Origin of the sequence: Nonomuraea sp. B12E4 (assembly GCF_039871825.1) — a bacterium.
Taxonomy (GTDB): domain Bacteria; phylum Actinomycetota; class Actinomycetes; order Streptosporangiales; family Streptosporangiaceae; genus Nonomuraea.
In genome coordinates this window covers 57,672-104,240 of sequence record NZ_JBDPME010000030.1, presented here as the reverse complement: position 1 = coordinate 104,240, position 46,569 = coordinate 57,672, and the positions used below count along the sequence as shown (strand labels likewise).

Sequence of the window (46,569 nt, the reverse complement as noted above, 5' to 3'; positions counted from 1 at the left end):
TCCACTCGTTCTGTGGCAATATTCCGCCGAAGGAGTACGAAGGCGCCTTCTTTAAGGCGCAGGAATCTGCTATGTCATTCGCAAGTTCGCAGGAATCGTAGCCTCCAAGATTCCCGGGGCGGTCCATCCGTTACTTCCCCCGAAACCTGCGCCTGCTGCTCAAGTCACTGTCCATGTTCGACCCGGACTTCGCGCGGGCCATGGTCGACGGCCGCTTCTACGACGGGCTGGACCACGCCGACGCCCTCGCCCGCGTGTCCTGCCCGCTCCTGGTCCTGCACGCCGACTGGCGACGCCTGCCCTCACACGGACTCATCGGCGCGATGGACGACCAGGACGCGGCCAGGATCGCACAACTCGCACCACACAGCCGTTACCAGCGCATCCATGCCAACCATGTGATCCACATGTTCAAACCCCACCGGTTCGTGACCGCGGCGGACACCTTCCTCCGGGAAATGACCCCTGCGGGGGACGGCGCTCCACGCGCGTAGATCCTCCGGTTCAGGCACATGGCCGGCCGCCGCCGGTCACCCGATGCACGGTTCCCACCCCGTACAACCCAGTCAGCCTGGCCTTATACGGCGTAGGCAGATGAACGGAGAGTGAGATGACGATCGGTTTCATCGACAGCGCCGTAGGAACGTCCAACATCCCCGAGTCCGTCCGCGCGCTCACCTCGTTGCCTGACATCGACTACGCCGATCAATTCACCCTTTCCACGGATGTGGCCGCGACATCGGAGCAGTGGGCCCGCGCGATATTCGGAGACATCCCCAATGCCGGAGAGCTACTGATCTGGTGCGGTCTGCTCGGGTTCCGACTCAGCCGAACACGATCGCCGGCCACCGTGGCCGGATGGCGGATCGGCGGATGCGGCGAGGACTGGATCCGGCTCGAGGCGGCTTCCTGGTTCCTGACCGGCAACCTCCTTGTATGGACGGTCGGCGAGCAGGTGTCGCTGGGGACCTTTCTGTACTATCGCCGGAAAGTGGGCCATGGCGTGTGGCCTCCGCTGTCCGCCATCCATCGCCGCCTGGTGCCCGGGTTGCTCCACGACGCCGAGGCAAGGCTTCGAGCACTTCGGTGAGGCTGCGCCGGCCGACAATCACATCTGGACCGCCCGCCAGCGTGGTCCCTGCAGGGGCGGGCGCGGGGTCGCGGTGCCGGTGCACCGTGGCCCGGGATTTCCCGAACACCGCGCACGCCCGCACCGTGCCGACCGACCTCTCCAGGGCCGGCATCCCGGGCGGCCCACCGGGCGGCTCGCGACAAGGTGGCGGCGTCTGTGAAGCCCCACCGCGCCGCGATGGCGAAGATCGGACGGCCGGCATGACGAGGATCGGCTAGGTCGCGGCGGCAGCCCTCCAGCCGCTGGGCGCGGATCCACGCCGCGACGGTGACCTCCTCTGACTCGAACAGCCGGTGCAGCGTTCGTACCGAGATGTTGTGGGCAGCGGCGACGGCGGCCGGCGAGAGGTCCGGCTCGGCCAGGTGCCGCCGGACAAAGGTCTGGACGCGCAACAGCAGCGTGCGCTGCCGCGACTCCGGCGGCACGGCCGCGTCGGCGTCCAGGTGGGGGGCCAGCAGGACGGTGAAGAGATCGAGCAGCACCGTGCCCAGCCTGGGGCCGTCCGTGGGCCGGAACGACGCGGAGTCCGCAGCCAGCCGGGCGAGGAACTGCACGAGCAGCGCGCCGACGCCGTCCTGCCCCGGCAACCGGGTCGCCAGCAGCCGGTCGACCTTGTTGGGCGGCAACGGCACCAGCGTCCTGGGAATCAGCGCCACCATGGAGGCGGCCGTGCCGTCATCACTGACGTCCACTCGGCTCTCGAACGGCTTGAAGGTGGCGTACGTGACGACATCACCGCCTTCGCCGAGCCGTGGTTGCCCCCGGGCTGTTCGGCCTCGGTGGTCGGCGCGCGAGGTGCGCACCGAGCCGCGCGGACGTCTCGATCCCCACATGCATCGGTTCACCGCGAAGCTCATCGACGCCCTGCGGTGCTGACGCCTCACCACCAGCCGAAGGCGGCCCAGGTCAGGACTGGTGCGACGACGATCGAGATCAGCCCGTACGTGAGGAGCTGCCGGAACAGGCGGGGCCGGACCGAGGGCTCGGCGGCACCCAGGATGAGGCCGCCGGTGATGCCCAGCGGGTTGAGGTCCACCAGCACCGAGGCCAGCGCGAGGGCTAGCACGCCCCCGACCGGGGAGAGACCGGCGTCCACCAGCGGCGGCAGCAGTGGCATGACGGTCGCGAACACCGCGATGGAGCTGGCGGCGAACGATGTGATGCCGGCGACGTAACACAGCACGAGCAGGCTGAGCAGCGGCGCGCCCGTCACCCCGAGCAGGTCGCTGATCTGCTTGAACGCGCCCAGGTGCTGCATCAGCCCCACGTACGTCAGCAGGCCGCCGATCAGCAGGACCACGTTCCACGGGATCCTGGACACGATCGCGCCGAGCGGCATCCGGAAGGCCAGTTGCAAGATCAGGGCGGCGGTCAGGCCGAGGTAGCCCACGTTCATGTCGAAGCCGACGGACAGGACGACGACGGCGGCCATGCACAGCAGGGTGACGGCCCGAGCGCCTGAGCGCTGCGGCGGGGTGGCGGGTGCGTCCGGCTCGGCCGTCGCCGTCGCCGTGCCGCCCTGCCCGGCGGCCGGAGCCGAGGAGGGCGATGCGGGAGCGGTCGATGCGGGAGCGGTCGATGCGGGAGCGGTCGATGCGGGGGTGATCGAAGTGGGAGCGGTGGGCGCGGGGGTGGTCGGGGCGGGAGTGGACGCGGTAGGAGCGGAGGCGCGGCCGCGCGGGATCCCGCCCTTCCACCGGCCCACGACCAGGCATCCCGCGCACACCACCAGCCCGGCGAGCAGCCCGCCTGCCAGGAAGGTGACGGGAGCCGAGCCGGGCAGGCCGATGCCCAGCTTGCCGCTCAGCTCCCGCGCGGTGACCCCGTACACGGCGAGCGGTGACAGCAGCCCGCTGATGATGCCGGTGACGCCGAGAACGGCGGCGAGCATCGGCGAGATCCGGTATCGGGCGGCGAAGCCGAGCGCGATGGGGGAGACGATGGCGGTCGCGGCGGCCGGCAGGGTGCCGGCGGCGGTGAGGACGGCGCCGATGGCGAACGGGGCCAGCGCGATCAGCGCGAGCCGCCCGCCGGCCAGCCGGAGCAGCAGGTCGAGCAGCCATTCGAGAGTCCCGTTGTGCTGGGCGACGGCGAACAGCGCGGTCACGCCGACGATGAGCACGAAGAAGTCGGCCGGGAAGAACGCGGTCACGTCGTTCTCGGTGACGCCGGCCGCGAGCCCGAGCAGGAACGCCGCGGCCAGGGCGCCGAGCCCGAGGTCGAAGCCGGGGATCAGGGTGGCCGCGAGCAGTCCGGCCAGCACGATGATGGACAGGGTCGCCATGGTCATGGGCAGGCTCTTCCGTCGGTCAGACCACTCCTCGGTGGCGCAGGTCATGGATCTCGGACTCGGCGAGCCCGGCGAGGTCGCGCAGAACGTCGGTGGTGTGCTCGCCGAGGGCGGGCGCGGTGTGGCCGATGGTGGTGTCGAACCCGGAGAACCGCCCGGCCGGGGCCTGCATGAGCCGCGGGCGGCCGGTCCTGCCGTCGGGCACCTCGACGATCGAGCCGCGGGCGCGGATGTGCGGGTCGGCGCAGATGTCGGCGGCGGTGTTCACAGGACCGGCGGCCACGCCGGCGTCGAGGAGCAGCGCCATCAGGGGTTCGAGATCGTGCGCGGCGACGAAGGCGGCGACCCGCGCCTCGATCTCTGCGCGGTGTTCGAGCCGGGCGGTCATGGTGTCGTGGACGGCGAGGTCGTCGGCGTGCATGGCCTTGACGAGCCGGCGCCACATCTGCTCGGTCGAGGCGGGCAGGGCCAGCCAGCGGCCGTCGCGGGTGCGGTAGAGGTCGTTGGGGCTGATGTGCGGGTTGCGGTTGCCCTGGCGGTCGCGGTTCTCGCCGGTGACGTCGTACTCGACGATGAAGTCCTCCATCATCCGCAGCAGCGGCTCGTACAGGGGGATGTCGGCGAGCTGGGCCTGCCCGGTGCGGTCGCGCTGGCGCAGCGCGAGCATGGCGGCGAACGCGGCGTAGATGCCGGTGACGCCGTCGGCCACGGGGTAGCCGGCGAAGATCGGCGGCCCGTCGGGTGAGCCGGTGCGGTGGGTGAGACCGGCGAAGGCCTCGGCGACGCGGGCGAAGCCGGGGCGGTCGGCGTACGGGCCGGTCCTGCCGAACGCGCTCACCTGCACCATCACCAGGTCGGGACGGTAGGCCCGCAGGTCGTCGAAGTCGATGCGGAACCGGCGCAAGGCGGCCGGCCGGAAGTTGGTGACCACGATGTCCACGGCCGCGGCCAGCCGCCCGACCAGGTGGGCGGCCTCGGCGTGGTGCAGGTCGATCGTGACGCTGCGCTTGCCGCGGCCGAGCATCGCCCAGGCGGCGGACTCGCCGTCCTCCAGGGGCGGGTAATGGCGGGCCGGGTCGCCCATGGCGGGATGCTCCACCTTGATCACCTCGGCGCCGAACTCGCCGAGCAGCGCGGCCGCCAGGGGCCCGGCCAGGATCGTCGACACATCCAGGACGCGCACTCCGCTGAGCGGGCGGTCAGACACAGGGCATTCCTTTCACCTCGGCATCTCCCGTCACGATCCCGCGCCGTCGGAGCGGCGGGAAGACGGGGATGGGATTCACAGGTGAAAGGTTCTGCCTTTATGGTGGCGCGGTGCGGGTGGAACGGGCGCGGTACTTCCTGGCCTCGGTCGAGACGGGGTCGCTGCGTGCGGCGGCGGCCCGGTGCGGGGTCAGCCAGCCGACCATCGGGCAGCAGATCGCGCTGCTGGAGGAGGAGCTGGACGTCGTCCTGCTCACCCGCAGCCGGCACGGCGTGCACCCGACGCCGGCGGGCCAGGCCCTGATCGAGCCGCTGCGCCGGCTGGTGGCGGCCGAGGAGGCGGTGCGCGAGTCGGCGATGGAGTCGAGCGGCTCCTACCGCGGGCGGGTGCAGATCGGCGGCGTCACGGTGGCCGTGGAGACCGTCATCGCGCCGGTCGTGGGCCGGTTGCGGCGCGATCACCCGGGGCTGCGGTTCAGCGTGCGCGAGGGGGCGTCGGCCGCCATCGAAGCCGCGGTGCTGGACGGCGCGCTGGACTTCGGGGTGGTCACGATGCCGGCCGGGCCCGCCGCGCCGGGGCTGCGCCGCATCCCGCTCGCCGCGGCGCCCGTCGGCGTGTACGCGCGTACCGACCATCCGCTGGCCGGCCGCGACCGGATCCAGTGGCGCGACCTGGAGAGCTGGCCGGTCGTCACCATGCGGGCGGGCACCGTGATGTGGGAGACCCTGCACCGGCACGTGCCCGCCCCCGACGTCGTCGTGCAGGCCATGTCGGCGCGGACCGTCAAGGTGATGGTCGGCCAGGGCGTCGGGCTGGGCGTGCTCGCCCGGTTCGACACCTCGGCCGACATCACCGACGTGGTCTGGATCCCGATGTCCGACGCCGAGCCCGTGCACCTGTGCCTGACCCAGCGCCAGGACAGCAGGCCCTCACCATCCGCCCTCATCGTGCGGCGGCTCATCAGGGACCGGGCGGGCGAGCTGGTCAGCTGATGGCGCAGGTGTTGACCACGTCACCGGAGGTGGGGCGGGGGATGGTGGCGCTGCCCGGCGGCTGCCGGCCGTGGTCGGCCGTCCAGCGCTCGAGCGCCTCCAACGCCGTCCGCATGCACGGGAGCAGGGGCCGCATGCGGTCGGGGAACATGTCGTACTCGCTGTCGAGGTGGGAGGCGCCCTCGATGCGGTAGTAGCGGTGCAGGGCTCCCCTGCCCTGCTCGCGCACCGCGTCGGCGTACGCGTCGCCGTGCACCTTGATCGGCAGCAGCGTGTCCAGCGTGCCCTGCACGGTGATGAGCGGCTTGCCGATGCGGCCGGAGTGCGAGGCCCGCCGTACGGCGTCGTGCACGCTCTTCGGGCGGTTGTGGTAGTCGTAGTCGGCGTCACAGTTCGGGGTGCCGCTCTGGCAGTACGGGATGCCCGCGTCCAGGTCGCCGTCGAAGCCCGGGTCCACCTCCTCGCGGTAGCGGCGCTGGGTGCCGTCCCACAGGATGCGGTAGTTGAAGTCCCACAGGAACTCCGAGCCGGGGGCGAAGCCCGCCCTCAGCATCGCGGCGTGCGCCCGCTCGTCGCCGGTGGCCGCGTACTTGGGGTATTCGCGCAGCGCCACCGGCAGGTAGGTCAGCGCGTTCGGCCGGTTGCCCGGCGGCCAGTACGTGCCTTCCGAGTCGACGCCGCCGTCGTACAGCTCGGGGTGGTTCTCCAGCGCCCAGCGGACGAGCTGGCCGCCGTTGGAGATGCCCATAGCGTACGTCCTGCGCGGCTGCCTGCCGTAGTGACTGGCGACGGTGGCCCTGGCGGCGACGGTGACCTCGGTCATCCGGCGGTACCACTCCCGGATGGCGTCACCGGGCCGCTCGCCGTCGTGGTAGAACCCGGCGTCCACGTTGCCCTTGTCGGTGGAGGCGTAGGCGTAGCCCCTGGCCAGCACGTAGTCCGAGATCGTGAAGTCGTTGGCGTACTGGCGGCGGTTGCCGGGCGCTCCGGCGACGACCAGGCCCCCGTTCCACCTCTCGGGGAGCCGGATGACGAACTGGGCGTCGTGGTTCCAGCCGTGGGTGGGGTTGAAGGTGGAGGTGTCGTGGAAGTAGCCGTCGATCTGGAGGCCCGGCACGCCGCTCGGGTTGCGGGTGCCCGCCGCGTGCAGGGCCTGCCAGTCGGCGGGGTCGGTGTGGCCGGAAGCGACCGTGCCGGCCGTGGTCAGGTCGTCCAGGCAGGCGGCGACCTGGTGTTGCGCGCCGGGCACGCGGAGCCTTTTCAGGTCGGCGCAGCGGGCGTCCGCGGCGGCGGGGGACGCCACCGGCGTCAGGGGGATCACCACGAGCGCGGCCAGCAGGGCTGAGAAAACAGCGGATCGGCGGGGTCGGGGATTTCGGCGAAGGGACAGAAACATGTGCGACTCCCATCGGTCAGACGGACGCCATGCTGATCCAGCGTTCCTGGCGGGGCGACGTACGTGGTCACCACTGTTCGGCGGTGACCTGTGGAGGTGGTGTCCACCGGTTCGCCGATGAGAGCCCGATCGGCCGGGCCGCAAACGGCTTTCCGCGGCAGATACCGCGATCCGGTGTGTGTCACCGCATAGCGGGCCGTCCGAATGTGTGGATACCTCACCTGGTCCGCCGTCCTGGGCGCGACCTAGCGTTCACGGTGTCCGAGGTCGCGTTGTGACGCGTGAGGAGGGCGCATGGGAGCAGGCCCCACGGGTCCCGCCGGTCCCGCGGCGGAGGCGGCGAGCCCGCCCGGCCCCGCGGCCGCCCCCGTCCTGCGGGCGCGTGGGCTGGTCAGGGAGTTTCGCGGCTTCCGAGCCGTGGACGGCGTCGATCTCGACGTGGCCGAGGGGAGCGTGCACGCTCTGGTGGGGCCGAACGGCGCCGGCAAGACCACCCTGTTCAACCTGCTCACCGGCTTCCTGAAACCGACCGCGGGCAGCGTCGTGATCGAGGGTCGCCGGGAGCTGGTCGGCCGCAGCCCCGAGGCGATCAGCCGGCTCGGCGTGGCGCGCTCGTTCCAGATCACCACCCTGTTCACCGACCTGACCCCGCAGCAGCACGTGGAGCTGGCGCTGGCCGGCCCGACGGGCCTGGGGTGGCGGTTCTGGCGCTCGGACCGGGCGCTGACCCGTTTCGCCGCGGCCGCAACCGAGCTGCTGGCCAGGGTAGGGCTGGCCGGCCACGGTGGCGTCCCGGCCGGCTCGCTGTCGTACGGCCGCAAAAGGGCGCTGGAACTGGCGCTCGCGCTGGCCATGGACCCCAAGGTGCTGCTGCTCGACGAGCCGACCGCCGGGATGGGGGTCGAGGACGTGGACCGCACCATCGAGCTCGTCCGCACGATCCGCGCGGGCCGCACCGTCGTCATGGTGGAGCACAACATGAACGTGGTCGCCAGCCTCGCCGACCGGGTGACCGTGCTGCAGCACGGCAGGGTGCTGGTCGAGGGAGCGTACGCCGAGATCCGCCACGACCCCCGCGTCATCACCGCCTACCTCGGAGACTCCGATGCTGCGCGTTGACGGACTGTCCGCCTGGTACGGCGAGGCGCAGGCGCTGCGCGAGGTGTCGATGCGTGTGGACGAGGGCGAGATCGTCACGCTGGTCGGCCGCAACGGCGCGGGCAAGACCACGCTGCTGCGCTGCCTGATGGGCCTGCACGGCACGTACGGCAGGACGTCCGGCACGGTCACGCTGTCCGGCTCCGACATCACGACGCTGCCCCCGCACGCCAGGGCCCGCCGCGGCCTCGGCTACGTCCCCGACGACCGCGGCATCTACGCGACCCTGTCGGTGGAGGAGAACCTCACGCTGGCGCCGGTGGTCAAGGGCGGCGGCGGCCCCGAGCCGTGGCCGCTGGAGCGGGTGTACGAGACGTTCCCGCACCTGAGGGAGCGGCGCCGGTCGCCGGGGACGACGCTGTCGGGCGGCGAGCAGCAGATGCTCGTGCTGGCGAGGGTGCTGCGCACGGGCGCCAGGCTGCTGCTGTGCGACGAGCCCACCGAGGGCCTGTCGCCGCTGTTCGTGCAGCGCATTGGCGAGATCCTGCGCGAGGTGCGGGCCGCGGGCACGACGGTGCTGCTGGTCGAGCAGAACGTGCACTTCGCCGCCGCCGTCGCCGACCGCCACTACCTGCTGGCCGAAGGGCGGATCGTCGAATCGCTCGACCGCGACCAGGTACGCGAACGCGAGCACCAGCTACTGGAGTACCTCGGAATCTGACGACCCGCCACCCCCAGTGACACAGAACGGCTGAAAGCCCGGAACCAGAGGAGATGCCGCACATGAGAATCACGGGCTGGAGCGGCGGGCTGGCCGCCGCGACGCTGGTGCTGGCCGGATGCGGGGGCGGGCCCGGCGGTGGCGGCGGCGCGATCAGCGACGGCGGGGTGGTGCTGGCCGTGCTGAACGACCAGTCGGGCATCTACGCCGACACCTCCGGCCGCAGCACGGTCGAGGCCGTCAAGATGGCGGTGGACGACTACCGCGCCAGGTACGGCGACAAGGCGGTGGCCAAGAAGGTCGAGGTGGTCGCCGCCGACCACCAGAACAAGCCTGAGATCGCCAACTCCAAGGCGCAGGAGCTCTACGACCGCGAGCACGCCGACGTGATCCTCGACGTACCCACCTCCTCGGCCGCGCTCGCCGTCGCCACCGTCGCCAGGAACAAGAAGAAGGTCTTCATCGACGTGGGCGCCGCCAGCACCGAGCTGGAGGGCAAGGCGTGCAACAAGTACACCTTCCACTACGGTTACAACAGCTACATGCTGGCCCACGGCACCGGCGGCGAGGTCACCAAGGACGGCGCCAAGAACTGGTACATCGTCTACCCCGACTACGCGTTCGGGCAGGACATGAACCGGACGTTCAGCACGGCCATCCAGGCGGCCGGCGGCTCCGTTGTGCAGGCCGACCCGACGCCGTTCCCCAACGACAACTTCTCCACGTTCCTGCTCAAGGCGCCCGGCCTCGACCCGAAGCCGCAGGTGCTCGGCACCATGCACGCCGGCGGTGACCTGGTCAACCTGGTCAAGCAGTACAACGAGTACAAGCTGCGCGACAATGGCGTGCAGCTCGCGCTCGGGTTGCTGTCCATGAGCGACATCCACTCGCTCGGGCCCGACGCCCTGGCCGGCACCCGCTACACCACCATGTGGGCCTGGACCTTCGACGAGCAGACCCGGGCCTGGGCCGACAAGTTCCAGGCCAGGACCGGCAAGCGGCCCACCTCCAACATGGCGGCCAACTACTCGGCGGCCCTGCAGTACCTGGAGGCCGTGCAGCGCGCCGGCACCGACAACTCCGACAAGGTGGTCGCGCAGCTCGAAGGCCACACGATGGAGGACATGTTCGTCCGCAACGGCACCATCCGCGCCCAGGACCACCTGCTGCTGCACGACGCGTACCTGGCGCAGGTCAAACCGGCGACCGAGGTCAAGGAGCCGTACGACTACGAGAAGGTGCTCAAGACCATCCCGGCCGCGGAGGCGTTCCAGCCGCAGCCCGACCCGGCCTGCAAGCTGTAGGCGGCCGGCGTGCTCCAGCAGGCGTTCAACGGGCTGGTGGGCGGGTCGTTCTACGCCCTGCTCGCCCTCGGCCTGGCCGTCATCTTCGGCATGCTCGGCGTGGTCAACCTCGCCCACGGCGCGTTCTACATGCTCGGCGCCTTCGGCGCGTTCATCGCGCTCGACTCGTTCGGGCTGAACTTCTGGCTGGCGCTGGCGCTGGTGCCGCTGCTGCTCGGCGTGGCGGGCGCGGTGCTGGAACGGCTGTTCATCCGGCGGTTGGCACCGCTCGACCCGCTCTACAACTTCCTGTTCACGTTCGGGCTGGCGCTGATCCTCCAGGACGTCGTACGCCGCGAGTACGGCGTCAGCTCCCAGCCCTACCCCCGGCCGGCCGCCCTGGAGGGCACGGTCGACCTGGGGCTGTTCACCTATCCGGCCTACCAGGTGTTCGTGCTCGGCGTGTCGGCCCTGATGTGCCTCGTGGTGTGGGTGGTGCTCACCAGGACCCGGGTCGGGATGATCGTCAGGGCCGCGACCGAGCGCCCCGAGCTGACCCGGGCGCTCGGCATCGACGTGGGCCGCTGGGTGACCCCCGTGTTCGGCTTCGGAATCGCGCTGGCCGCGTTCGCCGGGGTGCTGGCCGCGCCGATGCGCGCGGTCAACCCGCTGATGGGCGCCGACCTGATCATCACGGTCTTCGCCGTGGTCGTGATCGGGGGTCTTGGCTCGGTGTTCGGCTCGGTCGCCGCCGGGTTCGCCGTGGGGCTGGTGTCGGCGCTGGGCAACCTGTACGTGCCCGCGCTCTCCCAGATCCTCGTCTTCATCCTGATGGCCGCCGTGCTGCTGTGGCGGCCCGCCGGGCTGTTCGGACGCGAGGAGGCGTACCGGTGATCATGTCCAGGCTGGCCCGCTCGGGCCGGGGCGGGATCGTGCTCCTGGTGCTCGGGCTCGTCGCCGCCCTCGTCCTGCCGTGGCTGATCTATCCGCCGGTGGCGCTGGACATCGCCTGCTGGGCGCTGTTCGCCGCGGCGGTGGACCTGCTGCTCGGCTTCACCGGGCTGCTGTCGTTCGGGCACGCCGCGTTCTGGGGCGGGTCGGCGTACTGCACGGGGCTGATCGTGCTGCACGGCGGGCTGCCCTTCCCGGTGGCGATCCTCGGCGGCGCGGCGTTCGCGGCGCTGCTGGCGCTGCCGATCGGCTACCTGTCCGTACGCCTGACCGGCATCTACTTCGCCATGGTCACCCTGGCCTTCGCCCAGATGCTCTATTTCCTGGCCAACCAGTGGCGGGAGGTCACCGGCGGCGAGAACGGCCTGCAGGGCATCCCCCGCGAGCTGTTCGGCCTCGACCTGAACGACCCGTTCTTCTTCTACTACGCGGGCCTGCCGTTCGTGCTGGCCGGCCTCGCGGCCGCCTGGCGGATCGTCCGCTCGCCGTTCGGCCGGGTGCTGGTGTCCATCAGGGACAACCCCTCGCGCGCGCGTGCCCTCGGCTACCCCGTCGAGCGCTACCGGCTGCTGGCCTTCGTCCTGTCGGCCGCGCTGTCGGGCGTGGCCGGCGGCGTCTTCGCCATCGGCCACGGCTTCGCCTCGCTCGACGGCCTCTACTGGACCACCTCCGGCCAGGTCGTGATGATGGTCATCCTCGGCGGCATCGGCACGCTGTGGGGCGGGGCCATCGGTGCCGCCCTGGTCGTCCAGCTCCAGGACTTCCTCGCCACCGCCGGGTTCGAGGGCATCGGCATCGTCACCGGCACGATCTTCATCGTGATCGTGCTGCTGTTCCGGCGCGGCATCTGGGGAACGGCCCGCCACCTGCTCGCCACCCGCCGGGCGCGGCTCAGCTCCGCAGCCGGTGCAGGCGCAGAGCGAGCTGGATCTCCAGCGCCCGCTCCGGCTCCTGCCAGTCCTCGCCCAGCAGGCGGCTCACCCGATGCAGCCGCTGGTGAACGGTGTTGATGTGGACGTGCAGCCGCTCGGCCGTCCTGGACAGGGCACACCTGCTGCCGAAGTACGTCTCCAGCGTCCTGACCAGCGACGTGCCGCGGCGGGCGTCGTAGTCGAGCACCGGGCCCAGCGTCGCCTCCAGGAATCCCCGGGCGTCGCGGTGCGCGCTGATCAGCAGGCCGACGAAGCCCAGCTCGCGGGCGTCGGCCCCGTCGTCCATCCGGTCGAGGGCGAGCAGCGTGTCGGCGCAGCGCCGGGCCTCCCTGTGCGCGGCGGGCACCCCGGACAACTCGCGCACCGGCCCCGCCGCGCCGACCGTCACCGGCGCCGCCAGCGCCGCGCCCAGCTCCTTGGCGACCCGGCGCGCGGTCTCGCCCGGCACGTCCCCCGGCAGCAGCAGCACGACCTCCTCGCCGCGCGCCGCCGCCAGCCCGTGGGCCGCCGCCGCGTACGAGGCGGCCCAGAACGCGGCGCGCCCGCGATGCCGCGGCGAGGCGCAGCGGGCCGACAACACCACGTACGGCACGTTCCGTTCCAGGCCCACACGGTGGATCCGCGCCTCCAGCGCCGCCGCCCCGTCCACCCCGCCGTCTGCCCCGCCGTCTGCCCTGCCGCCGGGTCTGTCGTCGGTCCTGCCGCAGGCCGTGCCGCCGGCTCTGCCGTCCAGCAGATCGTCGAGCAGCTCGCCCCGCACCCGGGCCTCGGCCTCGGCCGGGCTCCTGCGCAGCAACATCAGCAGCGCGGTCACCAGCGCGGCGCGCTCCAGGATGCGCCGGTCGGCGTCGTCCAGCTCCGCCTCGGTACGCAGCGCCAGCGTGCCCAGCACCTCGCTGGGCGTCGAGATCGGGGTGATTCGCAGGTCCGCGTGCCGGGTCGTGCCGCCCCGCGGGTGCGTGGCGCCGGTGACGGCCGGCAGCTCGTCCTCGGCCAGCGGCACCGGGTCGCCCGAGGCCACCAGGCACCGGCCGGCCGCGTCCAGCACGTACAGCGTCCCGCCCAGCACCTCGGTGACCACCGCCGCCACATCGCCGGCGTCCCCGCCCTTGACGACCAGCGCCGTCATCCGGTCGTGCGCCTGCGCCGCCCGCTCGATCGCCGCGCCGCGCGCCCGGAGCCGCCCGTTGACCGCGTTCAGCTCCTCCACCGCCGCCCGGGTCTCGGCCAGCAGCCGCGCGTTGTCGATGGCCAGCGCCGCGTGCGCCGCCAGCGAGCCCAGCAGCACCGCCTGCTCCGGCGCGAACGGCCGCTCGGTGCGGTTGGCCGCGTAGAGCACGCCGATCACCCTGCTGCCCACCCGCATCGGCACGCCCAGGATCGCCACCAGCGCCTCCTCCGTCACCGCCGCGTCGATGAACGCGTGATGCCGGAACTGCGGGTCGCGCAGATAGTGATCGGTGCTGTACGGCATCGCCGTCTGCGCCACCAGCCCGCCCAGCCCGTCGCCCAGCGGGATCCGCAACCGCCGGAACGCCGCCGAGATCGAGCCGTCCGTCATGCGCATGCGGGTCTCGCCGCGCTCGTCGTCGTTCAGTGTCACGTACGCGATGTCGGCGTTCAGCAGCCGCCGGGCGCGGCGCACGATCGCCTCCAGGACCGCGTCCAGGTCGCGTAGCCCGGCCAGGTCTCCGGCCAGATCGAACAGCGCGGTCAGCTCGGCCTCGCGGCGCGCCTGCCGGCGCATGCCGGCGCTCACCCGCAGCGCCGCCAGCTTGGCCGCCTCCAGTTGCGCCAGCGTCTCGGGAGCCGCGCCCGCCGCGCGAGCCGAGGCCACCGGCTCCTCGAACTCGACCGGCGCGGCCTCCCTGGCCAGCAGGTCGAGGAAGACGTTGCACGATGCGAGGGGGGTTTGCACGGTCATCGGTGCGTCCGTCCAGGTGCGGTGGGTCGGCGCTGCCGCGGTCCGGGGCGCGGGCACGGCATGGTCACGCATGCGGGCCGGCGGGTCGTCCGCATGAGGGGGTGGTCAGGTCCTGCGACGGGGCATGCAATGGGGCCTCCAGAGCACAACGGGCAGGGGGCTGATCGGAGTCCGCCAGGTTACTAAGCGCATAGTCAGTCCGTGAACGGTCGCTTGTCAACCGGTGGCCGGACTATTCGCCGCTCGGGGCCAACAGCTTCAGCGCGAGGTCGGCGTAGAACTCGCCGAGTTGCTCGGGCGAGTCCGGCCCGTCCAGCCGATACCAGCGGACCAGATCTATGGTCAGCGACAACATCGCCCGCGTAACCCGCTTGACGTCCACCTTCGCGAACGACCCGTCCGCCACCCCGCGCGCCACCGCGCCCCTGAAGTAGCCATTGGTCTGGTGGCGCAGCTCCACGATCTCGCCGTAGTGCTCGGGGGTCAGGCTGTTCAGCTCCATCTGGCAGACCCGCGCCGTCACGTGGTGGCGGGCATGCCACACCGTGTACGCCGACACGATCGCGCGCAGCCGCTCCGCCGACCCCTCAAGCGCCACGATCGCCGGATCCCTGATGTGCCCGAGCACCTGCTCGTGCCCTGCCCTGACCACCTCGAACAGGACCAGTTCCTTCGAGGGGAAGTGCACGTAGAGAGCGGCAGGGCTGAGCCCGACGCACTCGGCGATGTCACGCGTGGTGGTGGCGTGGAAACCGTTCGCGGCGAAGCAGCGCACCGCCGACGACAGCAGGCGGCGCTGCACCTCCCCCAGGTCCGCCCTCCACAGATCGGGAGAGTGGTCCCGCAGCCGGGGATCGTCCGCCAAGTCCTGCGCGGTGAATCGGGCCTGCCGTCGGGCCATCCGCGACCCTCGCCCCCTTCGAATCCGAGCGCGTGGTATCGATGCCGCCCGCGGTGCCCGCCGGCCACCTGGTCGTGGCTCTGCCGCGAGTGTTTTCGTAGGAGCAGTCTACGAGATGACTATGCGCTTAGTCACGACCCGCGCCCTGGCGCCCACTCAGGCGCGTAGCGCGTCACGGATGAGTGCCGCGCCCCCAGTCGAGCAGGCTCCGAGCTGGCCCCGCGCCCGCTTCGGCTCGCCGGCGGCGCCGGCGGGAACCGCGATTTCTCCCGTCATCTCTCTCCCTCCGAGTCTTCTCCGTGAACTCCGGAAAGCGTGAGTACGCCTGCTTCGACACTGTGAAGCAGCCGGCCGGATCAGTCGACGCTTGCGCGTATCGGTGCGACGCGTGTCTGGGGTTGCTCCTCAGCCGAGCCCGCACCTCCGGAGTGACCTACCTCACACACTGTCACAACGACCGATCACGCGGTGTCTTGAGGCTGGACCCATGAAGCGAAGGAGACACCATGACCGGGAACACCGAGGTGGTCGTGATCGGCGGCGGATACGCCGGCGTCCTCGCGGCCAACCGCCTGACGCAGCGCGACGACGTGGCCGTGACCCTGATCAACCCGCGCCCGGCCTTCGTCGACCGGATCCGCCTCCATCAACTGGTGGGCGGGTCCCACGACGCGGTCGTCGGCTACAAAGACGTCCTGGCCGAGGGCATACGCCTGGTCGTCGACACCGTGACCAGGATCGACGCGGCCGGACGCGGCGTGATGTTGGCGTCCGGCGGCACGGTCGGCTACGACTACCTGATCTACGCGGTGGGCAGCGGCAGCGCCGACCCGAGTGTGCCCGGGGCGGCCGAGTTCGGCTACCCGATCGCCACCCTGGAGGAGGCGCAGCGGCTGCGGGCGGTCCTCGACACCGCGCCCGCGGCGGCCGCCGTGACGGTGGTCGGAGCCGGTCCGACCGGTATCGAGACCGCCGCCGAACTGGCGGAGGCCGGCCGTACCGTGACTCTGGTGTGCGGCGGGGTGCTGGGCCCCTACCTGCACCCTCGGGGGCGGCGCTCGGTCGCCAGGCAACTGGCCAGACTCGGTGTGACCGTCCTCGACGGCCCCGGCGCGACGGTGACGGCCGTGACCCGCGATACCGTGCGGCTCGGCAACGGCCGCGAGCTGCCGAGCACAGTGACCATCTGGGCCGCCGGCTTCGGCGTGCCGGGTCTGGCCGCCCGCAGCGGGCTGAGCACCGACGCCCTGGGCCGCCTGCGCACAGACGAGACGTTGACCAGCGTGGACGACATGCGCATCGTCGCGGCCGGGGACTCGGTGGCACCGTCGGACCTGCCGTTCCGGATGAGCTGCCAGGCCGCGGTTCAGCTGGGCCCGCACGCCGCCGACACGGTGCTCAGCCGGATCGCGGGCCGGCACCCTGCGACTCTCGCCCTGGCGCTCGTCGCCCAGTGCATCAGCCTGGGGCGCCGGGCCGGCATCTTCCAGCTCGCCCACAGAAACGACGTCGCGATGAGGCCCTACATCGACGGCCGCCCTGGCGCGATCATCAAGGAGTTCATTTGCAGGGGCATCCTTTGGCAGGTGGCGTACCAGGCACGCAAGCCCGGTTCGCTCAACTGGCCAGGATGGGCCAAGGATGCCAAGCGCCGGCAGCTGCTGCAGGCTGAGCACGGCGAGACGCTCGCCACCCGCTGAATGAGCAGCTTCAAGGCGTCCGGCGGGCAGGGCCGGCCGCGAAGAGGAGAGAGCCAGATATGAGCGATCATGCCGCTGACCCGGCGACCGAGGCGTTCGTCTCCCACCGCAACCTGCTCTTCACCGTCGCCTACGAGATGCTCGGGTCGGCGGCTGACGCAGAAGACGTCCTTCAGGAAACCTGGCTGCGGTGGGCCAAGGTCGACGTGGGGCAGGTGCGTGACCAGCGCGGCTACCTGGTCCGAATCACCACCCGGCAGGCCCTCAACCGGCTGCGCACGAAAAAACGCCGCAAGGAGGCGTACGTCGGCCCCTGGCTTCCCGAACCGCTGCACACCGCGCCCGACGTGGCCCAGGACGTCCAGCTCGCCGAGAGCGTGTCGATGGCACTCATGATCGTCCTGGAGACGCTGTCACCGACCGAGCGCGCCGTGTTCGTGCTGCGCGAGGCGTTCGATGTCGGCTACGAGGAGATCGCGGCCGCCGTCGGCAAGAGCCCCGCGGCCGTCCGCCAGATTGCGCACCGCGCCCGCCGGCACGTCGATGCCCGCCGCCCTCGCCAGGCGGTCTCCCCGAGCCAGACCCGGGCGGTGTTGGAGTCGTTCCAGCGCGCGCTCGAAACCAGGGATCTGCGGGGTCTGCTCGACGTACTCGCCCCGCAGGTGGTCCTCATCGCCGATGGCGGCGGCGTCAAGCAACCAGCGCCGCGGCCCATCACGGGCTCCGAGAAGGTGGTCCGCTTCATCGTCGGCGGCCTGGGCAAGGCCGACGTCTCCCTCGTCTGTGCCCCCACGGTCGTCAACGGCAACCCGGCACTCCTCGTACGCGTGGACGGCGAGATCGACGGCGTACTGGCGATCCGCGTCGAGGACGCCCGCATCACCGGCCTCTACTACGTCCGCAATCCGGAGAAGCTGACCCACGTCGAATCCGAGACCCCGCTCACCCTGCGATGAACACCGGTGGCGGAACAGCCGCGGCTGACCAGGCACCGTGGCCGGCTTCACCCCCGAAAGCCCCGAACAGATGTGGCTGGCCAAGGTGGCCGAGCGGGGCATGTGCCGGCCCCGCTGGTGCAGCCCGCGCCGATCCGCAAGCTACGCGACCTGACCCGTTACCGACGCTCGCTCATCGAAGACCGCACCCACCCAGCTCAGCCGTGTGCTGAGGGACTCGCCCGCCATGGCGTGATCCCCCCTTTAGGGCACGAGCCTCCATCGAAACCGGAGCGCTTCAGGCGTCAGCGACCGACGTCCCATACCAGCGCGGGTCCAGTGCCATGGTGGCAACCGCCAGTCCAAGAAATCCGATCGCGAGGAAGAACTGGGGCGAGAAGTCGTACACGCGCAGACGGGTGTAGCCGGGTCACCGAGTCCCACCCAAGCGAGCCGTGGCAAGCCAGGCTCGTCCGGCGTCGGGTCTGTTGGGGTCGAACGCGGATGGGGTGGGGCGGCCGCAGGCCGCTGCCGCTTGGGCGATGTCTGTCACGTCCGGCCGCCAGCCGCGTGCGGCGAGCCAGCCGTCGAGACGGGCGACAGGGCCGCCCTGCCATAGTTCCACGAGTTCCGCAGAGATGGCGGCCCGGGCTGCGCGCAGCAGTTCGGAGTCCTCGGCGTGGTCGAGAGCCAGGACGCTGCCGAGGGCGGAGGCGATGGTGATGCGGTCGAGGAGCGTGCCCGCGGCGTCGGATGAAAGCGCGTACAGGATGCCTTCGGCCAGCCAGGCAGTCGGCCGGTCCGGATCGAAGCCGGACGCCGCGAGCGCGGGCAGCCAGTCCTGGCGCAGGTCGGTGGCCACCCCGACACGGTGGCAGGTGGCCGTGGCGCCAAGCCGGTCCAGGACGGCGTTCTTGAAGTCGAGGACGTGAGCGAGGTCGAGTTCGAAGAGCGCAGTGCCGGGCGGCCAGGGCAGCCGGTAGGCGCGGGCGTCCATGCCGCAGGCCACCAGGACGACTTGGCCGCATCCTTGCCGGGCGGCGTCCAGGAGCGCCCGGTCGAGGTAGAGGGTGCGTACGGCCACCTGGTCGGCCATCATGCTCAGGAACTGCTCGACGGCGGGTGACCCTCCCGCTCCCCACGGTGATGCGTGCTTGTCGGCGGCCCGTATGAAGTGCCGGGCGTAGGGATCGTCGAACAAGCGGTCTGGCCGGGTGCTCTCCAGCGCTCGTATGAGGGCGACACCCAGTGCGGTGCCTCCGATGCCGGGCAGGCTCTGGGGGACGACGGGGTCACTGGTCATGGGGTCACTGGTCATGGGATCGCTGGTCATGGGGCCGTCCTCTCGACGTGCGGGGCGCTCAGGGCTCGGAAGTAGTCGTTCACCGCCGCCAACTCGACGCTGTCACCTCGGTAACCGACGTACTTGTCAGGGCGGATGATGTAGATGCTGGGCCGGCGTACGCCGTAGCGGTTGTGCGCCCGGCTACGTCGGTCCGCGGCGACGCCGTCGCTCAGACCGTGCGGCAGGTGGCCGCGGGTGATGAGGTGTGCTTCGCCGTGCCCGGCCATGGCCGTGCGGGCCGCGGATCGCCATGCCTCCAGGGTGGCGGGGTCGGTGGTGCCCGCGGCGAACAGCAGGAGGTGATGCCCAGGCCCGCGTAGCAGATGCCGCAGCGCCATCGGACCGTCGCGTCCTTCGAGGTAGACGTCACGCATCACCTCCCCAGGCTGCGGGCCGGCCCCGGCGAGATCGTTCCATGCCTTGGCTGGAGACTCGGTCCAGCGTTGGAAGACCAAGGGGCTGTCGCGATAGTTGACCAGGTGCTCGCCGAAGGCGTTGGACAGCCGCTGTTGCACAGGGTTGAGCCGGCCAAGCAGGCGCAGCGCGTGCCGTCGCGCTCTGCGGGCGACCAGGGTGCTGCCGGTGACGACCTTGGTCGTGGTCGAGGTGGCGTCGACGACCGCCTTGGCCACGGGCCAGCGTTCGGCGTGGTAACTGTCCAGCAGCGTCTCGGCCGCGTCGCCGTTGACGACGAGGGCGAGTTTCCAGCCCAGGTTGTAGGCGTCCTGCATACCGGTGTTCATGCCCTGGCCACCCACCGGACTGTGGTTGTGCGCGGCGTCTCCGACGAGCAGGACGTGACCGGCGCGTAGCCGCTCGGCCAGGCTTTCACGGGCCACGAACGACGAACTCCACTGCAGGTCGTGCAGGCGCGAGTCCAATGGGGTGCGATCGCCGACCAGGGCGCTGAAGTCGTCCAGGCCGGGCGTCGCCGGCGGCGATCCGGCCGTGTTGGCCAGAATGCGCCAATAGCCCTGCACCATGGGGAAGACCGCGAGCAGGCCGGCTCGGGCGAAGTAGACGTGAAAACGGTCGCGCGTCAGCGGCCAGTCTGCTGCGACATCACCCAGGATGAAACCGCGTCGCAGGTCGGCTCGTTGCCTGCCGATGCCCGCCCCCTCGCGGACGGTGCTGTGCGCGCCGTCTGCCCCGGCCAGCCATCTGGTCTCGCAGCGTTCACGGCGGCCGTCAGCGTACTGGAGTTCCACGGTGACGCCGTGTTCATCAGCCTTCTGTGCCAGCAGGCGAGTGCGCCATTCGATGGAGACTCCGAGTTGCTCCGCACGTTCGCGCAGCAGCCTGACGGTCTGCCACTGCGGGATGCACAGATCGAGGGGGAATGCGGAATCCACGGCGGTCACGTCCATCTCGGCCAGGGTCGTGGTCCCCTGGTAGAAGTTCAGCGCCTGCAACGGCATGCCGTGTTCGATGGCGTCTTCGGCTAATCCGAGGTCATCCAGGACTTCCAGGGTCCGGGCCACGATGGACACCGCCCGGCTCTCCCGGTGGTCTGCGTCCCCGGCGTCGATGACGCGAGGCAATACCCCTCTGCGCGCCAACTCGATCGCAAGCACCAGGCCGGTCGGCCCGGCACCGACGATGAGAACGTCTGATCTGACAGTCACCACTCCTCCAAAAACGAACGATCGTTCTTTGAGACAACACGAAAGCGGGCAAGTAGTCAAGAGCGAATGTTCGTTCGCTACCTAGTCACCCGTCCGGGCGTCGAGGTCAGCGCGCCATGCCGTTTCGGAAGGCCCCCGAGTCCGCGTGGCCATCGTGGCCGTACACCGCGCGGGAAACCAGGAGTCCACCGACCGGCGCCATCAAGACATCCGCTGCCTGCTCGGCTGGGACGCCACGAGAGGGCAATCCGCACTGTTGATGTCGCGCCACCAGCCGCCGATCACCCGGCGGGCCTCCTCCATGACAGCCTGCAATCGAGTGCGTGGCGCCGGCGACCGCAGCGCCTCGGCCCACACCTGAGATCAGGGGCCATGTCCCGGAAGGACATCCATCGTGGAGAGCATTGTGCGCTTCGTGGATGTCGCGATGTTGATCGCCGCGCTCACGGGGCCATCAGCAGTGCGATCACGTTCGCGCTGGTGAGCAGTGCCAGCAGTACGGGGGCCGCCGCGTGCGACCGATGCTGCTCGCGGGAGAAGTCCCGGGCGCGCAGGTGGTAGCCGATGGCTCCGAAGAGGAGCAGGGTGAGGCCGATCGCTGCCACGACGGCGAGCGGTCGGGCCCATACGCCGACCATGAGCCCGAGGGCACCCGCGATCTCCAGAACCCCGATCGACCGGGTCATGGCAGGGCCGACGCCAAGACGTAGCAGGTTGGCGCTGACCTGCGGGCGTAGCAAGACCTTCTGGGTGCCCGCGAGAAGGAAGACCAGAGCGGCCAGCGCGCTCAAGACGATCGCCGTGAGGGACATGAGTGCACCTTCCTTGAAGAACGAATGTTCATTCTCTATGCCAATCTCGGTGAGATTGTCAAGGGCGAACGTTCGTTCGGCCACGTGATCGGGGCGGGCCGGGGCGGCCGCCGTCCGGGCCGGCTTTTCGATCAGCACCCGGTCGGACGGCATGTGCCGGCCACGACGACGCTTGCGGCACCACGGTGGCAGGATCGCCGAGGAGAAGCGCCGTCGTTCGCCGGTGGTCTCGTCGATGCGCTTGTCGTTGACGCGCGGGGCGCGCACCATCCACCTCAGGCTTCCAGACTGAGGTCGGAATGGCTCGCTGTGAACATGGAGGATGCATGACGACGGAATCGGCGAACTGGCGTGGCGTGGCCGTGGTGGGCGCGCTCATGCTGGGGGCGTTCGCCTTCAACACCACCGAGAACTTGCCGATCGGCATTCTCAAGCTGATGGCGGACGACCTGGGCCAGTCGCTATCGGCCGTCGGCCTCCTGGTGTCCGGTTATGGCCTGACCGTGGCCCTCGTCTCGGTGCCGATCGCCACGATGACCCGCTCCGTCCCCCGCCGGTTGGTCCTCTGCGCCCTGCTGGCCGCGCTGTTCCTCGCGAGCGTCGTGGCGGCCCTGGTCTCCTCGTACTGGGTGCTGCTGGCCGGCCGATTGGTCACTGCGGTGGCCCAGGCGCTGTTCTGGGCGGTGATGGGGCCGGTGGCGGTCGGCCTGTTTCCCCCGCGCGTCCGCGGGCGCGTCATAGGAGCACTGTCCGTGGGCGGTTCGCTCGCCCTCGTCCTCGGGGTGCCCGGCGGCACCTGGCTGGGCCAGCACGCCGGCTGGCCGGTGCCGTTCCTGGTGGTCGGCGCGCTCGCCATCCCCTCCTTCATCGTGATCGCCACTGTGCTGCCGACGTCCCGCCCGGAAGCCGGCCACGCCGTGCGCGGCGTGGCGCCGGACACCCGCCGCTTCGCTGTCGTGCTGACCGTCACCGGGCTCACGGTCACCGGCGTCTTCGCCGGGTATACCTACATCTCCACGTTCCTGGTGGACGAAGCCGGGTTCAGCGCGTCCTCCGTCAGCACGCTGCTCCTCGTCCTCGGCATCACCGGCATCGTCGGCGTCGCGGTGTACGGGCGGCTCCTCGATCGCTTTCCCCGCGCGACCCTCACGCTCCCCGTGACGACGCAGGCGGTGGCGCTGCTCGGCCTGTACGCCGCGGGCGAGTCGCAGGCCTTGGCAGTGATCGCGATCGTGTTCCTCGGCGCCTCGCTGGGGCCCATCTTCATGGCCACGCAGAGCCGGGTCATGCACTTCGCGCCGGGCCGCACGGAAACAGCCATCGCCGCGAACAGCGCCGCCTACAACCTGGGCGTGGCCGCGGGCGCCCTCGCCGGCGGCCTGCTACTCCCCCTCATCAGCGCGCGCGGCACCTTTCTGGTCGGCGGCCTGATGACGGCCGCCGCACTGGTGCTCCTCCTCCAGGAGCAATTTCTGTCCCTGCGCCGCAACGAAAGGCGCACCGACGACCACGAACAGGCGCAGGGAAGGCACAAAACGCAGGATCCGCTCTCGCAGGGTTAGTTCGAACGTCGATCGCACGGTAGGTCCGGACGTCGCGAGGTTCGCGCGGACTGGGCAGCACCCGTGACCTTTGGGGTCTCGCCCTTCGTATCGCGCCAGCGAACGCCTCACCGATCAGACGCTCGGTGCTGGCGCTGGCGCTGGCGGGAGCAGCCACGTCGATCGCCGTCGAGCCTCCCGCGCTCGCCGCCCAGAAGGCCATGCGGGGCCCTACGGGTATGGGAGCCTGAAGCTCGGCATGAGCGCCACAAAGGCCAAGGCGACCGGCAGGATCGTCCGCAAACCCGTGGGGGACCACGCCGGATGCACAGGCTGGGACCTGAGGGTCACGGGGATGTCGCTGGTTCTCGCCAGGCACGACCGCCGCAGGTACAAGAGCCCCAAGGGTGTCAATACTCCGTTCACGGTCGTGAGCTGCCGCTCTGTCTCGGCTACCTGGTCGGAGCAGTGGTCGGGTGGATGGACTTTTCAGCAGGCACAGAGTCCTAAGCCCGGCCCTTAGGACTGCGAAGGAGCGGGTTTGAAACGACGGGAGAGGGTCGGGATCGCGGCCATCCCGGCGAAGAAGAAACCGAGGCCCACGGAGCCGAGCACAGCCACGTACAGCACGAAACCCGGAGCGACGGCCAGCAGCACAAACAGCATCGCCCCCATGAGGTGGAGCGCGGAGACAGCGATGAGCGGAGGCGCCGAGAGCTGATCAGTGATCTTGGGTAGCACGATCAGATCGCGGACGAAGAGAAAACCGAGGGCAAGAGCGATCATCGCCGCACTCAGGCGGAACAGGTCCTCATCGAGGGTCACCGGCGCGCCGGTGGTCCGGTGAATGGCAGCCGCGCTGAACCGGATCGCGATGTAGAGCGGGACCGTGACGAAGATATTGTCCAGGACCACATGGCCGTAGCCGTACGGAGCCTGGAATCGCACGTGCAGCGCCAGGACCCCGACCGTCGTCCCCAGCAGCACGCCGAAGATCATGCCCATGATGAACACGGCGGCCCACACCTTGGTGTCCACCTTGTCCGCCACGGCCGCGACTGATACGAGGGTGTCCGACGCTCGCTCCAGAACCAGGGCGATCACCAGGAGCATGGCCCAGACGTTGATTTCGAGCAGCTTCTTACGCAGCTCGACTTCGTCCGGATTGACGCTAGAGACCACGCCGCTACACCCCCCACCGTCCAGCTATGCTCAGCGGGAGCAGCGCCAGCATGTTGATCAGAACCAGCAAGTGCGACAGGCCACGGCTGGCGGCCAGCGAATCCTTCCAGAGCAGGGCGATGCCCGCCAAGAGGGCGGGGAGCATGCCCGGGAACAGCCAGATCGCGGGCAGCCGGTCGAAAAGAGCGACCAGCAGCGCAACGAAGAGCGCGTAGGTCAGGCTCGCTGCGAGAGGAATCACGAGCGCCTTGGTCGGACCCAGGATGGCGGCGAAAGAGTTGATCCCGGCGATCCGGTCGCCGCGCCTATCCCGCACATCCCAGGCCACCTCGATGGTGAAGACACTGCAGGCGACCAAACCGACCGCGAGCATGGACTCAAGGGTCAGCACACCCGTCGGATAGACCAGCGTGGCGACCGGCCAGACGAGCGATGGGATGACGTTCTTCGCCCCCGCCACCTGTTTGAGACGCCGGTGAGTGAGAAGAGGCGCCGAGTAGAGGACGCCGGCGAGCAGCATCACCGCCAGCAATGCCGTTGCCGCATAGCCCAGAAAAACCATCGAGAGCAGGAGGCTCGCGACCATCGCCGCCACAGCCATCGCGCGAAGTGCGGTCCTGGATCGGTAGGCTTGAGCGTATGCGCCGGGGTCGTTTATCTGGTCTTCGACGAAATCGAAAACCCGGTTGAACTGATAAACGCCGAACCCGGCCAGCAAGACCGGCAGCATCGCCATCCAGGCGACTTCTGCCCCGAACCACGGCGGCATCGCCCACATGATCGCAATCGCGCCGGCCCCAAGATAGACGCGATTGTTCACGATGAACTGCACGATCGACACCCGGCCGGGGGCCTCGCGCAACCGTGCGGCTCCCGAGATGCGCCGGCTGGCGAGGTCGTTCGCGGGCGCAATCGGAAGAATCCGTAGCAGCACAACAATGATGTTAGCCAAGAGCTTCCGCGCTGGGGAGATGCCAGCAACGGATTTCACGGCCGTGGGGCATGGCTCGGCGGTGAGGGTCAGCGCGCGTAAGAAAGCACCTGATCTCGTTTCGTAATGATCTGTCCGTGTCGAACCGACCATCGCGTCGTTGATCTTCGCCTGATGCCTCGGCGTTCCTGTCGCAGCAACTTGTCAGATGCCCGATGGGCGTTGATCGAGCCGACGTTGACGGCATGGCGGGCAGCGCGGCGCGTGCCCGGCGTCGCAACTCGGGCCCATGATTTGCGGGAAATCGTGAACGCCATCTCGTACGGGTGCCGAGCGGGCTGCCGTTCCGGCACGGCCTGGCCCCATCGAGTGGTGAGCGAGGCACCGGAGCAGTGTGGTTATGGCGCGCGCTCGCCGAACAGGTGCGCCCCGGCCAGTGCCGATGCTGCCCCTTCCTGATGGCGCTGGCCGAGATCCCCGATCGACAGGGCCGTCGTCCCGATCAGCCCAGCAGGCCCGAGCCATGATGACCCGCCGAGCGCAAGAATGAGCGCATGTCAGCGTCCGACGCACCACCGGGGCCCGAACCGGCCCCGCCAGGGCCTTGATTCGAACGTTCCGCCGCGGAATCGGCCGCCGGGAGTGGCGCTCCGCGCACCACATGGCCATCAAAGTAGTCGCGGGAGGGCCTGTCACGGCCGGGTTTCGGGTCGCCATCGGGGATTTTGATGATTCGAATAGCGCGCTTAGCATGGAAATGGTGATGGTGTCAAGGCAACTAGCGAGGGGAGTCGCCATGAACATCTACACCGTGGAACTCAAGAACCAGCCCGGCGAGCTGGCCCATGTGTGCGAGGTGCTCGGTCGAGCCGGGATCAACATCGAGCCGGCCGGAGCGACCTCCGGCGATCACGGGACCGTCTACTTCACCGCGCAGGACGAACCGGGCGCGGCCGCGGCCCTGGAGGGAGCCGGCATCGAGTTCAGAACGCACCCCGCGCTCACGGTGACCTGCCCCGATCAGGCCGGTGAGGCGGCCAAGTTCACGCGCAGGCTGGCGAACGCCAACATCAACGCGGAGTGGCTGCTGCCCGTCTCCATCTGCCAGGGCCAGGCCACCTTCGCGCTGTGCGTCGACAAGTTCGACGAAGCGCGGAGCGCGCTGGGTGATCAGGTCTCCGGATAGGTCTGAGTTCACATCAGGGCGACGAGCACATCGGTGGGGCGGTGTGCTCGTCCTTGTTCCCTGTCTGCACGACGCCGGCAGACCCCCGTCAGCGCACGTTCTCGTCCCGAAGATCCTTGCCGACTCGACCGGTTCCGCTCTCGCCCATGATCACCGCAGGGCCGTTGGCGACCTTCTTGGTGAGGAGCTCTCCGGTCTCGACGCAACTCGTCCCCACGGGCAGTGGCGGCGGCCGGTCGGGGAACAGGTCGGAAACGGGCTCCTGCGAGCCTGGCACGCGCATCTCGATGGACGTGTCGACCTTGCCGGAAACATACCCGAGCCCGTTCGCGATCGCGAAGTAGGACACCCCATTGACGATCTTGTACGCGTGGGCGGCGAATGACCACGCGTCCCAGGCGCCGTCCTGTGGCGGGCTGGGATCGTCGGACCTGCGCGGCGGCAGGCAGACCGTGGCGTAGACGGTCCAGCCGCTGTCACGCAGTTGCCGCATTCCCGTCGTGGCCCATTGCCGAGCGCCGTTGGCGGGATCCGCCGCCGGCTGGCGGGCCAGGACCACCGTCACCCTGCCTCGGGTGGCGGGGAGGCGGTCCGACTTCTGGAACGCGACCCTGGCGGACGGCTTGGTGACGGCCGCGCGGACGAAGGGCTGCGACAGCATGACCTTGAGCTGGTCGTGGTCGGCCTGGGTGGTGCCGCTCTGGGCGAGACAGCCGTTCACCAGCACGCACATCGGAATCAGCAGCAGGAGTCGCCTGGTCATTTCGGGGTCACCACGCCCTGCACGTGCTTGTAGCCCAGCGCCGAGACGTTGCCGTTGCGGAAGTCGTCCTCGCTGATGCGGGTCACCTCCCCGCTCGGATTGTAGAAGACCAGGTTGTCGCCCTCGTGGCCGACGAGCAGCACGTAGTGGGCAGGGTAGGAGTCTCCGATGAGCACCGGCACCGTGTGGCCGGCGTCCACCGCACCCACGGCGTCGTCGAGTGCGGGGTTGACCGATCCGGCGTCGGTGTCGTCGACGAGACGCCAGTCGTAGCCTCCGCCGAAGGAGTCGGCGTGCTTGTTCATCTCGTCGGTCAGGCCCCATGGGGTGGTGCCGAGGCTCTGCGGCCACAGAGTGTTGGTGTCGTCGTGGATGCGGTTCTGTTCGGAGGTGAACTTCTGCTGGAGCTCGGTCGGCGACAGCGAGTTGCCGTTCCCGTCCGTGGTCAGGCTCAGCGCGTACAGCGGGTCGTTCATGGCACGGGCCACCATGATCGAGGTCGACCCGCAAGTCGTCTGGTCCTGCTGCTCCAGCTCGACTCCGCTGACGCGGACCGTCCCGCTGTCGCCGGGGTTGACCAGGCTGAGGTGCTCGCGTAACCAGGTCTCGCTCTTGCCGTGAATGGTGGCGGCGAACTTGGCGATGTCGTCGATCGAGTTCCCGGCCGCGAGCGCCTTCATCAGGTAGGCCCGTTCCGCCTCGGAGCCGGCCTTGTCGAGCAAGTGCTGCAGGCGGGCTCGGTCCGCTTCCGACAGGGCGTCCATCTTGGCCGCCGCCTGGGCCAGCTGCGCCGTGGTGAGGATGCCGTTCTCTTCGCGGACGCCGCCGTTGATGCCCGCGTTCGCCAGCAGGACCGCGTCGAAGGCGTCCACATGGCATGAACGGGCGGCGCCGGCGCGCGCTTTGCCCTGTACGTCACGCATACCGCGCTGGAGCGTGTCGGATGCTGTCTGGAGCCGCTCGAAGACCTCGATGGCGCCGTGTATGGCTTCGATGGCCTTGCGGATCTCGTCGATGACCCCGCCGTCGTGGTCGAAGGGCCACACGGTCTGCCAGACGTTGCGCACGATGTCCTGGGCGCTGTTGAGCTCGCCCACCGCCTCGGCCAGGCGCTGCCGGTGATGACCCAGGTCCCGCCGACGCGCGCGTTGCCAGGCACCACTGTTCGAGTACCTCGCGATAAACCTCGAACTCCTCCGCCCAGGCGTCCCGCACCGCTGTCACGGCTGCGGCCGGATCGGTGAGCTCGAATTCGTCCTTGGGTGAGTCGAGCGCCTGCTTCCAGTCGCGGCGGGCGAGCCGGATGTCCTCGGCGACATCGCAGATGGTGCCAGCTTTCCGCTTTATCCCGCCATATGCGTACAGAGCCTCAGATGAACTCATGCCTTCCTCTGGGGACCTATCGAAAACGCGGCATCAGATGGAGAAATTCGGCTTACACGGGGGCAAATCACAAATGTCGGAACAGCGTACCGCCCCACCCGTCACCGCTGCCACGTCCGGCCCGGACAGAGCGAGCGATGCCGTATGCGGATCCCGACCTTGCGCGTCCGCGGCGCTGCGGCGGGGGCCAGGAAGTGTGGGCAGTGGCATCGGCACGTCCCAGTCGACAACGTCCTTTCCGCGAACGACCGTCGGATTAGAAGAAGGATCTTTTAGCGCCGCGCGGCACCAGTGCGTGATGTTCCGTGCCGCCTCAGCGCGTTTTGTGTGTCCAGCAGTGCCGGGTTCTGACGGCGTGTGACGGGGCGTACGAGCACGCACCGAGCACGGCTGACACCTTGATTTGATCATTGCAGGTGGCGCCACACGATGAACTCCGCACCCCAGAGCACGCCGGCATGCGCAAGAAGGCCATCCTGGCCGGAGACCGAGCGCCCCGTACGCGCTGCGCCAGGCCATCATGGCCTTCCGTAACAGCGGCGTCGTCGTCGTAATCGTCGGTGTCTATGGCGGGCTGATGGACAAGTTCCCCGATAGGCTCGCTGATGAACCGGTCGCTGGCCGTCCGCGCCGGGCAGCGTACCACGTGCAGCACTACCTTCAGCCGCTGCTCGGCCGCATCCGCCGGGGCGAGCTCGACCCGAGCTTCGTGATCTCGCACCGGCTGCCGCTGAGGGAAGCTCCACAGGTTCCAATCGTTCAAGAACAAGCAGGACGAGTGCAACAACGCCGTGAGCCGCCGGGCGGCGGCCCGGCGGCGTGACCGGCACCCCACGACAGGAAACCCACGATGCCCGACGTCATAGACCAGATGGTGACCGCTATCAACGCCCAGGACGTGAACGGGGTCGTGCGCTGCTACCAAGCCCGGGCCACCGTGGTCGGCCCGGAGTTGCAGGCCGAGGGCCATGAACAGATCCGCTCCTACCACCTCCACATGTGGGAGGCGTTCCCCGGCGCCCGCATGACCATCTGGGAACACGTCACCGAAGGCGACACGGTGGCGATCGAGGGGGTCTACACCGGCACACACGAGGGGCCGTTCCTGAGCCCCTGGGGTGAGGTGATCGCGCCGACCTCCAGGGCGATAAGCATCCGCTTCTGCTGGATGTTCACCCTGGAGGGCGGCGTCATCGTCAGCCAGCGCCTCTACCACGACCAGATGGAGATCTACAGCCAGCTCGGCGTCCGGTTCACCTCGGTGAGGTAGCGGTTCCACACCTTGTTGAGACTGATCTTGTTCAGAGCCGTCCACCTACTGGACACACCCGAGCCGCGGCGGGTCGGCCAGGTGCGTGGTGACGGCGGCGGTGAGGGAGGCGTCCTCGGCGAGGTCGTCGGCGCCGAGGACGGCCAGGAGGGCTCGTACGGCGTCGGCGCCCCGCCGGTCGGCCCACGCCTGGCGCAGCCGCGCCGCGGCGGGGTCGTCGGGCTCGCCGTCGCGGGTGTGCCTGGCCCACGCGGCCAGCGCGAGCTCCAGCATCGGTGTCTGCCCGCCCGCCGCGCGTAGCTCGCGCACTGGGGCCAGCCAGCGCTCGGGTATCTTGAGCGAGCCGTCGGCGGCGATCTGACGCAGCCTGTGCTGCATGGCGTGGTTGGCGAAGCGCTCGATCAGGTCGTCGGTGTACGTCTCGGCGGAGAGGCCGCCGGTCAGCGTCGCCGCCACCTCGGCTGTGTAGGCGCGCACGACTCGCTCGCCCCACGGCGTGTCCATGACATCGGCCACGGTCTCGCACCCGGCGGCCAGCCCCAGGTAGGCGATGAGCGAGTGGGCGCCGTTGAGCAGCCGCAGCTTCATGATCTGGTGGGGGCGGACGTCGGGCACGAAAGCGACTCCGGCGGCCTCCCAGCGGGGCCGGTCGGCGGCGAAAGCGTCCTGGACGATCCACTGGCTGAACGGCTCGCCCACCACCGCCCCCTCGTCCCGCAGGCCCAACGCCAGCTCGGCCGTACGGAGGTCGGCGCCGGTGGTGGCGGGCACGATGCGGTCCACAACGGTCGAAGGGAAGGCGACCGCGGAGCCGATCCAATCGAGCAGGCGCTCGCGCTCCGGCCAACTGCTCGCGGCGGCATATTCCCGGACAAGCCGCGCGGTGACCTCGCCGTTGCCGACCATGTTGTCGCACGACACGACGGAGATGGGAGCCCCCACCCGCATGCGCGCACGCAGCCCGGCGACGAGCTGTCCCACCACGGTGGTAGGCGTGGGTGCCCCCGCGAGGTCGCATCGCACCAGCGGATCGCCGACGGCGAGGCCACCGGTCTCCGGATCCCACCGGTAACCCTTCTCCGTCACCGTGATGGTGACCACGGCCACGTCGGGGTTGGCGAGCAACGCCGTCAACCGGTGCCCATCGTCGATCGCGTGCAGCACCTCGGTGACGGACCCGACGATCCGGATGGCGGGTCCGTTGGGCTCCCGCCGAGTCAGGGAGTACAGGCCGTCCTGCGGGCGAAGCTGGTCCACGACCGCACGGCTGCGCTGGGTGACGCCCGCGATGCCCCAGCCGCCACCGTGCGCGGCCTCGGCCCGCTCGGTGTAGACAGCCTGGTGCGCCCTATGGAAGGCGCCGATGCCGAGGTGGACCAGACGCGGTCGCAGCGACGCGGGATCGACCGCGGGCCGCAACGGCTCAGGCACCCGGGGCAGCGTGGCTCGGGAGAGCCGGTCCGCGGTGCTCACCAGTCGTGCACCGAGCCGTCGGCCCTGCGGCTGACCGGTAGGTACTTCGGCTCGTACGGGAAGCGGACGGCGGCCTCCTCGTCCATCTCCATGCCCAGGCCCGGCGCCGTGGAGGGGTAGAGGGCGCCATCGCGCAGCTCGTAGGTAGGGCGGAACACCTCGTGGGTGAGCGGTTCGTGCTCCATGTACTCCTGGATGCCGAAGTTGGGGACGGTCACGTCCAGGTGCACGGCTGCGGCCATGCTGACGGGCGACAAGTCGGTGGCGCCGTGCGAGCCGGTGCGCACCTGGTACAGCTCTGCCAGGTTGAAGATTCGGCGGACGTGGGTGATGCCGCCGGCGTGTGCGACGGAGACACGGATGTAATCGATGAGCTGCTCAGTGATGAGCTGCTGGCAGTCCCAGATGGAGTTGAAGACCTCCCCGACGGCTATCGGCGTCGTGGTGGCCTGGCGGATCTGACGGAAGGAACCCTGCAGCTCGGCGGGTGTGGGGTCCTCCATCCAGAACAGTCGCAGGTCCTCAAGCCGCCGCCCGAGCCGCCCCGCCTCGGTGGGTGTGAGCCGGTGATGCACGTCGTGCAGCAGGTGGAAGTCGAAGCCGAACCGTTCGCGCACCGCTCCGAGGTAGCCGGGGGCGAAGTCCAGGTACGCCTCGCTCGACCACACCTGCTCCTCCGGCAGCGAGGCATTGGCCGGTTCGTACACCCCCCGGCCGTGCCTGACGCCGTAGCCGCCGGGGGTGCCGGGCACGGCGGCCTGGGCACGGACCGCCTGGTAGCCGAGATCCCTGAAGCGCGCGATATCGTCCAGCAGTTCGGCGACGTCGCCGCCGCTGGCGTGGCCGTACACCATGGCACCCTCGCGCGCCTTACCGCCGAGCAGCTCATAGAGTGGCAGCCCCGCCATCTTGCCCTTGATGTCCCACAGGGCGGTGTCGACGGCGGCAATGGCGGTCATGGTCACAGGACCGCGGCGCCAGTAGGCGCCCTTGTAGAGATACTGCCAGGTGTCCTCGATGCGGGCGGGGTCGCGGCCGATCAGCAACGGCGCAACGTGGTCGCGCAGGTAGCTGGCGACGGCCAGCTCGCGGCCGTTGAGGGTGGCGTCTCCCAGGCCGGTCACGCCATCCGATGTCGTGATCTTCAACGTCACGAAGTTGCGCCCCGGAGAGGTGACGATGACCCTCGCGTCGGTAATGGTCGTCATATCTCCCGCTCTCCTCAGGCGTTCGTGGTCTGGATGACACGGGGCTGGTCGGCGTACTCCTTGCCGGACAGGCGGCCAGGCGCCGTCTCGGGCATGAAGAACAGCGCGATGACGCTGACCAGGACGAGGGCGCCGACGTACAGAGCCACCCAGCCGAAGGAGCCGTGGCCGGCGATCAGCAGAGCGGTCGCGACCACCGTGAAGGGGCCGGAGGCGATCATCGAGCCGAACTGCCAGACGGCCGAGACGCCGCTGTAGCGAACCGAGGGCGGGAACAGTTCGGGGAAGTAGGCCGCCTGCGGCGCATAGGTCCCCGCGTGGCCCAGCGCCAGACCGGCGACAAGTAGCAGCACGATGACAGCCATGTTCCCGGTCTCGATGGCCTTGAACGCGGGCACGATCAGCACCAGGTTCAGCACGGCGGCGGCCAGGTAGACCGGGCGGCGGCCGACCCGGTCGGTGAGGCGGCCGATCAGCGGGATCGTGATGAGCTCGCAAACGATCGCGACGATGACCGCGTTGAGCACCATGGAGGCATCCACACCGTGTTCCGTGCCGTAGGAGACGAGGAAGACGGTGTAGAAGGGGAACACCGCGGCCTCGGCGAACTTCGTGAGCAGCCCGCCGAACACCTCCTTGCGGTGGTTGCGCATCAGCAGGGGCAGCGGGGCGCTTTCCGCCCGACTGTTCCTCCTTGCGGCCTTGAAGATCTCCGACTCGTCGATGCGCAGGCGAACGAACAGGCCGATGACCACGACGACGGCACTGAGCAGGAACGGCACCCGCCAGCCCCACGAGAGGAACGACTCTTCGGAAAGGGAGTTGGTCAGCACCGCGAACAGCGCGCTGGGCACCAGGTAGGCGGCGGGGCTGCCGAGTTGCACGAAGCTCGAGTACCAGCCACGGCGGGCGGGCGGCGCCGCCTCCATGGTGAGCAACACGGCCCCACCCTGCTCGCCGCCCACCCCGAACCCCTGCACGAGGCGGACGAGCACCAGGATCGCCGTCGCCCACATCCCGATCTGCTGGTAGGTGGGCAGCAGGCCGATGACGAAGGTCCCCAGGCCGGTCAGCAGCAGCGTCGAAACCAGCGCCCGCTTGCGGCCGATCCGGTCACCGATGTGGCCCCAGACCAGGCCCCCGAGCGGGCGGGCGAAGAACCCCACGGCGTACGTCGAGAAGGCGGCCAGCGTCCCGACCGCGGGATCGACCTCGGGGAAGAAGATCTTGTTGAAGGCAAGCGCGGACGCGGTGCCGTAGATGAAGAAGTCGTAGTACTCCGCCACGGTTCCCACGACGGACGCTCCGACGGTCCGCCGCAGGTCCCTCGGCGCGACTGCATCCCCGTCCTTCATGACGGCCTCCTCTCATGACGACGCAGATTACGTACTCGTTACGTGGTCGACTACCATACAAGTGCACCAGCCACTTTTGTCCAGTGATAAGAAGGACTTCTATGGCATCGAAGGAAGGACTGCAGGCCGCTCGCGCCCGCGGCGGGAACACCCGCCAGCTGGTGCACGAGTTGCTACGGACACAGATCATCAACCTTGAGCTGGAGCCAGGCACGGCCCTGTCGGAGAACGACCTCGCCGCCGAGCTGAGCGTCAGCAGGACCCCCGTGCGTGAGAGTCTGATCCTGCTGACCGACGAGGGGCTCGTCGATGTCTATCCGCAGATGGGCACGTTCGTCGCGCGCATCAAGTTCAGTGACATCGCCTCGGCGCAGTTCATCAGGGAGGCTCTGGAGATGGCCGCGTTGCGCGAGGCGGTGACCCGGGTCACCGACCGCGACGTGACCGACCTGCGCGCCCTGCTCTCCGCGCAACGCGACGCGGAAGGGCGCGCGGACACCGAGGCCTTCTTCCAGCTCGACGAGGAGTTCCACGCGCGGCTCATGGCGGTCAGCGGCCACGGCGACGCCTGGCGCGTCGTCGGTCAGGCCAAGGCGCAGCTCGACCGGGCCAGGCGGCTGTCACTACCGCTCACCCAGCAGCTCCACCTGCTGATCCGCCAGCACACCGACGTGGTCGACCGGCTGGAGGACCGCAACTTGAAGCGCGCAGAGGAGGCGCTGCGGCGGCATCTGCGCCTGGTGCTGAGCGATGTGGAGAAGATCAGGGCCCGGCATCCCGAGCTGTTCAGCGAGGACGACGTGCCGGTCCGCCCGCGCCGCGAGACCCGGCGCTCCCCCGCCCAGCCCCGGTGAGCCCAACCTCCATGAGCCCGGCCCCATGAATCCCACCGCGATGAGAGGAACGCATGTGAGCACCGCAGCGCTGGGGAAGGAGCAGCTCCCTCCCGGAGGGCCGTCCATGAGCGAGCAGACCCGGGGATTCGTCACCGTGGGAGAGACCATGGTCCTGCTCACCGCCGAGCGCGTCGGGCCGCTGCAGCACTCCCCCGGCATGGCCGTCGGCATCGGCGGCGCCGAGAGCAACGTGGCGATCGCGCTGCGGCGGCTCGGTGGTCCCGCCACCTGGATCGGCCGCGTGGGGGCAGACGGCTTCGGCGACCTGGTGCTGCGCGAGCTGCGGGCCGAGGGCCTGGAGGTGCGCGGCATCGTCGACGACGAGGCGCCGACCGGGCTGATGGTGAAGGAGCGGCGTACCAGTAGGTCGCTCAGCGTCTGGTACTACCGGGCGGGCAGCGCCGGATCGCGGCTGCGGCCCGCCGATGTGTCCGAGGAGGCCATCGCGCGCGCCTCGCTGCTGCATGTCACCGGCATCACCCCCGCGCTGTCCGGCTCGGCCGCCGAAGCCGTGCGCCATGCGTTGAGGCTGGCCCGGCACCACGGCCTGACCGTCTCCTTCGACGTCAACTACCGCTCGCGGCTCTGGACATCTGAGCGGGCCTGCAAGGGACTGATCGACATCCTGTGCGACAGCGATGTGGTCTTCGCCGGCGCCGAGGAGGCCGAGCTGTTCGTTTCAGCCACGGACGACCCCCTGGACCTGGCTGCCCGGCTCGCCGATCTCGGCCCCTCCCAGGTGATCGTCAAACTGGGCGCGCGGGGCTGCGCCGCCGTCATCGACGGGCGCCGCCTGACGCGTGCCGCCGTACCGGTGGACGTCCTGGACCCGGTAGGGGCGGGGGACGCCTTCGTCGGCGGCTACCTGGCCGACCTGCTCGCCGGCGAGCCACCCGAGGTTCGGCTGGACACCGCCGTCACCGCCGGCGCGTTCGCCTGCACGGTCTCCGGCGACTGGGAGGGCCTGCCCACCCGGGCCGAGCTCGGTCTCCTCGCCCGGCGGGAGGACGTGACGCGCTGAGCGGCACCGCGGGCCGGATCGAGAACTGTCTCCGGCCTACGCCACCCCGGCCGGGCGGGCGCTGCTGGACCGGCGGCTCTACCCGCCCGAACAGACCTGGCTGGCCGATCCCGAGCGTTGCCCGGCCGCCGCCGTCCCGGACGATACCGCCTTCGCCACCAAGCCCGCCCTGCCCACCCAGATGCTCCTGGCCTCGCTGGAGGCCGAGCTACAGCCCACTGCTGCGGTGGAATCCACCGTTTCTGGAAACCGATTATCCGGTCCACCAAGAACTGGTGCCAGGAGGCCGCGGTCTGCTGTTGCTGCCGTCGTATTTCTGCTGTCGCAGGCCCGTGACCTTGGTCGATCCAGACCTGCGCCCTGTGCTCGTCTACCCGGTGGCCCGTGAAGTCCACGTCGCCCGCCGCAGGACGTGCGGGCTGCGGCTGGATCAACGACACGACGCCCGGTGTCCTCGGCGAGGCGATCGAGAGCCTGCGCAACCAAGGCCGGGTCATCCCCTCGGTCGTCTCGTTCGTGGTCGGCCCCGGCGTCGGGGGCGAGTACGAGCTGGGCGCCATCTACGTCATCAAGGACCTCGACGGCTACTGGGAGTACCTCAAGCACCCCGCCCACCGGCACAGCGACGAGATCGGCCTTCCGCTGGTCGACAAGTTCGTCTCCTTCGACGTCACCGACGACCCGGATCCCCAGATCGCCGAGAAGATCGCCGAGCTGCACCGGCGTCGTTACGAAGAGGACCCGGCCCTCGCCAAGCTCGTGTCCGACCTGAACTCCTACACCGGCAGCAGCGCCCCCGGGCCGCATGGCCAGTGACGGCTGGGCCACGGCCGGTGACCATACCGCAGACAAGCCGTAACCTGCGCCGGTTCTTGCGGTTGCGCCGCGTCCGCCGCGAACCGCACGTAGGCAGGTCAAGCCGAGGCCGCCTGCTGCGCGGGACTCCGGTCAGGGGGAGATCTCGGGCAGTCGCGGGCGGGTGCGGTAGCGGTGGCGCTGGTAGAGGTAGAAGAGAACAAGGTGCACAGCGGCGGCGAGCAGGCCGAGGGTGATCGCCGCGCCGAGCGGGAACGCGAGGGCGGCCAGAAGCGTGATGCCCGCGCCGATCACGATGCTGTTGATCGCAATGATCATCATCGCGATCGTGAACAAGCCGACGAGCCAGTCGCGCCGCCGCCCGATGCCCATGGTGGCGGCCGCCGCAGTGACGGCATCGTTCTCGGCGGGCCCGGCCCAGGCGATGATGTAGTCGGAGGCCTGCGGGGATAACTGGCGGTAGTAAAGGCGGATGCGGGCTATCGCGCTGCGACACAGGATGTTCTGCAGGCCCGTGTCGACCAGGCGCACGCTGGTGAAGAGGCCGAGGATGGCCAGCGCAGGCAGGAGGGTCGCGGCCAGCGGGACGAACGCCGGCGAGGGCGGGGCGGCGAAGCCGAGTGCCACCAGCGAACTGGACAGCGCCATCACGTACAAAGTGGCGCGGGCCGACTCCTCGCTGGTGGCGGTACTGATGGCGGTCTGCAGGACGAAATGCTCCGTCGTGAGCGCGGACATGAGGGCGGGATCGTCGTTCGTCATGTGGATAATCCTCCCCGCGGAGGAGCCCGCAGTGACCGCCGGCGGGGGGAGAAGCTCCCGCGGGCAGCAGATCGAGCACGCAGTTGCCCCTGTGCGTGATTTGGTTGTCGTTCAAGTCATCCTCTTCCTCTGCAGGCAGGGGCGTACGACCCCGCGCGCGGCGTTGGGTGTTGGTGCTGCTGATCATGCCGACCAGGGAGTCCAGGCGGTCCACCGTCGAAAGCCAGAAAGCCGGGGGCGGTGCCATCGAGGCGTCTCAACCTGCGTCAGCGGATCACCCGGAATCGCAGGTGGGTGGCGTTCGGGGAGTCGACCACCTGGACGCGCTCGAGCTGGAACCGTCCGCCCGGCTGCTCGAACAGCCGGGTGCCGCTCCCGAGCAGGACCGGAGCCAGGTGGATCTGGATCTCATCCAGCAGGCCGGCGGTGAGGCACTGCTGGGCTGCGCTGGCACCGTGGACGGCGGTCACCTTGTCCCCCGCCGCGGCCTTGGCCTGCTCCACCGCGCTGTGAATGCCGCCGGTGACGAAGGTGAAGACCGACGGCGCCCGGACCGTCTCCGGGGCCGGCGGCTTGTGGGTGAGCACGAAGCACGGCACCTGGCCGGCCGGGCCGCCGTCACCCCACCCTCCGTCGCCCTCGGCCAGGTCGTAGGACAGCCGGCCCATCAGGATCGAGCCCGCGCCGTCGCGCATCCCGGCCAGCAGTTCGGTGTCACGGGGGTGCGGTTCGTGCAGCCACTGGTGCAGGACCTCGCCGCCCTCTCCGAGCTGGTGTTCCCGGGTGACGTCCGGCCCGGTGACGAACCCGTCCAGCGACATCGAGATCCCCGCGATGACCTTGCTCATGACATGTCCCTCTCAAGTGGTTGCCGCGTCGTGGAATTCCCGCCTATGCGGGATGATCACCAGCTTGGCGGACCGGGGGTGGCAGAGTTGTGTCACTCTGGTGAAACTCGTCGCCGGCCCGGGTAAGGAGGCGAACCGCTTGGTTACTGTCGAGCTGCTCGGGCCGCTGCGCGTCTCGGTGGGCGGGCGGCCGGTCGAGCTCCCGGCCGGGCGGTTGCGCGCGTTGCTGGCCGTACTGGCGATGTCAGCGGGCCGTGCCGTCCCGACGGACAGGCTGGCGATCGCGGTGTGGGGTACGGATGCGGGCGGGGGCCCGCGGACCAACGTCCGTACGAACGTCAAGCGGCTGCGTCGCGCCCTGGGAACCGCCGATGAGCAGCTGATCGAGGCCCGGCCAGGCGGCTACCGGCTGAGGGCCGAGCCGAAACAGGTGGACGCGCTCCGCTTCGGCCGCCTGCTCGATGAGGCGGCGGCAGACCCGGCGGCCGAGCAGTCCCGGCTGGCCGCCGCGCTGGCGCTGTGGCGCGGCACTCCGTTCGACGGGATCCGTTCGGACTGGCTGGAGCGGTCGGTGGGCCCAGGGCTGCAGGAGCGGTACCTGACCGCGCTGGAGCGGCGGGTCGACCTGGACCTCGCGACAGGAGCATGTCCCATCCTGACCGACCTCACCGACTTGGCCGAGCGGCATCCGCTGCGGGAGTCTCTCTGGGTGCGGCTGCTCCGCGTCCTGGAATCGGCCGGCCGTCCCGCCGAGGCGCTGGAGCGGTACGAGACGATCCGGCGCCGGCTGGCCGAGGAGCTCGGCGCCGATCCCAGCCCCGAGCTGCGGCAGGTCCACGCCGGCCTGCTCGCCGGCGACGCCCCGCCCGTCACCCGCGCGGTTCCTCGGCAATTGCCCGCCGCAGTCGACGGGTTCGTGGGACGCGAGGCCGAGTTGACGGCGCTCGACGCGCTGCTCCGCCCGCCGCCCGCGCCGTCCCGGTCGTCGGACGCCCCGCCCGGCCCGCTGGACGGGACGCGGTCCCGGTCGCCGTCGATCGCGGTGATCACCGGTACGGCCGGTGTCGGGAAGACCACGCTCGCCGTGCACTGGGCGCACCGGGTCGCCGGGCGCTTCCCGGACGGCCAGCTCTACGTTGACTTGCGCGGATACGACCCGTCACGGGAGGCCGTACGACCGGCGGCGGCCATCCGCGACCTCCTCGACGCGCTGCGGGTGCCGCCGCACCAGATGCCGGACGGTCCGGCCGCGCAGGCCGGGCTCTACCGCAGCCTGCTGGCCGGGCGGCGCATGCTGGTGCTGCTGGACAACGCCCGCGACGCCGCCCAGGTGGCCCCGCTGCTGCCCGGGGCGTCCGGCTGCCTGGTGGTGGTGACCAGCCGGGATCACCTCGCCGAGCTGGTGATGAGGTACGGGGCGCATCCGCTCACCCTCGATCTGCTGCCTCCGGTGGATGGCGAGCGGTTGCTGACCGTCCGGCTCGGCCGTGACCGGATCGCGGCCGAGCCCGCCGCCGTCGAGGAGATCGTCCATCGCTGTGCCGGGCTGCCGCTGGCGCTGGCGATCGTCGCCGCCCGCGCCGCGATCCATCCAGCGCATCCGCTGGGCGCGCTCGCCGGCGAGTTCCGGGACGCCCTCGGCGCGCTCGACCGTGCCGTCGATGCACGGGCGATCTTCTCCTGGTCGTACGAGACGCTCGCGCACGAGGCGGCGGCCCGGACGTTCCGGCTGGTCGCCGGGCTGCATCCCGGTCCCGGCTGCACGGACGACGCCGCCGCCAGCCTGGTGGGCGTCCCAGTCTCGCGGGTACGGGCACCGCTGGCCGAGCTGACCCGCGCCAACCTGCTCACCGAGCACGCCCCGGGCCAGTACTCATGCCACGACCTGCTGCGCGCGTACGCCGCCGAACTCTGCGAGGCCCGCGACGCGGACCGGGACGCCGTGCGGCACCGCGTCGTGGACCACTACGTCCATTCCGCATTCGCCGCCGCGGCGCACCTGCACGGGCGTACCGAGACCATCGCCCTTGCCGCGCCCCGCCCGGGCGTCTGCGTGACGGGCTTCGCCGGGACGGACGAGGCGATGGCCTGGTTCGAGGACAAGCGCCCCGCCCTGCTCGCCGCCCTCGATCTGGCCGCCGACCTGGGGCTTGACCGGCACGTCTGCTGGCTGGCGGGGGCGTTGTTCGTTTTCCTGCACCGGCGTGGACGCTGGCACGACCGGGCCGAGACCCAGCGGGCCGCCATGGCCGCCGCCCGGCGGCTGGGCGACCCGGTGGAGGAGGCCCGCGCGTGCCGCAATCTGGCCGCCGCGCTGGCCGATCTGGGCCGCTTCGACGACGCCCACCACCACCTCGACGCCGCCCTGGAACAGGATGTCCCCTCCGGTCAGGCGTGGACACACTACTTCCGGAATCTCGTGTACGGCTTCCAGGGCCGGGAGGCCGACGCGCTCGAGGCCGCCCGCCGCGCCCACGACCTCTTCGACCGGCTCGGCGACGAGGCCGGACAGGCCATCGCGCTCACCGACCTCGGCTGGTACCACGGGCGCCTGGGAAACCACGGCCAGGCCCTTGCCCTGTGCGAGCAGGCCCTGGTCCGGCATCAGAAGCTCGGCAACCGCCCCTACGAGGCCCATACGTGGTCATGCCTCGCCGACACCCGCCTCCAGCTGGGCGACCCCGCCGGGGCTGTCCCCTGCTACCTTCAGGCCCTCGACGTGTTCCGGGAGCTCGGCGACTCGTACGCCGAGGCCAGCACCCTCGCGCACCTGGGAGCCTGCCACCACCTCGCAGGCGACCACGCGGCCGCCGGCGAGCACTGGCGTCACTCCCACGCCCTGCTGCGTGACCTCGATCCGTTCACCTTCGACCAGGTCCACGCCCAGTTGACGACCATCGACAGGTCCACCGCCGACGCCTTCCGCGGGCGGCGCTGAGCTGTGTTCACTGCGGGACTTCCAGGAGTTACAGCAAACAGGTGCCGTAGCTACCTCGGCTCCACTCCGTCACATGCTGGCGATGAGTTTGTCCACCCGCTCGTCGACGCTGCGGAACGGGTCCTCGCACAGCACGGTTCGCTGCGCCTGGTCGTTGAGCTTCAGGTGTACCCAGTCGAGCTGGGCCACTCAGGGCGAGGACAACGGCAGGTCGTGCTTCTTGCGGTAACGCTCGATGAGCTGGTACTTGGTGACCCAGTCGATCTCCCGGGACACCGTGTCCACGCTCCCACCTCATCTGGCGGCGTCGCACGGCCGCTTCCGTCGCGGATCGGCGGCGCAGGCGGGGATCTCGCCCCCGTCTGCGAGAACCAGGTCTGATCGCGGACGTGACGAGGGCGATCACCACAACGATGATGATCAGCCACAACAGAGCCATGAAACCCACGCTTCGTACAGGAGCCAACACCGGAAGCGGGCATCGTAGCCCCGAGGGCTGAAAGGGCGCTGAAATGGGAGGTGAGCGCCCCTGTCAGGACTGGACGCCGTTGACGTCCCGGCGTGTGGACGTCGCGTCGTTCTCCGGGTTGATGTTCGTTCAGCGGACGGTGGCGGTGAAGGCGCGGCCGCAGGCGTGGCGGGTGGTCCGGCCCGTCCACGAGCAGCCGACCGGCCTGGCGGGGGCCGTCGGTGAAGCCGTCGGCGGCCACGGCGCGTGGCCGGGGTTTGGACGGACTGATCGACCGGCATCAGCAAGCGGCCTGCCGGGCCCCGTACGTCCAGGTCAGCCCGCGAATCTCGGGCCTCGTCCGCCACAGACCCCGGCAGGCGCTATCGGGACATCGCTTTTCCGGGCCGGCGTGGAGGACGGACGTGGACTGGCGGAAATCTTCCGGTCATCCGCTCGCAACCTGTTGACGGATGTCAGATCTCTTACTTATCTTCCGATCAAGTGTGAGGTACGTCACTTGGAGGTGCAGATGATACGGAGTGGGACGATTCACCTCGGTAGGCGCTGGGCTGCCACACTGCTCGCCGCCACGCTGTTAGCCGGCTGCGGGGGCGGCGGCGAAGGAGGCCAGGACGATGGCACGACGCTGACGCTCTGGCACTTCTACGGCCCGCCGGAAAGCGCTACCGGTGCCGCGCTCGTCCGTCTCCTGCAGCGCTACGAGCAGGCCCATCCGGGCGTCAAGGTGCAGCCCCGGCACATCCCCTTCGGCGAGTTCAACCGTACGATCTTGCAGTCGGCGGCCGGCGGCGAGCTGCCCGACATCGCCCTGATCGCCGCGACCTCCACGCAGGCCATGGCCGAGGCCGGGGTCATCCAGGACATCAGCCAACAGGTGGAGAGCTGGGGGAAGAAGAGCGGATTCCTTCCCTCCATCTGGCAGACCACCCAAGTCGGCGGTAAGACCTACGGACTACCGCACGTCGCCGACACCTATGCCGTCTACTACAACACCGACATGCTCGGCAAAGCGGCAATCGAGCCGCCGAAGACGTGGACGGAGATGGCCGAGACGGCCAAGAAGCTGACCTCTGACGACCGGCAGGGCCTGGCTGTCAGCGGCATCGAGGGCGAAGAGGGCGCCACCGCCCTCGTCATCCGTATCCTTGCGGCGGGCGGCGACGTGACCAAGGTCGACGCGCCTCCGGCCCAGGCGGCCCTGACGCAGTTCAAGGAGATGGTCGACGACGGCGCGATCTCCAAGGGGATGCTCGGCTGGAACGAGGAGGACGTCAAGAACCAGTTCGCCAACGGCCGGGCGGCCATGATGATCAACTCGGCCACGTACGTGAGCACCCTGCGCAAGGAGAACCCCGGCCTGAAGTGGAAGGTAGCGCTGCTGCCCGGCGACGCCAAGCAGCTCACTTTCCTGGCCGCGGAGAACCTCGCCATCACCTCCGGCAGCCGTCAGCCCGACGCGGCCTGGGACCTCATGGCCTGGACGCAGGACCCCAAGGTGCTGGGCGAGTACCTGCCCGACCGCAACAAGCTGCCCACCCGCGACGACGTGCCCGCCGACGGCGACGAGGTCCGCGGGGTCTTCATCGAGCAGCTCAAATCGGCCTGGGCCCCCAGCGGACCGCTGGCCAAGGACTCCAGCGAGGTCTTCACCCACGTCCAGGGCGCGCTGCAGGCGGCGGTGAGCGGCTCGGCGAGTGTCAACCAGGCTCTGGCCGACACCCAGCAGAAGATCGACAAGACGCTGGCCGAGTAAGGGAGGTGCACGGCGTTGACCACCACGATCGAACGTCGCACCGGCGCCCCCGCCACGACGGCAGCGGCCCGCCCCCGGCAGCGGGTCCCGCTCACCGCCTACCTGTTCGTCCTGCCGGCGGTCATCTTCCTGGCCGCCACGGTGCTCTACCCGCTCGTCTACAACATCGACCTGAGCTTCCGCGACGTCGGGCTCAAGGAGATCGTCAGCGGCGGCGGCACGTGGGTCGGCCTGGACAACTACCGCGAGGAGCTCGGCAAGGACGAGTTCAGGTCCGCTCTGGCGATCTCCATGGTCTACACCGTGCTCAGCGTCGGCGTGTCCTTCGCCTGCGGGCTCGCCCTGGCGGTCTTCCTCAACAGAAGGTTCCCCGGGCGGAACCTGATGCGCTCGCTGCTGTTGATCGCCTGGGTGCTGCCCACCGTGGTCAGCGCCAACGTCTGGCGCTGGATGCTGGATGGCAGTTACGGCCTGTTCAACACCGTGCTCGGCGCGCTCGGCCTGCTGGAGCAGGAGGTGTTCTGGCTGGTCGAGCCGGTCACGGCGCTGGTCGCAGTGATCGCGGCGACGGTGTGGAGCACGGCGCCGTTCGCGATGATCCTGCTGTTGGCCGGCCTGCAGAGCATCCCGAAGACGGTGTACGAGGCGGCGCGTATCGACGGGGCCGGTGCCTGGCACCGTTTCTCCCGCATCACCGTGCCCATGTTGCGCCCGGTCAGCCTGACCGTACTGCTGCTGCTGTTCGTCACGACGTTCAAGACGTTCGACACGATCTATCTGATGACCCGCGGCGGTCCCGGCGACGCCACCACGATCCTGCCCATCCACGCCTACCTGGAGGCATTCCAGTTCTTCCGGTTCGGCGAGGGCGCGGCGGCCACGACGGTGATGTTGCTGATCCCGCTGGCGCTGAGCCTGTTCTACTTCCGCTCGCTCAGGAGGGAGGAGGCGGCGTGAGGATTTCGCGCGCCCGGCTGGCCACGGCGCTGAGCATGGTGCTGGGCATCGCCCTGGCCGGCGTCTACGTCGTGCCCGTCTACTGGATGGTGGCCACCTCGCTGAAGCAGCCCGCCGACATCTTCGCCTCTCCGCCCGACCTGATCCCCTCGCCGCTCACGGTGCGCGCCTACGCCGACAGCGTGCTCAACAGCTCGGGCGTGCTACGCGGGCTGGCCAACAGCACGATCGTCGGGGTGGCCACCACGTTGGTGACGCTGGCCCTCGCCCTGCCGGCCGCCTACGGGCTGGCCCGGTTCAGGCTGCGCTTCGTCAACGCGTTCCTCCTGCTGTTCCTCGTCGTGCAGATGATCCCGGCGATCAACATCGCGCTGCCGATGTTCGTCATCTTCAGCCGGCTCGACATGGTCAACACCTACACCGGCCTGGTGCTGGCCAACAGCTCGCTGGCGCTGCCGCTGGCGGTCACCGTGCTGCGGCCGTACTTCCTGACCGTGCCCGGCGAGGTGGTCGAGGCCGCCAGGGTGGACGGCTGCACGCAGTGGTCGGCGTTCCTGCGGGTCGCACTGCCGGTGTCGGTGCCCGGGATCGTCACCGTGGCCGTGGTCAGCTTCCTGGGCGCCTGGGGCGAGTTCGTCTTCGCGCTGGCCCTGACCACCCGTGCGGAGATGCAGCCCGTCAGCGTGGTGCTGGCCGGACTGACAAACGCGTTCGGCACCAGGTGGAACGACGTGATGGCGGTCTCCGCGGTGGTGGCCCTGCCCATCTTCCTGACGTTCCTGTTCCTGCAGCGCTTCGTCGTGGGAGGGCTGACCGCCGGGGCGAGCAAGAGCTGAATCCGACAAGGGAATACGACGAAGGGGCAACGACTTGAGCAGGAGTCCGATCTACCGGGAGGCGCAGGTCCGGCTGAAGGACTACATCCGATCCCGGGGGCTGCGGCCCGGGGACCGGCTGCCTCCCGAGGCCATGCTGGCCGCCGAGCTGGGGGTCAGCAGACCGTCGCTGCGCGAGGCGACCAAGAGTCTGCAGACGCTCGGCGTGATCGAGGCGCAGCACGGCAACGGGCTGTTCGTCGCGCCGTTCTCCTTCCGGCCCATCATCGAGCAACTCCCGTACGGGCAGGCCGAGAGCAACACGCAGTTCGGCGAGATCCTCGTGGCCCGCGAGTCCATGGAGGTCGGCCTGATGCACTTCGCGGCCAAGCTGGCCGGCAGCGCCGAGCTGGCCGAGTGCGAGCGGCTGGCCCACGTCATGGGGGAACGGGAGGCGGCCGGCGAGTCGAGCGCGGCCGTGGACAAGGAGTACCACCTCATGCTCTATCGGGGCCTCGGCAACTCCCTGGTCGACCAGGTCATCGAGACATTCTGGGAGCTGTTCTCCCGGCTCGGCGACGCCATCCCACGCGCCAAGGGCACGGGGCTGGCCGCCATCCACCTGGCCGTGGTCCGCGCGCTGCGCGACGGCGACGCGCGGCTGGCCTCCGACAAGATGCGGGCCCACTTCGACGACGTCCGCTCCCGCGCCGCCAACATCGACTGATCCCTAGCAGAAGGAGAGTTCATGACAGACACCCCATTGTCACGGCGAAGGCTGCTCGGCTATGCCGGTGCCGGGGCGACCGGCGCCGTACTGACCAGTGGCGGGCCCGCCGCGGCGGCCACCGCCGACGCGGCCGCCCTCCGGGTGCCGAGCGCGGTACACGTGGCCAGGGAGAACATCCCAGGCAAGCACGCCATGCTGCGCACGGACGGGTACTCGGCCTCCGGCGACGGCGGCGGCGCGACCTACCGGCGGCTCGGGGCAGCACCCGCCCAGCCCGACCGCTGGCACTTACGCTCCGCCGACGGCACCTGGTGGGAGATCGCCGACGACGTCGTCTCGGTCAAGGCGCTGGGTGCCAAGGGGGACTACGACGAGACCACGGGCATCGGCTCCGACGACACCGAGGCCCTGCTCGCGGCCACCAGGCTCGACCGGGTCATCTACGTGCCCGGCACCTCCCTCACCTACCGCTGCACCATGGGGATTCGCCTCACCAGGGACGGCACCACCTGGTACGGCGACGGCTACCGCTCGAAGATCACGCTGTTCTCGATCGAGACCGGCGCGGGAGCACTGCTGGGCATTCACGGCGACGCCCCCACCACCCCCGCCGGTCCGCCGGCCCGCACCGTGCGCGGCGTCCGCGTTTCCGGCCTGCACCTGGACACCCGCAACACCAAGAACAACAACGGCCTCGGCGGCTCCTTCGCCACCGACGTGTGGGTGGAGAACATGTACTTCTCCCGCATCGGCCGCAAGGCGCTGACCTTCCAGTACCACTGCCGCAACGTGCACTGCCGCGACGTCAAGATCTACAGTACGGCCACCGAGCCGGGCTCCACCTTCGCCGCCATGAGCATCGAGGGGCTGACCGCGGGCGTGGACCTGAGTTACTACCCGGGCGGCACCAGTACCACCGAGAACCTCCTCGGCGCCGACATGTCCAACCTCACCTTCACCAACATCGACTGCGCCGGCACCGGCTACAACTACATCGTCGTCTCCAACGCCCACCGGGTGCGCTT

Annotated in this window: 42 protein-coding genes and 2 pseudogenes (1 of these 44 cut by a window edge); 25 read left to right on the top strand and 19 right to left on the bottom strand. The window is 69.9% G+C overall.

Annotation, left to right across the window (positions count from 1 at the left end):
• Nucleotides 1–173 precede the first annotated feature (173 nt).
• Both ABGB18_RS41160 and ABGB18_RS41155 read left to right on the top strand, forming a co-directional pair.
• Nucleotides 174–494 (top strand): hypothetical protein, encoded by a 321-nt coding sequence (locus ABGB18_RS41160; protein WP_347701107.1) that lies wholly within the window; start codon nt 174–176, stop codon nt 492–494.
• 116 nt (nt 495–610) lie between these two features.
• Nucleotides 611–1,090 (top strand): hypothetical protein, encoded by a 480-nt coding sequence (locus ABGB18_RS41155; RefSeq protein ID WP_347701106.1) that lies wholly within the window; start codon nt 611–613, stop codon nt 1,088–1,090.
• Here the strand turns inward: ABGB18_RS41155 and ABGB18_RS41150 are convergent.
• The 3 genes from ABGB18_RS41150 to ABGB18_RS41140 all read right to left on the bottom strand — a co-directional run bounded on the left by ABGB18_RS41150 (nt 979) and on the right by ABGB18_RS41140 (nt 4,629).
• Nucleotides 979–1,824 (bottom strand): helix-turn-helix domain-containing protein, encoded by an 846-nt coding sequence (locus ABGB18_RS41150; RefSeq protein ID WP_347701105.1) that lies wholly within the window; start codon nt 1,822–1,824, stop codon nt 979–981. The two genes, ABGB18_RS41155 and ABGB18_RS41150, sit on opposite strands and share 112 nt — an antisense overlap.
• Before the next feature lie 188 nt (nt 1,825–2,012).
• Nucleotides 2,013–3,422: an SLC13 family permease gene (locus ABGB18_RS41145; RefSeq protein ID WP_347701104.1), complete on the bottom strand. Its 1,410-nt coding sequence runs from the start codon at nt 3,420–3,422 to the stop codon at nt 2,013–2,015.
• A 19-nt stretch (nt 3,423–3,441) separates the two neighbouring features.
• Nucleotides 3,442–4,629, bottom strand: coding sequence for a CoA transferase (locus ABGB18_RS41140; RefSeq protein ID WP_347701103.1), 1,188 nt, complete (start codon nt 4,627–4,629; stop codon nt 3,442–3,444).
• A gap of 110 nt (nt 4,630–4,739) precedes the next feature.
• Between ABGB18_RS41140 and ABGB18_RS41135 the strand changes: the two genes are divergently transcribed.
• A complete protein-coding gene (locus ABGB18_RS41135; RefSeq protein WP_347701102.1) occupies nt 4,740–5,621 on the top strand; it encodes a LysR family transcriptional regulator in 882 nt (293 codons plus the stop codon).
• Here ABGB18_RS41135 and ABGB18_RS41130 read toward each other — a convergent pair.
• On the bottom strand, nt 5,614–6,945 hold the full coding sequence (locus ABGB18_RS41130) for a tannase/feruloyl esterase family alpha/beta hydrolase (protein WP_347701101.1): 1,332 nt from the start codon (nt 6,943–6,945) through the stop codon (nt 5,614–5,616). The two genes, ABGB18_RS41135 and ABGB18_RS41130, sit on opposite strands and share 8 nt — an antisense overlap.
• A gap of 366 nt (nt 6,946–7,311) precedes the next feature.
• On the opposite strand from ABGB18_RS41130, the gene ABGB18_RS41125 reads away from it, so the two are divergent.
• From ABGB18_RS41125 to ABGB18_RS41105, 5 genes are all read left to right on the top strand, one after another.
• Nucleotides 7,312–8,136, top strand: a complete 825-nt coding sequence (locus ABGB18_RS41125) for an ABC transporter ATP-binding protein (RefSeq protein WP_347701100.1) — start codon at nt 7,312–7,314, stop codon at nt 8,134–8,136.
• Entirely contained in the window at nt 8,123–8,836 is a 714-nt protein-coding gene (locus ABGB18_RS41120) for an ABC transporter ATP-binding protein (protein ID WP_347701099.1), read from the top strand. The genes ABGB18_RS41125 and ABGB18_RS41120 overlap by 14 nt, the downstream gene beginning before the upstream one ends.
• 62 nt (nt 8,837–8,898) lie before the next feature.
• Nucleotides 8,899–10,140 (top strand): ABC transporter substrate-binding protein, encoded by a 1,242-nt coding sequence (locus ABGB18_RS41115; RefSeq protein ID WP_347701098.1) that lies wholly within the window; start codon nt 8,899–8,901, stop codon nt 10,138–10,140.
• A 9-nt stretch (nt 10,141–10,149) separates the two neighbouring features.
• The gene (locus ABGB18_RS41110) at nt 10,150–11,013 is read left to right on the top strand and encodes a branched-chain amino acid ABC transporter permease (protein WP_347701097.1); all 864 of its coding nucleotides are present in this window, start codon (nt 10,150–10,152) and stop codon (nt 11,011–11,013) included.
• A gap of 2 nt (nt 11,014–11,015) precedes the next feature.
• Nucleotides 11,016–12,080 (top strand): branched-chain amino acid ABC transporter permease, encoded by a 1,065-nt coding sequence (locus ABGB18_RS41105; protein ID WP_347701109.1) that lies wholly within the window; start codon nt 11,016–11,018, stop codon nt 12,078–12,080.
• Here ABGB18_RS41105 and ABGB18_RS41100 read toward each other — a convergent pair.
• Both ABGB18_RS41100 and ABGB18_RS41095 read right to left on the bottom strand, forming a co-directional pair.
• Nucleotides 11,962–13,926: a GAF domain-containing protein gene (locus ABGB18_RS41100; RefSeq protein WP_347701096.1), complete on the bottom strand. Its 1,965-nt coding sequence runs from the start codon at nt 13,924–13,926 to the stop codon at nt 11,962–11,964. The two genes, ABGB18_RS41105 and ABGB18_RS41100, sit on opposite strands and share 119 nt — an antisense overlap.
• Nucleotides 13,927–14,158: 232 nt before the next feature.
• The gene (locus ABGB18_RS41095) at nt 14,159–14,827 is read right to left on the bottom strand and encodes a TetR/AcrR family transcriptional regulator (protein WP_347701095.1); all 669 of its coding nucleotides are present in this window, start codon (nt 14,825–14,827) and stop codon (nt 14,159–14,161) included.
• Nucleotides 14,828–15,333: 506 nt separating this feature from the next.
• Between ABGB18_RS41095 and ABGB18_RS41090 the strand changes: the two genes are divergently transcribed.
• Complete coding sequence (locus ABGB18_RS41090; RefSeq protein WP_347701094.1) at nt 15,334–16,527, top strand: FAD-dependent oxidoreductase; 1,194 nt, start codon at nt 15,334–15,336, stop codon at nt 16,525–16,527.
• Nucleotides 16,528–16,586: 59 nt separating this feature from the next.
• A complete protein-coding gene (locus ABGB18_RS41085) occupies nt 16,587–17,483 on the top strand; it encodes an RNA polymerase sigma-70 factor (protein ID WP_347701093.1) in 897 nt (298 codons plus the stop codon).
• Nucleotides 17,484–17,892: 409 nt separating this feature from the next.
• On the opposite strand, the gene ABGB18_RS41080 is transcribed toward ABGB18_RS41085, so the two are convergent.
• The 3 genes from ABGB18_RS41080 to ABGB18_RS41070 all read right to left on the bottom strand — a co-directional run bounded on the left by ABGB18_RS41080 (nt 17,893) and on the right by ABGB18_RS41070 (nt 21,244).
• Nucleotides 17,893–18,795, bottom strand: a complete 903-nt coding sequence (locus ABGB18_RS41080; RefSeq protein ID WP_347701092.1) for an SAM-dependent methyltransferase — start codon at nt 18,793–18,795, stop codon at nt 17,893–17,895.
• Complete coding sequence (locus tag ABGB18_RS41075) at nt 18,792–20,432, bottom strand: FAD-dependent monooxygenase (RefSeq protein ID WP_347701091.1); 1,641 nt, start codon at nt 20,430–20,432, stop codon at nt 18,792–18,794. Before ABGB18_RS41075 ends, ABGB18_RS41080 begins: the two co-directional genes overlap by 4 nt.
• A gap of 443 nt (nt 20,433–20,875) precedes the next feature.
• The gene (locus tag ABGB18_RS41070) at nt 20,876–21,244 is read right to left on the bottom strand and encodes a DoxX family protein (RefSeq protein ID WP_347701108.1); all 369 of its coding nucleotides are present in this window, start codon (nt 21,242–21,244) and stop codon (nt 20,876–20,878) included.
• A gap of 326 nt (nt 21,245–21,570) precedes the next feature.
• Between ABGB18_RS41070 and ABGB18_RS41065 the strand changes: the two genes are divergently transcribed.
• Nucleotides 21,571–22,806 carry an MFS transporter gene (locus ABGB18_RS41065; protein ID WP_347701090.1) on the top strand — a complete coding sequence of 412 codons (1,236 nt, stop codon included), beginning with the start codon at nt 21,571–21,573 and terminating at the stop codon, nt 22,804–22,806.
• A 498-nt stretch (nt 22,807–23,304) separates the two neighbouring features.
• Here ABGB18_RS41065 and ABGB18_RS41060 read toward each other — a convergent pair whose 3' ends face one another.
• Nucleotides 23,305–23,967, bottom strand: coding sequence for a hypothetical protein (locus ABGB18_RS41060; protein WP_347701089.1), 663 nt, complete (start codon nt 23,965–23,967; stop codon nt 23,305–23,307).
• A gap of 4 nt (nt 23,968–23,971) precedes the next feature.
• Nucleotides 23,972–24,901 (bottom strand): UbiA family prenyltransferase, encoded by a 930-nt coding sequence (locus ABGB18_RS41055; protein ID WP_347701088.1) that lies wholly within the window; start codon nt 24,899–24,901, stop codon nt 23,972–23,974.
• Between the two features lie 171 nt (nt 24,902–25,072).
• Here ABGB18_RS41055 and ABGB18_RS41050 point away from each other — a divergent pair, with 171 nt between their 5' ends.
• Nucleotides 25,073–25,357 carry a transposase gene (locus ABGB18_RS41050; RefSeq protein WP_347701087.1) on the top strand — a complete coding sequence of 95 codons (285 nt, stop codon included), beginning with the start codon at nt 25,073–25,075 and terminating at the stop codon, nt 25,355–25,357.
• A 337-nt stretch (nt 25,358–25,694) separates the two neighbouring features.
• Nucleotides 25,695–26,084, top strand: coding sequence for a hypothetical protein (locus ABGB18_RS41045; RefSeq protein WP_347701086.1), 390 nt, complete (start codon nt 25,695–25,697; stop codon nt 26,082–26,084).
• An 88-nt stretch (nt 26,085–26,172) separates the two neighbouring features.
• Here ABGB18_RS41045 and ABGB18_RS41040 read toward each other — a convergent pair whose 3' ends face one another.
• Together ABGB18_RS41040 and ABGB18_RS41035 are read right to left on the bottom strand one after the other, a co-directional pair.
• Nucleotides 26,173–26,847, bottom strand: a complete 675-nt coding sequence (locus tag ABGB18_RS41040) for a hypothetical protein (RefSeq protein WP_347701085.1) — start codon at nt 26,845–26,847, stop codon at nt 26,173–26,175.
• Nucleotides 26,844–27,944, bottom strand: coding sequence for a hypothetical protein (locus ABGB18_RS41035; RefSeq protein WP_347701084.1), 1,101 nt, complete (start codon nt 27,942–27,944; stop codon nt 26,844–26,846). The genes ABGB18_RS41040 and ABGB18_RS41035 overlap by 4 nt, the downstream gene beginning before the upstream one ends.
• 806 nt (nt 27,945–28,750) lie before the next feature.
• Between ABGB18_RS41035 and ABGB18_RS41030 the strand changes: the two genes are divergently transcribed.
• Both ABGB18_RS41030 and ABGB18_RS41025 read left to right on the top strand, forming a co-directional pair.
• A complete protein-coding gene (locus ABGB18_RS41030; RefSeq protein ID WP_347701083.1) occupies nt 28,751–29,053 on the top strand; it encodes a hypothetical protein in 303 nt (100 codons plus the stop codon).
• Nucleotides 29,054–29,080: 27 nt separating this feature from the next.
• Nucleotides 29,081–29,500 carry a nuclear transport factor 2 family protein gene (locus ABGB18_RS41025; protein WP_347701082.1) on the top strand — a complete coding sequence of 140 codons (420 nt, stop codon included), beginning with the start codon at nt 29,081–29,083 and terminating at the stop codon, nt 29,498–29,500.
• 45 nt (nt 29,501–29,545) lie between these two features.
• Here the strand turns inward: ABGB18_RS41025 and ABGB18_RS41020 are convergent, their stop codons facing one another.
• From ABGB18_RS41020 to ABGB18_RS41010, 3 genes are read right to left on the bottom strand one after another with little or no spacing between them, the layout of a single operon-like run.
• Nucleotides 29,546–30,973, bottom strand: a complete 1,428-nt coding sequence (locus ABGB18_RS41020) for a mannitol dehydrogenase family protein (protein ID WP_347701081.1) — start codon at nt 30,971–30,973, stop codon at nt 29,546–29,548.
• Nucleotides 30,970–32,181 carry a D-mannonate dehydratase ManD gene (gene manD, locus ABGB18_RS41015; RefSeq protein WP_347701080.1) on the bottom strand — a complete coding sequence of 404 codons (1,212 nt, stop codon included), beginning with the start codon at nt 32,179–32,181 and terminating at the stop codon, nt 30,970–30,972. Before manD ends, ABGB18_RS41020 begins: the two co-directional genes overlap by 4 nt.
• A gap of 14 nt (nt 32,182–32,195) precedes the next feature.
• Nucleotides 32,196–33,536 (bottom strand): MFS transporter, encoded by a 1,341-nt coding sequence (locus ABGB18_RS41010; protein ID WP_347701079.1) that lies wholly within the window; start codon nt 33,534–33,536, stop codon nt 32,196–32,198.
• A gap of 101 nt (nt 33,537–33,637) precedes the next feature.
• Between ABGB18_RS41010 and ABGB18_RS41005 the strand changes: the two genes are divergently transcribed.
• The 4 genes and pseudogenes from ABGB18_RS41005 (at nt 33,638) to ABGB18_RS40990 (ending at nt 36,269) form a co-directional block, all read left to right on the top strand.
• Nucleotides 33,638–34,390 carry a GntR family transcriptional regulator gene (locus tag ABGB18_RS41005; RefSeq protein WP_347701078.1) on the top strand — a complete coding sequence of 251 codons (753 nt, stop codon included), beginning with the start codon at nt 33,638–33,640 and terminating at the stop codon, nt 34,388–34,390.
• Between the two features lie 55 nt (nt 34,391–34,445).
• Entirely contained in the window at nt 34,446–35,453 is a 1,008-nt protein-coding gene (locus ABGB18_RS41000) for a sugar kinase (protein ID WP_347701077.1), read from the top strand.
• Nucleotides 35,453–35,625, top strand: a pseudogene (locus ABGB18_RS40995) (IS701 family transposase); the annotation flags it as partial. The gene ABGB18_RS41000 and the pseudogene ABGB18_RS40995, both read left to right, overlap by 1 nt.
• 212 nt (nt 35,626–35,837) lie before the next feature.
• A complete protein-coding gene (locus ABGB18_RS40990; RefSeq protein WP_347701076.1) occupies nt 35,838–36,269 on the top strand; it encodes a Dabb family protein in 432 nt (143 codons plus the stop codon).
• A 132-nt stretch (nt 36,270–36,401) separates the two neighbouring features.
• Here the strand turns inward: ABGB18_RS40990 and ABGB18_RS40985 are convergent, their stop codons facing one another.
• Both ABGB18_RS40985 and ABGB18_RS40980 read right to left on the bottom strand, forming a co-directional pair.
• Nucleotides 36,402–37,007, bottom strand: a complete 606-nt coding sequence (locus ABGB18_RS40985) for a hypothetical protein (protein WP_347701075.1) — start codon at nt 37,005–37,007, stop codon at nt 36,402–36,404.
• Between the two features lie 290 nt (nt 37,008–37,297).
• On the bottom strand, nt 37,298–37,879 hold the full coding sequence (locus ABGB18_RS40980; RefSeq protein ID WP_347701074.1) for a dihydrofolate reductase family protein: 582 nt from the start codon (nt 37,877–37,879) through the stop codon (nt 37,298–37,300).
• Nucleotides 37,880–38,018: 139 nt separating this feature from the next.
• Between ABGB18_RS40980 and ABGB18_RS40975 the strand changes: the two genes are divergently transcribed.
• A complete protein-coding gene (locus tag ABGB18_RS40975; RefSeq protein ID WP_347701073.1) occupies nt 38,019–40,817 on the top strand; it encodes a BTAD domain-containing putative transcriptional regulator in 2,799 nt (932 codons plus the stop codon).
• A 69-nt stretch (nt 40,818–40,886) separates the two neighbouring features.
• Here ABGB18_RS40975 and ABGB18_RS40970 read toward each other — a convergent pair.
• Nucleotides 40,887–41,105, bottom strand: a pseudogene (locus ABGB18_RS40970) (proteasome accessory factor PafA2 family protein); the annotation flags it as partial.
• Between the two features lie 692 nt (nt 41,106–41,797).
• Between ABGB18_RS40970 and ABGB18_RS40965 the strand changes: the two are divergent.
• The 5 genes in view from ABGB18_RS40965 to ABGB18_RS40945 are tightly spaced (at most 34 nt apart) and all read left to right on the top strand, a layout consistent with a single transcriptional unit that may run on beyond the window.
• A complete protein-coding gene (locus ABGB18_RS40965; protein ID WP_347701072.1) occupies nt 41,798–43,042 on the top strand; it encodes a sugar ABC transporter substrate-binding protein in 1,245 nt (414 codons plus the stop codon).
• A gap of 15 nt (nt 43,043–43,057) precedes the next feature.
• Nucleotides 43,058–43,999 (top strand): sugar ABC transporter permease, encoded by a 942-nt coding sequence (locus ABGB18_RS40960; protein WP_347701071.1) that lies wholly within the window; start codon nt 43,058–43,060, stop codon nt 43,997–43,999.
• Complete coding sequence (locus tag ABGB18_RS40955; RefSeq protein ID WP_347701070.1) at nt 43,996–44,835, top strand: carbohydrate ABC transporter permease; 840 nt, start codon at nt 43,996–43,998, stop codon at nt 44,833–44,835. Before ABGB18_RS40960 ends, ABGB18_RS40955 begins: the two co-directional genes overlap by 4 nt.
• A 34-nt stretch (nt 44,836–44,869) precedes the next feature.
• Nucleotides 44,870–45,541: a GntR family transcriptional regulator gene (locus tag ABGB18_RS40950; protein WP_347701069.1), complete on the top strand. Its 672-nt coding sequence runs from the start codon at nt 44,870–44,872 to the stop codon at nt 45,539–45,541.
• A 21-nt stretch (nt 45,542–45,562) separates the two neighbouring features.
• Nucleotides 45,563–46,569, top strand: partial view of a hypothetical protein gene (locus ABGB18_RS40945; protein ID WP_347701068.1) — the 5' portion only. Its footprint extends 805 nt past the window's final position; only the first 1,007 of its 1,812 coding nucleotides appear in the window; its start codon is at nt 45,563–45,565; its stop codon lies beyond the right edge, outside the window.

Coding starts and splice junctions, on each gene's coding strand:
- ABGB18_RS41160 (WP_347701107.1), top strand. CDS start 174: ATGTTCGACCCGGACTTCGCGCGGGCCATGGTCGACGGCCGCTTCTAC.
- ABGB18_RS41155 (WP_347701106.1), top strand. CDS start 611: ATGACGATCGGTTTCATCGACAGCGCCGTAGGAACGTCCAACATCCCC.
- ABGB18_RS41145 (WP_347701104.1), bottom strand. CDS start 3,422: ATGACCATGGCGACCCTGTCCATCATCGTGCTGGCCGGACTGCTCGCG.
- ABGB18_RS41125 (WP_347701100.1), top strand. CDS start 7,312: ATGGGAGCAGGCCCCACGGGTCCCGCCGGTCCCGCGGCGGAGGCGGCG.
- ABGB18_RS41120 (WP_347701099.1), top strand. CDS start 8,123: ATGCTGCGCGTTGACGGACTGTCCGCCTGGTACGGCGAGGCGCAGGCG.
- ABGB18_RS41115 (WP_347701098.1), top strand. CDS start 8,899: ATGAGAATCACGGGCTGGAGCGGCGGGCTGGCCGCCGCGACGCTGGTG.
- ABGB18_RS41105 (WP_347701109.1), top strand. CDS start 11,016: ATGTCCAGGCTGGCCCGCTCGGGCCGGGGCGGGATCGTGCTCCTGGTG.
- ABGB18_RS41100 (WP_347701096.1), bottom strand. CDS start 13,926: ATGACCGTGCAAACCCCCCTCGCATCGTGCAACGTCTTCCTCGACCTG.
- ABGB18_RS41095 (WP_347701095.1), bottom strand. CDS start 14,827: ATGGCCCGACGGCAGGCCCGATTCACCGCGCAGGACTTGGCGGACGAT.
- ABGB18_RS41090 (WP_347701094.1), top strand. CDS start 15,334: ATGACCGGGAACACCGAGGTGGTCGTGATCGGCGGCGGATACGCCGGC.
- ABGB18_RS41085 (WP_347701093.1), top strand. CDS start 16,587: ATGAGCGATCATGCCGCTGACCCGGCGACCGAGGCGTTCGTCTCCCAC.
- ABGB18_RS41080 (WP_347701092.1), bottom strand. CDS start 18,795: ATGACCAGCGATCCCATGACCAGTGACCCCATGACCAGTGACCCCGTC.
- ABGB18_RS41070 (WP_347701108.1), bottom strand. CDS start 21,244: ATGTCCCTCACGGCGATCGTCTTGAGCGCGCTGGCCGCTCTGGTCTTC.
- ABGB18_RS41065 (WP_347701090.1), top strand. CDS start 21,571: ATGACGACGGAATCGGCGAACTGGCGTGGCGTGGCCGTGGTGGGCGCG.
- ABGB18_RS41050 (WP_347701087.1), top strand. CDS start 25,073: ATGCCTCGGCGTTCCTGTCGCAGCAACTTGTCAGATGCCCGATGGGCG.
- ABGB18_RS41045 (WP_347701086.1), top strand. CDS start 25,695: ATGAACATCTACACCGTGGAACTCAAGAACCAGCCCGGCGAGCTGGCC.
- ABGB18_RS41040 (WP_347701085.1), bottom strand. CDS start 26,847: ATGACCAGGCGACTCCTGCTGCTGATTCCGATGTGCGTGCTGGTGAAC.
- ABGB18_RS41030 (WP_347701083.1), top strand. CDS start 28,751: ATGGCCTTCCGTAACAGCGGCGTCGTCGTCGTAATCGTCGGTGTCTAT.
- ABGB18_RS41025 (WP_347701082.1), top strand. CDS start 29,081: ATGCCCGACGTCATAGACCAGATGGTGACCGCTATCAACGCCCAGGAC.
- manD (WP_347701080.1), bottom strand. CDS start 32,181: ATGACGACCATTACCGACGCGAGGGTCATCGTCACCTCTCCGGGGCGC.
- ABGB18_RS41010 (WP_347701079.1), bottom strand. CDS start 33,536: ATGAAGGACGGGGATGCAGTCGCGCCGAGGGACCTGCGGCGGACCGTC.
- ABGB18_RS41005 (WP_347701078.1), top strand. CDS start 33,638: ATGGCATCGAAGGAAGGACTGCAGGCCGCTCGCGCCCGCGGCGGGAAC.
- ABGB18_RS40985 (WP_347701075.1), bottom strand. CDS start 37,007: ATGTCCGCGCTCACGACGGAGCATTTCGTCCTGCAGACCGCCATCAGT.
- ABGB18_RS40980 (WP_347701074.1), bottom strand. CDS start 37,879: ATGAGCAAGGTCATCGCGGGGATCTCGATGTCGCTGGACGGGTTCGTC.
- ABGB18_RS40965 (WP_347701072.1), top strand. CDS start 41,798: ATGATACGGAGTGGGACGATTCACCTCGGTAGGCGCTGGGCTGCCACA.